This window comes from Pantoea septica (assembly GCF_002095575.1).
Classification (GTDB): Bacteria; Pseudomonadota; Gammaproteobacteria; order Enterobacterales; family Enterobacteriaceae; genus Pantoea; species Pantoea septica.
This window is the reverse complement of sequence record NZ_MLJJ01000024.1, coordinates 1-57,324: the sequence shown is the minus strand read 5'-3', so window position 1 is coordinate 57,324 and position 57,324 is coordinate 1. Positions and strand designations below refer to the sequence as shown.

The 57,324-nt window shown below is 61.2% G+C and carries 47 protein-coding genes and 3 pseudogenes (1 of these 50 only partly in view); 24 read left to right on the top strand and 26 right to left on the bottom strand.

Features of this window, described 5'->3' with window-relative positions; genetic code table 11:
• Positions 1-476, bottom strand: the 5' end (the start) of a protein-coding gene (locus HA46_RS14075; protein WP_084884960.1) for a LacI family DNA-binding transcriptional regulator. Its footprint begins 550 nt before the window's first position; 476 of the gene's 1,026 nt are visible here — the first part of the coding sequence; the start codon lies at positions 474-476; its stop codon lies off the left edge, out of view.
• 340 nt (positions 477-816) lie between these two features.
• On the opposite strand from HA46_RS14075, the gene HA46_RS14070 reads away from it, so the two are divergent.
• Positions 817-1,848 (top strand): Gfo/Idh/MocA family protein, encoded by a 1,032-nt coding sequence (locus tag HA46_RS14070; protein WP_084884957.1) that lies wholly within the window; start codon positions 817-819, stop codon positions 1,846-1,848.
• 21 nt (positions 1,849-1,869) lie between these two features.
• Positions 1,870-2,754 carry a sugar phosphate isomerase/epimerase family protein gene (locus HA46_RS14065; RefSeq protein ID WP_084884955.1) on the top strand — a complete coding sequence of 295 codons (885 nt, stop codon included), beginning with the start codon at positions 1,870-1,872 and terminating at the stop codon, positions 2,752-2,754.
• 4 nt (positions 2,755-2,758) lie between these two features.
• On the opposite strand, the gene HA46_RS14060 is transcribed toward HA46_RS14065, so the two are convergent.
• Positions 2,759-3,772 carry a Gfo/Idh/MocA family oxidoreductase gene (locus HA46_RS14060; RefSeq protein ID WP_084884952.1) on the bottom strand — a complete coding sequence of 338 codons (1,014 nt, stop codon included), beginning with the start codon at positions 3,770-3,772 and terminating at the stop codon, positions 2,759-2,761.
• Positions 3,773-3,870: 98 nt separating this feature from the next.
• On the opposite strand from HA46_RS14060, the gene HA46_RS14055 reads away from it, so the two are divergent.
• The 3 genes from HA46_RS14055 to HA46_RS14045 all read left to right on the top strand — a co-directional run bounded on the left by HA46_RS14055 (position 3,871) and on the right by HA46_RS14045 (position 6,151).
• Complete coding sequence (locus HA46_RS14055; RefSeq protein WP_084884950.1) at positions 3,871-4,890, top strand: LacI family DNA-binding transcriptional regulator; 1,020 nt, start codon at positions 3,871-3,873, stop codon at positions 4,888-4,890.
• An 89-nt stretch (positions 4,891-4,979) separates the two neighbouring features.
• Positions 4,980-5,846, top strand: a complete 867-nt coding sequence (gene yghU, locus HA46_RS14050) for a glutathione-dependent disulfide-bond oxidoreductase (protein ID WP_033793246.1) — start codon at positions 4,980-4,982, stop codon at positions 5,844-5,846.
• Between the two features lie 11 nt (positions 5,847-5,857).
• Entirely contained in the window at positions 5,858-6,151 is a 294-nt protein-coding gene (locus HA46_RS14045) for a DUF1330 domain-containing protein (RefSeq protein WP_033793244.1), read from the top strand.
• A 32-nt stretch (positions 6,152-6,183) separates the two neighbouring features.
• Here the strand turns inward: HA46_RS14045 and HA46_RS14040 are convergent, their stop codons facing one another.
• The gene (locus HA46_RS14040; protein WP_084884947.1) at positions 6,184-7,269 is read right to left on the bottom strand and encodes a YncE family protein; all 1,086 of its coding nucleotides are present in this window, start codon (positions 7,267-7,269) and stop codon (positions 6,184-6,186) included.
• 126 nt (positions 7,270-7,395) lie between these two features.
• On the bottom strand, positions 7,396-8,313 hold the full coding sequence (locus HA46_RS14035) for a LysR family transcriptional regulator (protein ID WP_084884945.1): 918 nt from the start codon (positions 8,311-8,313) through the stop codon (positions 7,396-7,398).
• Positions 8,314-8,459: 146 nt separating this feature from the next.
• On the opposite strand from HA46_RS14035, the pseudogene HA46_RS14030 reads away from it, so the two are divergent.
• Positions 8,460-9,407, top strand: a pseudogene (locus HA46_RS14030) (tartrate dehydrogenase); the annotation flags it as partial.
• On the opposite strand, the gene HA46_RS14025 reads toward HA46_RS14030, so the two are convergent.
• The 3 genes from HA46_RS14025 to HA46_RS14015 form a co-directional block, all read right to left on the bottom strand.
• A complete protein-coding gene (locus tag HA46_RS14025) occupies positions 9,338-10,801 on the bottom strand; it encodes a glycoside hydrolase family 28 protein (RefSeq protein WP_244277525.1) in 1,464 nt (487 codons plus the stop codon). The pseudogene HA46_RS14030 and the gene HA46_RS14025 overlap by 70 nt on opposite strands.
• 103 nt (positions 10,802-10,904) lie before the next feature.
• Complete coding sequence (locus HA46_RS14020) at positions 10,905-11,759, bottom strand: glucosamine kinase nucleotide-binding domain-containing protein (RefSeq protein ID WP_084884942.1); 855 nt, start codon at positions 11,757-11,759, stop codon at positions 10,905-10,907.
• Between the two features lie 2 nt (positions 11,760-11,761).
• Entirely contained in the window at positions 11,762-13,006 is a 1,245-nt protein-coding gene (locus tag HA46_RS14015) for an MFS transporter (RefSeq protein WP_167626708.1), read from the bottom strand.
• Between the two features lie 397 nt (positions 13,007-13,403).
• Between HA46_RS14015 and HA46_RS14010 the strand changes: the two genes are divergently transcribed.
• Positions 13,404-13,994, top strand: a complete 591-nt coding sequence (locus tag HA46_RS14010) for a hypothetical protein (RefSeq protein ID WP_084884937.1) — start codon at positions 13,404-13,406, stop codon at positions 13,992-13,994.
• 283 nt (positions 13,995-14,277) lie between these two features.
• Complete coding sequence (locus HA46_RS14005; protein ID WP_084884976.1) at positions 14,278-16,668, top strand: glucose/quinate/shikimate family membrane-bound PQQ-dependent dehydrogenase; 2,391 nt, start codon at positions 14,278-14,280, stop codon at positions 16,666-16,668.
• A gap of 88 nt (positions 16,669-16,756) precedes the next feature.
• On the opposite strand, the gene HA46_RS14000 is transcribed toward HA46_RS14005, so the two are convergent.
• The 3 genes from HA46_RS14000 to HA46_RS13990 form a co-directional block, all read right to left on the bottom strand.
• On the bottom strand, positions 16,757-17,959 hold the full coding sequence (locus tag HA46_RS14000; protein ID WP_084884935.1) for an MFS transporter: 1,203 nt from the start codon (positions 17,957-17,959) through the stop codon (positions 16,757-16,759).
• Between the two features lie 106 nt (positions 17,960-18,065).
• Entirely contained in the window at positions 18,066-18,956 is an 891-nt protein-coding gene (locus tag HA46_RS13995) for a LysR family transcriptional regulator (protein ID WP_033793235.1), read from the bottom strand.
• Between the two features lie 68 nt (positions 18,957-19,024).
• Entirely contained in the window at positions 19,025-19,393 is a 369-nt protein-coding gene (locus HA46_RS13990) for a helix-turn-helix domain-containing protein (RefSeq protein ID WP_033749207.1), read from the bottom strand.
• A gap of 186 nt (positions 19,394-19,579) precedes the next feature.
• Between HA46_RS13990 and HA46_RS13985 the strand changes: the two genes are divergently transcribed.
• The 3 genes from HA46_RS13985 (at position 19,580) to HA46_RS13975 (ending at position 22,733) form a co-directional block, all read left to right on the top strand.
• Entirely contained in the window at positions 19,580-20,239 is a 660-nt protein-coding gene (locus HA46_RS13985) for a response regulator (RefSeq protein ID WP_033749206.1), read from the top strand.
• Positions 20,236-21,591, top strand: a complete 1,356-nt coding sequence (locus HA46_RS13980) for a sensor histidine kinase (protein ID WP_033793234.1) — start codon at positions 20,236-20,238, stop codon at positions 21,589-21,591. Before HA46_RS13985 ends, HA46_RS13980 begins: the two co-directional genes overlap by 4 nt.
• A 275-nt stretch (positions 21,592-21,866) precedes the next feature.
• Entirely contained in the window at positions 21,867-22,733 is an 867-nt protein-coding gene (locus HA46_RS13975) for a nucleoside-specific channel-forming protein Tsx (RefSeq protein ID WP_033793233.1), read from the top strand.
• 228 nt (positions 22,734-22,961) lie between these two features.
• Here HA46_RS13975 and yjdN read toward each other — a convergent pair whose 3' ends face one another.
• The gene (yjdN, locus tag HA46_RS13970) at positions 22,962-23,399 is read right to left on the bottom strand and encodes a VOC family metalloprotein YjdN (RefSeq protein WP_033793232.1); all 438 of its coding nucleotides are present in this window, start codon (positions 23,397-23,399) and stop codon (positions 22,962-22,964) included.
• A 74-nt stretch (positions 23,400-23,473) separates the two neighbouring features.
• Positions 23,474-24,370 carry a LysR family transcriptional regulator gene (locus HA46_RS13965; protein ID WP_033793292.1) on the bottom strand — a complete coding sequence of 299 codons (897 nt, stop codon included), beginning with the start codon at positions 24,368-24,370 and terminating at the stop codon, positions 23,474-23,476.
• 104 nt (positions 24,371-24,474) lie between these two features.
• On the opposite strand from HA46_RS13965, the gene HA46_RS13960 reads away from it, so the two are divergent.
• From HA46_RS13960 to HA46_RS13945, 4 genes are all read left to right on the top strand, one after another.
• Positions 24,475-25,788, top strand: a complete 1,314-nt coding sequence (locus HA46_RS13960; protein ID WP_084884932.1) for an amidohydrolase — start codon at positions 24,475-24,477, stop codon at positions 25,786-25,788.
• Positions 25,785-27,227, top strand: a complete 1,443-nt coding sequence (locus tag HA46_RS13955) for a M20 family metallopeptidase (protein ID WP_084884930.1) — start codon at positions 25,785-25,787, stop codon at positions 27,225-27,227. The genes HA46_RS13960 and HA46_RS13955 overlap by 4 nt, the downstream gene beginning before the upstream one ends.
• Before the next feature lie 76 nt (positions 27,228-27,303).
• Positions 27,304-28,824, top strand: a complete 1,521-nt coding sequence (gene abgT, locus HA46_RS13950) for a p-aminobenzoyl-glutamate transporter (RefSeq protein ID WP_084884927.1) — start codon at positions 27,304-27,306, stop codon at positions 28,822-28,824.
• 186 nt (positions 28,825-29,010) lie between these two features.
• Positions 29,011-30,423, top strand: coding sequence for an MFS transporter (locus HA46_RS13945; RefSeq protein ID WP_084884924.1), 1,413 nt, complete (start codon positions 29,011-29,013; stop codon positions 30,421-30,423).
• 58 nt (positions 30,424-30,481) lie between these two features.
• On the opposite strand, the gene HA46_RS13940 is transcribed toward HA46_RS13945, so the two are convergent.
• The 3 genes and pseudogenes from HA46_RS13940 to HA46_RS13930 form a co-directional block, all read right to left on the bottom strand.
• On the bottom strand, positions 30,482-31,798 hold the full coding sequence (locus HA46_RS13940) for a c-type cytochrome (protein WP_084884922.1): 1,317 nt from the start codon (positions 31,796-31,798) through the stop codon (positions 30,482-30,484).
• Between the two features lie 10 nt (positions 31,799-31,808).
• A pseudogene (locus HA46_RS13935) lies at positions 31,809-33,594 on the bottom strand (GMC family oxidoreductase).
• Between the two features lie 2 nt (positions 33,595-33,596).
• Complete coding sequence (locus HA46_RS13930) at positions 33,597-34,328, bottom strand: gluconate 2-dehydrogenase subunit 3 family protein (RefSeq protein ID WP_084884920.1); 732 nt, start codon at positions 34,326-34,328, stop codon at positions 33,597-33,599.
• A 297-nt stretch (positions 34,329-34,625) separates the two neighbouring features.
• Between HA46_RS13930 and sbmA the strand changes: the two genes are divergently transcribed.
• The 4 genes from sbmA to HA46_RS13910 all read left to right on the top strand — a co-directional run bounded on the left by sbmA (position 34,626) and on the right by HA46_RS13910 (position 39,443).
• A complete protein-coding gene (sbmA, locus tag HA46_RS13925; RefSeq protein ID WP_033793225.1) occupies positions 34,626-35,867 on the top strand; it encodes a peptide antibiotic transporter SbmA in 1,242 nt (413 codons plus the stop codon).
• Between the two features lie 313 nt (positions 35,868-36,180).
• Entirely contained in the window at positions 36,181-37,098 is a 918-nt protein-coding gene (gene rbsK, locus HA46_RS13920) for a ribokinase (RefSeq protein ID WP_033793224.1), read from the top strand.
• A 9-nt stretch (positions 37,099-37,107) separates the two neighbouring features.
• Positions 37,108-38,433, top strand: coding sequence for an L-fucose:H+ symporter permease (fucP, locus tag HA46_RS13915; RefSeq protein WP_084884917.1), 1,326 nt, complete (start codon positions 37,108-37,110; stop codon positions 38,431-38,433).
• Positions 38,430-39,443 (top strand): aldose 1-epimerase family protein, encoded by a 1,014-nt coding sequence (locus HA46_RS13910; protein WP_033793222.1) that lies wholly within the window; start codon positions 38,430-38,432, stop codon positions 39,441-39,443. The genes fucP and HA46_RS13910 overlap by 4 nt, the downstream gene beginning before the upstream one ends.
• Positions 39,444-39,501: 58 nt before the next feature.
• On the opposite strand, the gene HA46_RS13905 is transcribed toward HA46_RS13910, so the two are convergent.
• The 4 genes from HA46_RS13905 to HA46_RS13890 all read right to left on the bottom strand — a co-directional run bounded on the left by HA46_RS13905 (position 39,502) and on the right by HA46_RS13890 (position 44,112).
• The gene (locus HA46_RS13905) at positions 39,502-41,142 is read right to left on the bottom strand and encodes a dihydroxyacetone kinase subunit DhaK (protein ID WP_084884915.1); all 1,641 of its coding nucleotides are present in this window, start codon (positions 41,140-41,142) and stop codon (positions 39,502-39,504) included.
• A 107-nt stretch (positions 41,143-41,249) separates the two neighbouring features.
• A complete protein-coding gene (gene yncE / locus HA46_RS13900) occupies positions 41,250-42,290 on the bottom strand; it encodes a 7-bladed beta-propeller protein YncE (RefSeq protein ID WP_084884913.1) in 1,041 nt (346 codons plus the stop codon).
• Between the two features lie 209 nt (positions 42,291-42,499).
• Positions 42,500-42,709 carry a YdgH/BhsA/McbA family protein gene (locus tag HA46_RS13895; protein WP_084884910.1) on the bottom strand — a complete coding sequence of 70 codons (210 nt, stop codon included), beginning with the start codon at positions 42,707-42,709 and terminating at the stop codon, positions 42,500-42,502.
• Between the two features lie 215 nt (positions 42,710-42,924).
• The gene (locus HA46_RS13890; protein ID WP_033793219.1) at positions 42,925-44,112 is read right to left on the bottom strand and encodes an MFS transporter; all 1,188 of its coding nucleotides are present in this window, start codon (positions 44,110-44,112) and stop codon (positions 42,925-42,927) included.
• Positions 44,113-44,216: 104 nt separating this feature from the next.
• Between HA46_RS13890 and HA46_RS13885 the strand changes: the two genes are divergently transcribed.
• On the top strand, positions 44,217-45,176 hold the full coding sequence (locus HA46_RS13885; RefSeq protein ID WP_084884907.1) for an AraC family transcriptional regulator: 960 nt from the start codon (positions 44,217-44,219) through the stop codon (positions 45,174-45,176).
• On the opposite strand, the gene HA46_RS13880 is transcribed toward HA46_RS13885, so the two are convergent.
• The 3 genes from HA46_RS13880 to gltP form a co-directional block, all read right to left on the bottom strand.
• Positions 45,173-46,717 (bottom strand): methyl-accepting chemotaxis protein, encoded by a 1,545-nt coding sequence (locus HA46_RS13880; protein ID WP_084884905.1) that lies wholly within the window; start codon positions 46,715-46,717, stop codon positions 45,173-45,175. The genes HA46_RS13885 and HA46_RS13880 overlap by 4 nt on opposite strands.
• A gap of 188 nt (positions 46,718-46,905) precedes the next feature.
• Positions 46,906-47,805 (bottom strand): N-acetylmuramic acid 6-phosphate etherase, encoded by a 900-nt coding sequence (murQ, locus tag HA46_RS13875; RefSeq protein ID WP_084884903.1) that lies wholly within the window; start codon positions 47,803-47,805, stop codon positions 46,906-46,908.
• 265 nt (positions 47,806-48,070) lie between these two features.
• Positions 48,071-49,372 carry a glutamate/aspartate:proton symporter GltP gene (gltP, locus tag HA46_RS13870; RefSeq protein ID WP_033793215.1) on the bottom strand — a complete coding sequence of 434 codons (1,302 nt, stop codon included), beginning with the start codon at positions 49,370-49,372 and terminating at the stop codon, positions 48,071-48,073.
• A gap of 549 nt (positions 49,373-49,921) precedes the next feature.
• Between gltP and acs the strand changes: the two genes are divergently transcribed.
• The 3 genes from acs (at position 49,922) to HA46_RS13855 (ending at position 53,997) form a co-directional block, all read left to right on the top strand.
• A complete protein-coding gene (acs, locus tag HA46_RS13865; protein ID WP_033793214.1) occupies positions 49,922-51,877 on the top strand; it encodes an acetate--CoA ligase in 1,956 nt (651 codons plus the stop codon).
• Positions 51,878-52,021: 144 nt separating this feature from the next.
• Entirely contained in the window at positions 52,022-52,351 is a 330-nt protein-coding gene (locus tag HA46_RS13860) for a DUF485 domain-containing protein (RefSeq protein ID WP_033749179.1), read from the top strand.
• A complete protein-coding gene (locus tag HA46_RS13855; RefSeq protein ID WP_084884900.1) occupies positions 52,348-53,997 on the top strand; it encodes a cation acetate symporter in 1,650 nt (549 codons plus the stop codon). The genes HA46_RS13860 and HA46_RS13855 overlap by 4 nt, the downstream gene beginning before the upstream one ends.
• 61 nt (positions 53,998-54,058) lie before the next feature.
• On the opposite strand, the gene HA46_RS13850 is transcribed toward HA46_RS13855, so the two are convergent.
• The 3 genes from HA46_RS13850 to HA46_RS13840 form a co-directional block, all read right to left on the bottom strand.
• Positions 54,059-54,604: a YfaZ family outer membrane protein gene (locus HA46_RS13850; protein ID WP_033749177.1), complete on the bottom strand. Its 546-nt coding sequence runs from the start codon at positions 54,602-54,604 to the stop codon at positions 54,059-54,061.
• Positions 54,605-54,721: 117 nt separating this feature from the next.
• Complete coding sequence (locus HA46_RS13845; protein ID WP_084884898.1) at positions 54,722-55,417, bottom strand: LrgB family protein; 696 nt, start codon at positions 55,415-55,417, stop codon at positions 54,722-54,724.
• Positions 55,410-55,835 carry a CidA/LrgA family protein gene (locus tag HA46_RS13840; RefSeq protein ID WP_033793209.1) on the bottom strand — a complete coding sequence of 142 codons (426 nt, stop codon included), beginning with the start codon at positions 55,833-55,835 and terminating at the stop codon, positions 55,410-55,412. The genes HA46_RS13845 and HA46_RS13840 overlap by 8 nt, the downstream gene beginning before the upstream one ends.
• Before the next feature lie 103 nt (positions 55,836-55,938).
• Here HA46_RS13840 and HA46_RS13835 point away from each other — a divergent pair, with 103 nt between their 5' ends.
• Positions 55,939-56,841: a LysR family transcriptional regulator gene (locus HA46_RS13835; RefSeq protein WP_084884895.1), complete on the top strand. Its 903-nt coding sequence runs from the start codon at positions 55,939-55,941 to the stop codon at positions 56,839-56,841.
• Positions 56,842-56,855: 14 nt separating this feature from the next.
• On the opposite strand, the pseudogene HA46_RS13830 reads toward HA46_RS13835, so the two are convergent.
• A pseudogene (locus HA46_RS13830) lies at positions 56,856-57,324 on the bottom strand (Na+/H+ antiporter); the annotation flags it as partial.

The following is a 57,324-nucleotide window of genomic DNA, read 5'->3' as shown; positions in this document are numbered from 1 at the left end:
GAAAAGTCGGAGAAAAGCGCGTAGACCCGCACGCCCTGACGCGATACCGCCTGAATGGCATGGCGGATCAGCGGATGATCGAGCGCCACCACGCCAATCACATCGACGCGCATTGCCAGCGCGCGCAGCGATTGCGCCGCCTGCTCAACCTCGTCGATGCCGTGGGTGACGAAAAGCGGCTCGACGCCGGCGGGATGGTGCGGTATGGCCTGCTCGCGCAGCGCCTCGCTTAGCTGTCGGTAGAGCGAATAGTCGGTGGAAAGCAGCAGAAATCCCATGCGCAGCGTCGCCGTCGGCGGCGCACCGGGATGCAGCAGCCGGGATTGCGCATGGCGATAGCCTAACCGGCTGGCCGCCGCCAGCACCTTTTGTTCGGTTGCGCCGCGCACCGGGGCGCGCTGATTCAGCACGCGATCCACCGTCGCCACGCCGACCCCCGCTTCGCGCGCGATAGCGCTCATGGTGACTTTCGTCATTCTCTGTTGCCTCCTGTGGCGGTAACGCCTTTGTCCGGCCGCGAGCGACCTCGCGCTTTCGCTATCCTAACCGCTCAAGGGCGCCGGCCCGACCTTTTGATAAAACAGAGCGAGCATAAATTTGATCCTCTTCGCATAACGAAATATTTATTTCCAAATCATTTTCATTCGGAAAAAACATTTGCTAGAAATTTTCCTCATTCCGCCAGCGGGAAGGCTGATGGAATTCCATCAGCAAAAGGTTAGAGAGGGCAGCCTCAGGCTTTCTATAGTGAAAGCCTGACGGAGGCAGCGGCACGCCGCTGCTGGCCATTAACAGACTAATAAGTATGGAGTTGTTATGTTTCCCTCTACCCTACCTGCTCCGCGCCTGCCCGATGCGCATCAGATCCCTGCGCTGCGCTGGGGCATCATTGGCCCTGGCTGGATCGCCGATCGCTTCGCCAGCGCCTTGTGTCATCACACCCATCAGCGGCTGATTGCGGTTTCATCGCGTAGCGTTGACAAGGCGCAGGCGTTCGCTGACAAATGGTCGATTCCCCATGCGTGCGGCGGCATTGATGCCCTGCTGGCACGCGATGACGTCGACGCGATCTATATCGCTACGCCGCATAACCACCATTTCCCTGACGGCCTGCGCGCGCTGCAGGCGGGGAAACATGTGCTCATCGAAAAGCCGCTGGCGCTCAATGCGCATCAGGGCGAAGCGCTGCAGCAGGCGGCGCGGCGCGCGCAGCGGCTCTGTATGGAGGCGATGTGGTGCGACTTTGCGCCGAAATATGACGTTGTCCGCCAGCTGCTGGCAGATGGCGCGCTGGGTGACGTTCACAGCCTGATCGCCGATCACGGCGAATTTTTTACGCCGGATCACCGCATTTTTAACCCCGATCTCGCCGGCGGGCCGATGCTCGATCTCGGCAGCTATCTGGTCGCTTTCAGCATTCTGGTGGGCGGCGCGCCTGAAGGTATCGTCGCGCAGGGCGAACCTGCGCCGGGCGGCGTCAACGGCCAGACCTCGATGATCTTTACCCACGCGCGTGGCATGCAGTCGGTGCTGCACACCACGCTGTTCAGCAACACGCCGGGCACCGCGGCGATCGCGGGACGCGACGCCACGCTCTACCTGGACGGTCAGTTCTATGCGCCGGGCAACTTTCGCCTGGTCTCAAGCGATAAGCGTCGAACGCTGCGCTGGGAAGAGCCGGCGAATCGCTATCAGCAGCTCAGCCATGAGATTGACCACTTCGCCTGGTGCGTCGGTCAGAGCCTGACGGACTCGCCGGTGCGCTCGCTGGCGACCTCGCTGCTGACGCTGCGCGCGATGGATGAGACGCGTCGGCAGATCGGCGTGGTATTTAACGAAGAACGCTAACTAAAGCCAGGAGTCGTAAAGATGAAAATCGCTTTTGACGTGGATGTAATCAGAGATATGGGTATTACCCGCATGGTGCATCAGGTGGCCGAATGGGGATACAACTATATCGAGCAGTCGCCACATCCGCAGATTAACCCTTTCTATAAGCACCCGAAGGCCAGCCGCGAGATTATGCGCGAATATAAAAACGCGCTGAATGCCACCGGCGTAGAGATCTCGTCGTTTATCGTCGTCTATCGCTGGTCCGGTCCGGACGAGCTGCGTCGTCAGGCGGCGGTGAAAAACTGGAAGCGCATGGTTGAGATTGCCGTGGAGATGGGCGTGCAGGTGATCAATACCGAGCTCTCCGGCAACCCCAACGAGCCGGAGATATGCGAAGAGATGTTCTACCGCTCGATGGAAGAGCTGCTGCCCCTGTTCGAGCGCGAAAATATCCGCGTCGAAATTCAGTCGCATCCGTGGGATTTTTGCGAGAACAGCAACGAAACCGCCGATATGGTGAAGTCGTTCCGCAGCGACAACGTGAAATATGTTTACAGCGTGCCGCACACCTTTTTCTACGACAACGGCAAGGGCGACGTCCGGCCGATGCTGGAGTACGCCGGCGAAGATCTCTCCCATGTGCTGATTGCCGATACCATGAACCACACCAAGCACTGCCGCTATATCGTTAACCCGCCGGGCGTGGACGCCACTATCCATCAGCATGTCGGCGTCGGCGAAGGCGAGGTCGATTTCGACACGCTGTTCCAGACGCTGCGCGAGATGGACTTCGCCAACCGCACTTATAAAGTGGGCGGCGAATCCATTATCGCGTCCGCCCTGTTCGGCTATCCGGAGAAGATGAAGACGCAGGCGGTCGAGACGCGCGAGCTGATCGAACGCGAACTGCTGAGCCGATAGAAGGCTATGCCAGTCGCTCGACCTGCACGAAGCGCCCGGTGCTCAGCGACTCGCACGCCGCTTCGGCAATCGCCTGCGCCTGCAAACCATCCATCAGGCCAGGCAGCTCCGCCACCGTTTCGCCGCCAAGATGACGCAGAAAGGCGTCCAGCTGAGCGTAGTAAGTGTCGCGCACGCGGCTGAACCAGTCCGGGAACAGGCCGGGCTGAGTGATGCCGCTTTGCTGATAGAGCGTTGCGCCGCGCATCGCCTGCGGCTCCGACGCCAGCATGCCTCGCGATCCTACCACGCTGATGCGCTCGTCATAGCCGTATGCGGTACGTCGGGTGTTATCGAGCTGCGCCAGCGCGCCGCGCGCCAGCCGCATAATCAGCACCGAGGTGTCGACATCGCCGAAGTCGCGCAGCGCAGGCTGCGCCAGCGCCGCACCCAGCGCGCCTACCGTTTCAACCTCGTCACCGGTCAGAAAACGCAGCAGATCGAAAAAATGAATGGCCTGATCGCGCATCTGTCCGCCTGACGCGCGCAGATAGTCGAGGGGCGGCATCTCAGAGGCGCGACACACCATCTGGATCACCTCCGGCGCGCCGATGACGCCCTGCTGAAGCTGCTGCTTCAGTTGCTGGTGGCTGCGGTCGAAGCGGCGGTTAAAGCCGACGGTGACCGGCACCCTCAGCGGCGCAAGACTCTCCACCACGGCACGCGCCTTCGCCAGCGACAGATCGATGGGCTTTTCGCAGTAGACCGCCTTGCCGGCGTTTGCCGCCTGCGCCAGAAAATCGGCGTGCGTCGGCGTCGAGCTGGCGATCAGCACCATATCGATATCGTCGCGGTCAAGCGCCTCGCTGAAGCGGCCTGCGCGCGCGTCATACCGCTGCGCCAGCGCCTCGGCGCGCGCCGCGTCGAGGTCGCACACCAGCGCCAGATGCGCGCCTGGATGCGCCGCCAGATTCGCGGCGTGCACCTGGCCGATAAAACCGCTGCCGATCAGGGCAATGCGTTGAGTTACAGGGGACATTTGCGATCTCCTCTTCACAGTTCGGGATAGCTGACCTTGTCAAAATAGCCCGTTCTGTCAGGCTGGCTGAACGCAGAAATTGATGGAATTCACTCAGCATGAAGCGAATGACGCTCACTAAGCTGGCGCGCGCCGCCGGCGTCGGCGCGGCGACCGTAGACCGGGTGCTTAACGATCGCGGCGGCGTGTCGCCAGCGATGACCAGAAAGGTGCTGGAGGCGGCGCGCGCGGCGGGGCTTAACCGCATTTTGCCGGAAGAGCATCGCCAGCCGTGGCAAATCGAAGTGATCCTCAGCAGCACCGACGCCTTTTTCTTTCAGCAGCTGGCGCAGGATTTTCAGCAGCTGGCCGACGCGCTCGGCTATCGCCGCCTGCGCCTGCAGCGCACCTTTGTCGCCGAGAACGCGCCGGAGAAACTGGCGGCGCATATTCTCGCCAGCAGCCGCAGAATGGACGGGCTGATGCTCTTTGCGCATGAACATCCCGCGATTTATCAGGCGCTGAGCGACTGCAAAGCGCGCGGCGTGCCGGTGATCACCCTGGTTTCCGATCTGCCCGACGCCGATCGTCTGCTGCACGTGGGCATCAATCAGCTGCAGGCCGGACGCACCGCCGGGCTGATGATGGGCAGCATGCTGGCGCGCGCGGGCGAGGTGCTGACGATTAGCGGCCGCGTTGACTACCGCGCGCACCGTCAGCGCATCGAGGGATTCCGCGACGTGCTGCAGCAGCGCTTTCCTCATCTGGCGCTGCGCGAAGCGCTGGCCGGCCTGGAAGATCGCACGCGCATCAGCAAGCTGCTGGAGAAGGCGCTGGTCGCCTCTCCGGCGATTGTCGGCGTTTACAATACAGGCCTCGGCAACAGCGAGATTTCGCAGGCGCTGGCGCGTCATCGCCGCGAGCGCGACGTGGTTTACATTACGCATGAGCTCTACGCCACCACGCGTCGGCTGCTGCAGCAGCGCATTCTCACCTTAACGCTCGATCAGAATACCCTGCGTCACGCCCAGCTGGCGCTGAACCTGCTTTTGCAAAAGCTGGAAAAAGGCGACGATTTTTCCACTTATGAGGATGGCCGCGTCGACTTTATGCTCTACACCCAGGAGAACGTCGATTAGCGAACGCCAGCAGGGTTAAACCGCAATTATTCGCCCTGCTACACTCAGAGACGTCTGACACATTCTCACCAACAAGGCGAACCCACACTATGTCGGAAAACAGTTATCAGCCCGCAACAGTCTGGAAATGGGATCCGGAAGCCAAAGGCAACGGCGCAAAAACCAACCGTCCCATCGCAGGCGCAACCCATGAAAAAGCGCTGCCGGTCGGCAAGCATCCGCTGCAGCTCTATTCGCTCGGCACGCCAAACGGCCAGAAAGTGACGATCCTGCTGGAGGAGCTGCTGGCGGTCGGCGTCAAAGAGGCGGAGTATGACGCCTGGCTGATCCGCATCGGCGACGGCGATCAGTTCGGCAGCGGCTTTGTTGATATCAACCCCAACTCCAAGATCCCGGCGCTCAGCGACCATTCGGTGAACCCGCCGCTGCGCGTGTTCGAATCCGGCAGTATTCTGCTCTATCTGGCGGACAAGTTCGGCCACTTCCTGCCGGACGATCCGGCGGGCCGTACCGAAGCCCTGAACTGGCTCTTCTGGCTGCAGGGCGCCGCGCCCTTCGTCGGCGGCGGTTTCGGCCACTTCTACCACTACGCGCCGGAGAAAATCGAATACGCCATTAACCGCTATACGCTGGAGACCAAGCGCCTGCTCGACGTGCTCGATCGCCGCCTGGCGGAGAGCCGCTTCCTTGGCGGCGAAGCCTATACCATCGCCGATATCGCCACCTGGCCCTGGTTCGGCGGCCTGGTGCTGAGCAACCAGTATGGCGCGACCGAGTTCCTCGACGCGAAGTCCTACAAAAACGTGGCGCGCTGGGCGCAGGAGATTGCGGAGCGTCCGGCGGTGATCCGCGGGCGCAAAGTGAACCGCGTGATGGGCGATCCGGCCGATCAGCTGCACGAGCGCCACGACGCATCCGATTTTGACACCAACACCGAAGATAAACGCCAGGCGTAAAGGAGCCAACAATGAGCGCATATGTCATCTTTATTCGCGACAAAATTACCAACCCTGAAGAGTTCGCTATTTATGGCGAGAAGGCGGGCAAAGCGCGCGGCGACCACCCGATAACGCCGCTGGCGTTTTATGGTGCGCTGGAAACGCTGGAAGGGCCGGAAGCGGACGGCGTCGTAGTGCTGGAATTCCCGACGGTAGAAGCGGCGCACGGCTGGTATGACAGCCCGGAATATCAGGAAGCGAAGCAGCATCGCCTGAAAGGCGCGGAGTACCGCGTGGTGCTGGTGCAGGGCGTCGAGCAGTAACCAAAGGGACGCCGTTCGGCGTCCCTCTCTTTTTAATTCAGCTGAATGCGCGCCACGCTGTCTGGCCCCTTGCTGCTGTGATCTTTATTGAAGCCCTGTTTGATGGTGACATAGAGCGTCTGACCATCCGGCGTGACCAGCAGGCTGTTGGGATGCCCCTCGAACGACCAGCTGTTTTTCACCGCGTAGGTGGTGGCGTCAAGCTGTAGCACCTTCTGCGATTCACGCTGGCTGATATAGATCTCGTTGCGCTTCGCGTTGAATTTAATGCCCAGCGCGTCGCCGTCGATGCGTTTAATCACCTTGCCGGTGCGCTCATCGAACACCAGGGTGGTTTTCGCTTTCGAGTTGTCGGTAACGAACAGACGGCCGGTTGCCGGATCTTCCGCCATGTTCAGCAGCAGATACGCTTTGCCGTCGCCGGCGGTCAGGCGCTTCTCGATCTTATGGCTACGCGGGTTGATCACCAGAATCTCACCGCCGCCGTTCGCAGCATAGATGCGATCGGTGACCGGCGAGTAGATAATGCCGGTGACCCATTTGCCCGCGTTTTTGATGCGCGTTTTCAGCTTCATCGTCTGCGCATCTACCACCCAGATTACGCCCGGATCGCCTACGCCGCCGATATAGAGCTGGTCGTTATGCAGGAAAATCTCGCGCGCGCCGAACGGGAAGCCCTTCTCGTTGCGCTCGCTGAACAGGGTACGCGCCAGCACTTTACCTTTCGCCGGATCGATCTTCGAGATGCCGCCGTCCAGCGTATTGGTCACGTAGAGCAGGCTGCCGTCTTCGTTCATGGTCATGCCGAAGTTTTTCAGATCGGTGTAGCCTTTGCCGGTGGTCTCCAGCGTGGCGGGATCGAGGCGATAGATCACCCCGCCGCTGACATCCTTAAAGGCGTCGGCGCTGGCGACGTAAAGCGCGTTGGCACCCGGTACGTAAGCCATCTCATACAGGCCGAAGCCGAGTTCGCGCTGTTTCACCGCAGAGGCGGCGGGCTTTGCGGCAGCGGCCGGCGCCTCGGCTTTTTTCGCTGGCGCCTGACAGGCCGTCAGGCCGAAAGCGGCGGCGACCGCCAGAGCAAGCGCAGCGTTGCGCGGACTGAACAGAGATTTCATGCATGACTCCCTTGGGAAATGATGCGCCTGCGCTCGGCTCAGCCGCCGCGGTTAGCGCTCAAAAAGAATGAGAATCATACTCATTAACAATCAAGGTGTAAATGCTGCCCGCTGCGGTGGCGCCTTTTACGTCTCCCTCTTTAAGCGCGCCTGTAAAAAATCGACGAAGGCGGTAATGCGCGCGGGAAGCTGCCGCTGCGCCTGCCATACCGCGAAAATATCGCCGTCGGGCGCCTGCCATTCGGGGAGCACGTGCAGCAGATCGCCGCGCTCGACAGCGTGCCGCGCATCCCACCACGAGCGCAGCAGGATGCCATGGCCGTCCAGCGCCATGCGCATCGCCACTTCGCCGTCGTTGGTGAGCAGGCTGCCGCGCACCTTCTGGCTGACGCTCTCGCAGCCCTTCACAAAGCGCCACAGGGTGAAATCCCCTTCATGCTGGCGCAGCAGAATACAGTTGTGCTGCGCCAGCGCGTGAATATCGGCCGGCAGGCCGCAGCGCTCAGCGTAGGCGGGCGAACAGCAAAGAATGCGCGGATTGGCGCGCAGCCGACGCGCCACCAGCCGCGAATCGGGCGGCTCCCCGACGCGCACGTCAATATCGACGTTAGCGTCGAGAAAATTGAGCGGCTGGCTGCTGAGCTGCAGCGACAGCGCCAGTTCCGGATGCAGCGCCGCAAACGCCGACACGCAGGGCGCGACGTGGCGGCGGCCAAAGCCGAACGACGCATTGATATTCAGCGTGCCGCGCAGCACCTCGGTCTGGCCGCTCACCGCCTCCTCCAGCGCCGCCAGCTGATCGAGCAGCGGACGCGCGCCGTCCAGATAGCGCCGCCCCTCCGCCGTCAGCTCCAGACGCCGCGTGGTGCGCTTCAGCAGCTGGACGCCAAGCCGCCGCTCAAGCTGGCTGAGACGCTTGCTGACCGCCGCCAGCGACAGGCCGAGATCGCGCGCCGCCGCCGTCAGGCTGCCAAGGGTGGCGATACGCACAAAGAAGGCGAGATCGTCGGTGGAGGTGCGGGATTCTCTACTTTGATTCAACATTGGCTTGCGTTTCAGGCTAATTATTTCCCGGTGATGCAAAGTTATACTGCGCAGACAATTCGAACATCAACCCTGTGAGGTGCCCTGTGTCTGAAAAAATCCATCGAATTGCCGTCATCCCCGGCGACGGTATCGGTAAAGAAGTGATGCCTGAAGGCATTCGCGTAATGAACGCGGCGGCGGAGAAGTTCGGCATCGCGCTGCGCTGGGAGTGGTTCGACTTCGCCAGCGCGGAGTACTGGCAGCAGCACGGCAAGATGCTGCCCGACGACTGGTTCGCGCAGCTAAAAACCTTTGATGCGATCTATTTCGGGGCGGTGGGCTGGCCGGAGATCGTGCCGGATCACGTCTCGCTATGGGGATCCCTGCTGCAGTTCCGCCGCGAGTTCGATCAGTACGTCAACCTGCGGCCGGTGCGTTTAATGCCCGGCGTTAAAGCGCCGCTGGCGAACCGCAAACCGGGCGACATCGACTTTTACGTCGTGCGTGAAAATACCGAAGGAGAATACTCCAGCGTTGGCGGCACCATGTTCCCCGGCACCGAGCGCGAAGTGGTGATCCAAGAGACCGTGATGACGCGCATCGGCGTCGACCGCATCCTGAAGTTCGCCTACGAGCTGGCCAACAGCCGCCCGAAAAAACACCTTACCTCCGCCACCAAATCCAACGGCATCGCCATCACCATGCCCTACTGGGACCAGCGCGTCGAGGCGATGGGCGAGCACTACCCGCAGGTCAGCGTCGACAAGTATCATATCGACATTCTCACCGCCAACTTCGTGCTGCACCCCGACTGGTTCGACGTGGTGGTCGCCAGCAATCTGTTTGGCGACATTCTTTCCGATCTCGGCCCGGCCTGCACCGGCACCATCGGCATCGCGCCCTCGGCCAACATCAATCCCGACCGCACCTTCCCCAGCCTGTTTGAGCCAGTGCATGGATCCGCGCCCGACATCGCCGGCAAAGGCGTGGCGAACCCCATCGGCCAGATCTGGTGCGGCGCGATGATGCTGGAGCATCTGGGCTATAAAGCCGCGGGCGACGCGGTGCTCGACGCCATCGAACGCACGCTGGCGCAGGGCGAATGCCTGACGCGCGATCTCGGCGGCGAAGCCAGCACCGAAGCGCTCGGCGCCGCGATTGCCGCGGCGCTCAGCGCCTGGTCGATCACGAAAAGTTCCGGGTTCCAGCCTGGCGGCAGCGGTTCCGGCCGCTCAACCGTCAGGTGATGCCAGCGCAGATTCTCGACGCCGCGCGCAAACAGCGCGGGCAGGCCGCCGGGATAGCGCTCTACGCCGAACGCCTCCCCGGTCGCAGGATCGAGCTTCCAGGCATTATCCAGCCCCATGCCGGTCGGCGCGTCGGGATTGCACGGCGGCCGAATATCAAACTGTCCCTGCGCGCTATCGCGGCTGACCACCTGGCGCAGCTGCACATCGGCGAGCAGCACGTCGCGAATATCGCCAGGCCGGACGGCATGCAGGTTGATCGCCCCTTCCGCTATACCGCTTGCCTGCGTGAACTGCAGCTGCTCGACTTGCCCCGGCCGCACCGCCGGATCGCGCGGACGCACCGACACAAACAGCGGATCGGCCTTGCCCCAGTGGCACGGCGGCGCATAGTGGCAGACAAAGGTCAGATGGCTGAAGAGCAGCCGCCGCATCGCGCCGCCGTCGCGCGACAAAATGCCGATGCCGCGGTTGGAGTCAAACAGGGTGCAGTTAGTGACGGTAACGTCCTCGATATCGTCGAAGGTTTCGGTGCCGATCTTAAAGGCGCAGCTGTCAGAGCGCAGCTGGCAATTGCTGACAGTGATCTGACGCGCGGGGCGGCGTAACGCATCGGGCTTCAGTGTCGTTTTGATGCAGATGGCGTCATCCGCCGCGCTGAGGTAGCTGTTGCTGACGAAGACCGCCTCGCAGCTATCGATATCGAGCGCGTCGGTGTTCGGCATCGTCATCGCGTTATCGATGGTGAGGCGATCGATATGCACATGGCGGCAGCTCACCAGATGCACCGTCCACATCGGCGCCTGTACGATGGTGACCCCCTCCAGCGTCACCTGCTCGCACGCTTCGAACACGATGAGACGCGGCCGATCGGGACGCGGCAGCCGGTAGCCCTGCGCGTCACGCTCGACGGCAAACCAGGTTTCGCCGTCGCCGTCGATGCAGCCCTTGCCGCTGATGGTCAGATTGCGCTGCCCGAGCGCGTAGAGCAGCACGTTATGCGACTTCTCGGCGCTGCTCAGCGTCTGAAATCGCTGATAATCGGCCTGGCGCTGGCTGGCGAGCAGCACCGCGCCCGCTTCAAGGTGCAGCTCAAAATGGGAAGGCAAATTCAGGCAGCCGCTGCGGTAACGCCCGGCGGGCAGCGTCAGGCCGCCGCCGCCCGCGGCGGCGATCTGGTCGATAGCGCGCTGCAACACCGCCGTGTCCAGGGTTTCACCGTCGGCGGCGGGATGAAAATCAGCAAGGGAAAGGTGCATGGTGCGGCTCCTGATAAGAGAGAAACCGCTATTTCAGCGCGTACGGCGCGGGGAAACCTTTATCTGACCGCCACCTCGCCGCTTTGTGAAGCGCCTCGCAAAATTAGCCGAGGCGGGCCAGCGCCAGCGCGCCGCTGAGCGCATCACCCTGCGGCGCCGTCAGCACGCTCCGCAGCGACTCCGGCAGATAAGGCTCGATGGGCTGCGCCAGGCCGCCCATCAGCGCCAGCTTGCCACTCTGACGCGCCAGCAGCGGCTGCGCCATCAGGGCGATCTCCTCTGCGCTCTGCCGCACCAGCGTCAGGCCGTGCGCGTCGCCCTGCTGCGCGGCGGCAAACACCTCCGGCGCCACGCTGCCCCAGTCGGCGGTGGTCGCCCGCTGCGACCAGAGCAGCAGCGTTTCAGCATCCTGCGCGAAACGGGCCATCAGCCGCTGCGTCAGCGGCGAGGCGGACACAACCGCTTCATGCGCCAGCAGCGCCAGCCGCAGCGCACGCTGCCCCAGCACGGCGCCGGAACCGAGATCGGAAAGCGCGAAGCCCCATCCGCCGAGCAGCGTAAAGCTGTCGCCGTCCCAGCTGGCGCCCTGGCTGCCCGTACCAACGATAAATACCGCGCCTGGCGCGCCGCCGTGCGCGCCGATGCAGGCGATCTCCACGTCGGTGACGACGCGCAGCGCGGCACAGCGCGGCCGCCAGTCGGCGAGACGCCGCTGGACCGAAGGCACATTCGCTCCCGCCAGGCCGGCGACGATGCGCATCTGTGCGGCGGGCAGCTGCGCCTGGTCGGCAACCTGCGCGATCAGCGCGTCAAGCGTGCCGATCGCGGCGTCCCAGGCGGAGAAGACGTTGGCCGGGCCGCCTTCGGCCTGCGCCAGCACCTTGCCCTGCGCATCGATAAGTCGAGCGCGACAGCGGGTGCCGCCGCCGTCAATGCCAAGAAAGTAGAGAGAATTCATGCTTAATTCCGCGTCGCTTCATGTTGGGGATCATTTTCCAGTTTCTGCCGCTTACGTAAATGCGGAAATAGCGCCATCCATACTCCCACCACCACCAGCCTGCCGATACCGCCAATCGCCGCGGCGGGCACCGCGCCGAACCAGGCAGCCAGCAGCCCCGACTCGAACTCTCCGAGCTGGTTCGAAGTATTGATAAAAATGGCATTAACCGCGTTGACGCGGCCGCGCATATCGTCTGGCGTATCGAGCTGCACCAGCGCGCCGCGGATCACCATGCTTACCATATCGAATCCGCCGAGCGCGGCCAGCGCCAGCAGGGAGAGCCAGAGCTGAGTAGAGAGCGCAAACGCCAGCGTCGCGATGCCGAATCCCGCCACCGAGCCGAACATGATCATGCCGACATGCTTTTCCAGCTTGTTGCGGCTGAGCCACAGCCCCACCAGCAGCGCGCCTACCGACGGCGCGCCGCGCAGCAGGCCGAGCCCCCAGGGACCGGTATGAAGAATATCCTGGGCGAAAATCGGCAGCAGCGCCGTCGCACCGCCGAGCAGCACGGCGAAAAGATCGAGCGAGATAACGCCGAGCACATCTTTGCGATCGCGGATAAAACGCACGCCGGCGAAAAGATTCGGCAGATTCATCGGCAGACGCGGCTGCGGCGGGCGCTCATAGCGCAAGCGGGCCACCAGGAAAAGCGACAGCAGATAAAAGGCGGCAGAGACGCCATAGACTACGTCCGGACCGGCGACATAAAGCAGACCGCCCAGCGTAGGGCCGACGATAACCGCCGCCTGGCTGCCGACCGAGGTCGAGGCCATGGCGCGCGCAAGAATGGCAGGCGGCACCAGCGAAGGCAGCATCGAGGTAATGGCGGGCCACTCCAGCGCTTTCGCCACGGAAATCAGAAACACCAGTCCCCAGATTTCCATTTTGCCAGCCCAGTTGAACAGGGTTAAAAACAGCAGCGCCACTAGCGCGGCGCACTCGATCAGCTGGCCCAGCAGCACGATGCGGCGACGGTCGAGCTGATCGGCCAGATGGCCAGCGGGCAGCGCTAACAGTACTGACGGCAAAAACTGCATCAGGCCGATGATGCCCAGCGCCATCGCGCTGTTGGTAAGGGCGTAAATCTGCCAGCTGATGGCAACGGAGAACATCTGAAAACCAAACGATGAGCAGGTGCGCGCCAGCCAGAACGCGACAAACGCCCGATGCTTTAACAGCGATTCATCCGCTGTCTGTTCCATAGAATCCATAATTTATCCCGTTAATTAATCTGCCGGTTCACGTCATGGCGCGAACCTCTCTTTTTTAATCTGCGCAGGCGAACGCGCAGCACAGCGTGCTTCATTTCGCCCGGGCTGGCAATGTCGGGATGTGCTTTAGCGCGTCGCTAAAATGCGGCGCGCGGCGGCAGCTTTATTATTGACTATTATCAGACTATTTATTTCCAGAAAGGCAAAATTAGGGCCATTTAATTATTAAAGTATACTTTATAATGCACTTTAATAGCCGCGCAGCAAGGCGCATAAAAAGGGTGACGACTTTAATATTTCCGTTTTATATTGAGTCCAGCAGTAACCTGAGCGTTACCTTGAGAAACACTTATAATTTTGTCCGACTTTTTCTTTTAACCAGAGATGCATGGAAAATAGCTTGTACAATTCATATGTTACTGAAAATATTCTCAGCCCCGCAGGCACATTGCTGGGTTTTTGTTATTCAAAACCTTACTTACTGGATGATGCAGAGGAAACCAATAATAATGACGATATAGTTGCATGGAAAAATCATTGTGCAAATGAAGCGGCATTAATGATTATTCCCGTTACCGTGAAGCAGCTTAAACAAATCATTGCCGCGCCAGATCAATATCTTTGCTGGCAGCATTCACGCGTTCGCCTGGCGATTAACTATGACGCGCTGAAAGAGTGCCGCCTCGCTTTACCTGCAATAACAAATATTTTTAAGTTCTGGATGCTCGATTTCGCTCCACCCGGCGCGGACTGGCGGCTGATTGATTCTTTCCCTTTTTCCGGCATCGTGTTAAGCGAAGATTTCTTTAACGACAATTATCAAAAATTTACCTTCCCTTTCTTATTATCCTCATTTGCTGAAAGGGAAATTAAGGTTATTGTTCGCAGCGCCCAGCCGGCGCCGCCCGCCGAGGTAATGCAGACGCTCAATATATCGGGCTGGCAGCAGCAGCGATGCGCAGGCAGCCTTATCAGCTGAAGCGCCGAGGAAAAACCCAAACGCTGGCGTTGTGAGCGCAGCCTGAGCGCCATAACGCAGCGTAAACCTCATAAAATGTCGTACTAATTGCGCGCTTAAGCGCAAAGCGCCAAAAAAATCAAACCTCTTAACGTTTTTACTATAAAATTTAACTCAAACGGATTGCGATGCTCACGGGAAGAGCAACATTGAACACCTGCTTTCTTACGTACTTTATATAACGTGAAAACAGCCTAATGCGTTGTTTTCTGTGTTTTTATGGCAAAAAAACGAGGTCGACATTATGGGGAAAAGTTCCTCATCTTTTTGCGTAATTCGTTTCCTGACGGTGCTGTTCGCATTCCTGACGGGCGCGTTTATGCTGATTGGCGGTGGTTGGTTAGCCGCTATCGGAGGTTCCTGGTATTACGTTATCGGCGGTGTGGTTATGCTTATCACCGCCTGGCTGCTGTCACGTCGCAAAAGCACCGCGCTGGTTCTCTATGCGCTGCTGCTGATCGGCACCCTGATCTGGGGCGTATGGGAAGTCGGCACCGACTTCTGGGCCCTGGCGCCGCGCACCGACGTGCTGGTGATTTTCGGCGTCTGGCTGATCCTGCCTTTTGTTTACCGTAGCGTAAACGCCGGCAGCAAAGCCGCGCTGGGCAGCATGGCCGTCGCGCTGATCGCCAGCGCCCTGGTGCTGGCCTATGCGGTATTCAACGATCCGCAGACGGTGAACGGCAAGCTGCCGGAAACCGCGCAGAACGCCGCGCCGGCACAGCCGCTGAGCAATATCGACGACGCTGACTGGCCCGCCTATGCGCGCGATCAGCAGGGAACCCGTTTCTCGCCGCTGAAGCAGATCAACGAAGAGAACGTGAAAAACCTGCAGGTTGCCTGGCAGTTCCAGACCGGCGATCTCAAGACCGCGAACGATCCGGGCGAAATTACCGACGAAGTGACGCCGATTAAGGTCCGCGACACGGTTTACCTCTGTTCGCCGCACCAGATTCTTTTCGCGCTCGACGCGGCCACCGGCAAGCAGAAGTGGAAATTCGATCCGGGCATGAAGCCGAATCCGACCTTCCAGCATGTTACCTGCCGTGGCGTCTCATACCACGAAGTGCCTGCAGCGGCCGACGCGGCTAACAGCCAGCCCGCGCTCTGCTCGCGCCGTATTTACCTGCCGGTAAACGACGGTCGTCTGTTCGCGCTGGACGCGGAAACCGGCGCGCGCTGCCCTGCCTTCGGCAACAACGGCGAGCTGGATCTGCAGCACAAGCAGCCGGTTACCACGCCGGGCCAGTATGAGCCGACGTCGCCGCCGGTTATTACCGATACCACCATCGTTATGGCGGGCGCGGTAACCGATAACTACTCGACGCGCGAGCCGTCTGGCGTGATTCGCGGCTTCGACGTTAACACCGGCAAACTGCTGTGGGTCTTCGATCCGGGCGCGAAAGATCCTAACGCGATTCCGGCTGACGAACACACCTTCACCATGAACTCGCCTAACTCCTGGGCGCCGGCGGTTTACGATCCGAAACTGGACACCGTTTACCTGCCGATGGGCGTTTCTACCCCGGATATCTGGGGCGGCAACCGCACGCCGGAGCAGGAGCGCTACGCAAGCAGCGTGCTGGCGCTGAACGCCACCACCGGTAAGCTGGTGTGGTCTTATCAGACCGTGCATCACGACCTGTGGGACATGGATCTGCCGTCGCAGCCGACGCTGGCCGACATCACCGATAAAGACGGCAATACCGTTCCGGTGATCTACGCCCCGGCGAAAACCGGCAACATCTTTGTGCTGGATCGTCGTACCGGCAAGCCGGTCGTGCCTGCGCCGGAGACCCCGGTTCCGCAGGGTGCCGCGAAAGGCGATCACGTTTCGCCGACGCAGCCTTACTCTGAGCTGACCTACCGTCCGAAGCAAAATCTTACGGACAAGGATATGTGGGGCGCGACCCTGTATGACCAGCTGGTGTGCCGCGTAATCTTCAAGCGTCTGCGCTACGAAGGACCGTTCACGCCGCCGTCCGAACAGGGCACGCTGGTGTTCCCGGGCAACCTGGGCATGTTCGAATGGGGCGGCATCGCGGTCGATCCGCATCGTCAGATCGCTATCGCCAACCCGATGGCCCTGCCGTTCGTCTCTAAACTGGTGCCGCGCGGCCCGGGCAATCCGATCGAGCCGCCTGAAGGCGCGAGCGGCGGTTCGGGCACCGAAACCGGCATCCAGCCGCAGTACGGCGTGCCGTACGGCGTTGAGCTGAACCCGTTCCTGTCGCCGTTCGGCCTGCCGTGTAAGCAGCCGGCCTGGGGCTACGTTTCTGCCGTCGACCTGAAAACCAACGAAGTCGTCTGGAAGAAACGTATCGGCACCACGCGCGACAGCGCGCCGGTTCCGCTGCCGTTCAAGATGGGTATGCCGATGCTGGGCGGCCCAATCGCGACGGCGGGCAAGGTGTTCTTTATCGGCGCGACCGCAGACAACTATCTGCGCGCGTTCAGCACCGAAACCGGCGAGCAGCTGTGGCAGGCGCGCCTGCCGGCTGGCGGCCAGGCGACGCCGATGACCTATGAAGCGAATGGCAAGCAGTACATTGTCATCGCAGCCGGCGGTCACGGCTCCTTCGGCACCAAGCTGGGCGACTATGTGATTGCCTACGCGCTGCCAGACGAGAAATAAACCTCTCCGAGGCAAGTAAAAAGCGGACTTCGGTCCGCTTTTTTATTGGCCATGCGCCAGCGTGGCGGAGCGAGTCTGACTCGTTTTCCTACCGCCGCGCTTTGCGGCTGTTACGCCAGTTCACTGCCCCGCACAGCAACATTACCCCTGCCGTCAGCAAAAACACCGGCCGCATGCCGAACGCGCCGCCGATAAAGCCGCCAAACAGCGGGCCGGTCACCTGGCCGATATACTGTGCGGAAGTCGAGTAGCCAAGCATGCGCCCGACCTGCCCTTCCGGCACGCTATGCCGAATAATCGCCGTAATACAGGGCAAGAGTCCGCCGAGCGCCATGCCCATCAGAAAGCGCAGCGCCACCAGCTGCCATGCGGCGGTAATAAACGCCTGCGGGATCAGCAGCGCCGCGCAAATCAACAGACCGCCGCTCAGCACGCGCCAGTGGCCGATGCGGTCGGCCAGCCTGCCCAGCCGCGGCGCGGAAAGAATGCTGCCCAGCGCGGCAGCGGCCATCACCAGCCCGGCGGTAACGGTAATGGCGCGATCCCCCGCCACGAACTGCCCGATATAAAGCGTGATAATCGGCTCAATCGACATGTTGGCGAAAATCAGCAGCATGCCTGACAGCCACATCAGCTTCACCGCGCCGTGATTGACGGCGCCGGACGCTTCGCCAGCGGCGCGCGTTGCCGCAGGCGGGCGCGGCTGCTCTTTGAGCAGGAAAGCGGTTGCCAGAAAGGCGAGAAAAATAGCGCCGCCGGTCAGCCAGAAGGTGTGGCGGATGCCGATCAGCGGCGGCAGCACGCCGCCCAGCAGCGGACCAACCACGTTTCCCGCCATGATGCCGGAAGAGAGCATACCGAGCGCCCAGCCGGTGTGCGCCTTCGGCGTCTGTGCCGCCACCAGAATGGTCGAGCCGGAGGCGTAGCCGCCGAGCAGCCCCGCCAACAGCCGCAGCGCCACCAGCTGCCAGGGCGCGGTGGCCATGCCGATCAGCGCCATCGCCACCGCCATGCCGAGGCTGGCGCGGATCAGCATCAGCTTGCGGCCATAGCGATCCGCCAGCCTGCCCCAGAGCGGCGCGGTCAGCGCGGCGCTGAAGAAGGTCGCTCCGTAGGCCAGCCCGGACCAGCGCGCAATCGCCGCCGGCTCCGTCACGCCAAGCTGTCGCACATAGAGCGGCAGAAAGGGCAGCAGCAGCGTCATCGCCACGATAGTGCTGAACGAGCCCAGCACGCATACCCATAAGTTACGTTTCCAGATTTGCGCGTCTGGCGCGGCGATCGCTTCCATCAAGCCCTCCTTTTGTCTGGCTTTCAGGCTAGCGTCGTTGACGCTGCAACAACAGTACCGGCGCGATAATTACTCGGCGCCGCCCGTTGTTGCCAGACGGCAACAATCAGCTGCTCAACGCGGCAACCAGCGCGTCGCACAACAGGCTGACCGGCGCGGCAGGCTGCGCCTCTTTCAGCAGCAGATAGCTTTGCAGGCGATCCATCTGCCACTCCGCCAGCAGCTGGGTAATCTCGCCGCGCGCCAGCGCCGCCTGCGCCATATAGGACGGCAGATAAGCGATGCCGCTGCCCGCCTGGGCGGCGTTGAGCAGCGCCATGCTGTTATTCGCGCGAAAGCGGCTGCGCACGTCCACCACCAGCCGCTGCTTATCGCGGCGAAAAGGCAGCGCGGCGGTGTGCGCCGGCCCGTGAAACATCAGCAGATCGTGGCGCGGCAGCATATCGGGATGGGTCACCGGCGGGCGCTGCGCCAGGTAGTCCGGCGCGGCGTAGAGCCCCCACTCGATATCGCCTAACAGCCGGACGTGCGCGCCCTGCGGCGCGCGAGCGCGGATCGCGACGGCGATGTCGACCTGATCTTCCACTGCCTCGCTGCCGCGATCGGTCAGGTCGAGATCGACGTTGATATGAATATGGCGACGCAAAAAGAGGTTGAGCGCGGGCGAGACGCACTGGCAGCCGTAGGTAACCGGCGCCTGCAGCCGCACGTTGCCCGCGACGTTCTGATGCAGCTGCTGCACGAAAGCGTCGGCGCGATGCATCTCCGCCAGCATGCGGGTGCAGAAAGGATAGTAGGCCTGCCCCAGCTCGGTCAGCGCCATATTGCGCGTGGTGCGGTGCAACAGCTTAAAGCCGAGCCGGACCTCAAGCCGGGCGATCTCCCGGCTGACGTGGGATTTCGACAGGCCGAGCGCGCGCGCGGCCTCGCTGAAGCTTCTGCACTCCACCACGCGGGCGAACATCATCATCGCCGTTAAGTTTTCGCTGTTATCCATAATTGTCTGGTCCGCCGCAAAAAAGCAGACTAAACAATTTCGCTACCGGTTACATCTGTTTGCTGGCGTCAGCTCGCCATCGCCAGCGGAAAAAGCAGCCTGTCCGGCTCGACCCGGCGCTGACGGCGCAGCTGCCCCGGCGTGACGCGGAAATAGTTTTTAAAGGTGCGCGTATAGGCCTGCTGGGTGTCGAAACCGTAGTTCATCGCCACCTGCAGAATCGCCTCGTTGCTGTTCAGCAGCAGCAGCGCAGACTCCGTCAGGCGGCGCTGACGAATATATTCCGCCAGCGAAAAGCCGGTATGCTGGCGAAACAGACGCTGCAGGTGCCAGCGGGAATAGCCCGAGCGACGCGACACCTCATCCAGATGAAGGTCCTGGCCTAAGTTGCTTTCAATCCACTGCAGCAGACTACGGATAAATTCGCGCTGATTCATGAGTTCCTCCCGATACGGCATGATGTTCAGTGAACCCACTTTAGCGCGGAAAATTTATCCCTTAATTAGCGGAAAATTAGCGCAGAATTAGCATCGTATCTGGCAGGCATCGCCGTGCAGCAACTTTAATTCTGTGCTAATAATCCCGGCGTAAACTGCGGCCAATCACTGACGAGGCGACTTTCCATGCGCGTACTTTTGGTTGAAGATGATGAAATGATCGGCGCCAATCTGCAGCAGGCGCTGGAAGCCGCAGGCTGGTCAGTTGACTGGGCGCGCGACGGCGTCTTCGCCCATCACGCCTGGAATGAAGGCGACTATACCTGCGTGCTGCTCGACCTCGGCCTGCCGCGCGACGACGGGCTGCAGGTGCTGAAGCGCGCGCGCGGACGCGGCGACACCACGCCGGTACTGATTTTAACGGCGCGCGACACGGTAGCGCAGCGTGTTCAGGGGCTCGACAGCGGCGCCGACGACTATCTTCTGAAACCTTTCGACCTGCAGGAGGTGCTGGCGCGCATGCGTGCAATAACCCGACGTCGCCACGGCGCGGCGGACTCGCTGCTCGGCAGCGGCGACGTTCAGCTGGACATGATGACGCGCGAAGTGCTCTATAAGGGCCAGCGGGAGCAGCTTACTGCGCGCGAGTATGCGCTGCTTTACGCCCTGCTCGAGCGTCCCGGTGCCATTCTGTCGCGCGAACAGCTGGAGAACCGCATCTACGGCTGGGGCGAAGAGGTCACCAGCAACGCGGTGGACGTGCTGATCCACGGCATGCGCCGCAAGCTCGACAATGACGCCATTCGCAACGTGCGCGGACTCGGCTGGCGCGTGCCCGCGTTATGAAACCTTTCACTTTTATGCGCTCCCTGCGCAATAAACTACTCAGCACGCTGCTGATTATCCATCTGCTGATGATCGGCGGCGTCACCTGGTATTTCTTCAGCTGCTACGGCGACATGATCGGCACCATGAAGGATGACCAGCTGTCGAAAATCGCCGACGCCTGGGCGACCAACAAAGAGATCCCGGCGCTGATGCCGCTGATGCTGCATGCCGACAAGGTGAAAAGCGCCTACGTCGTGCAGCTCTGGGACGGCGACGGCAAGCTGCGCGCCAGCTCCTGGCCGGAGCTGCATGCCCCGCTGCAGGCGCAAAAAGGGTGGCACGATATCGACGTCGGCGACTGCGACGAATGCGCCTGGCGTATCTATACCCGGCCCGGCGAGCCGGGCAGCGAGATTAAAACTATTCAGGTGATGCACAACCTGAGCTATATGCGCTCGGTGATGGTACAGCGCGCGCTGGCGGCGATTATCCCCATGATTCTGATGATGCCGCTCTCGCTGCTGGTGATCTGGCTGGTGGTACGCAAAATCACCCGCGATCTGCGCGTCGCCTCGCGCGAGATCGCCGCGCAGGAGACGCTGCATCCCCATCTGGTATCGCCTGAAGGGCTGCCGGACGAGATCCTGCCGCTGGTAGAGGCCTATAACTCGCTGCTCAATAAGCTGCGCGCCGCATGGTCGTCGCAGCGTCAGTTCCTGGAGGACGCGGCGCACGAGCTGCGCACGCCGGTGACGGCGGTGACGCTGCAGCTGGAGAACCTGCGCCAGCATATTCAGCCGGGCGAAGCGAGCCGCCAGTTCGATCAGCTGGAAGCGGGCGTGACGCGCACGCGCCATCTGGTGACGCAGCTGCTCAATGTTTCGCGTCAGGAAGATAAAACCGTGGTCGCCTCGGTAGAAAATATCGAGCTGGAGGATCTGCTGAAAGAGAGCATCGAGCAGCTGATGGTGGTGGCCGACAAGCGCGGCATCGATATCGGCTTTAACGGCTCGACGCACTATCATTTGCAGGCGAGCCGTTCCGAGCTGCGCAGCCTGTTCGATAATCTGATCGGCAACGCCATGTTGCATACCCCGGAAGGCAGCCTGGTGGACGTCTTGCTGCATCGCGTCGGCGATCGCACGGTGGTCGATATCGTCGATAACGGTCCCGGCATGCCGGAGGCGTTTATCGATCGCGCCTTTGACCGCTTTACCCGTTCGCCGACCGTGAAGGCGCAGGGCAGCGGTTTAGGGTTGTCGATCGTGCGCAGCGTGGCGCAAAAGCACCATATCCAGGTTTCCCTCTCCAACTGCCTCAATCCGCAGGGCGCCATCTGCGGTTTACAGGTTCGCGTCACCCTGCCCTGATTTTCACGTTCGCGCGCGATGCCGACAACGTAAACGGTTGCGGCGTTCCGTTCGCCGCCGCTTATTTTCGTGACGCACTTCACATTTTCACGTAAATGCAATGCAACACATTTTGACAAACGTGAGCAAAATCTATTTTCTATCGCCCTGTAACGGTCAGGCTACGCAGGTCAAAAACCGGCTGTAAAAAACGGTTACATCTTCGCCGCCCCACTCTGGGATCGATTTCACTCTGACTGCGTCTCTGCGCGGTCAAAAGCATGTGGTTAATGATAATGAAATTTAAAACCTTGATAGCAGGCGCCTTGCTGGCAACGTCCCTGAGCAGCGGCGCGCAGGCCGCCGAAAGCGATCCGCAATACCTTTCCGACTGGTGGCACCAGAGCGTCAACGTGGTGGGCAGCTATCACACCCGCTTCGGACCGCAGTTCAATAACGACGTCTATCTGGAATATGAAGCCTTCGCGAAAAAAGACTGGTTCGATTTTTACGGCTACCTCGATCTGACCAACTTCTTCGGCATGGGCAACAGCAACGCCAACGGCATTTTCGACCATGGTTCGCCGATGTTCATGGAAATCGAGCCGCGTTTCTCTATCGATAAGCTGACCGGCACCAGCCTGGCCTTCGGCCCGTTCAAAGAGTGGTACTTCGCCAACAACTATATCTACGATATGGGCCGCAACAGCGATAACCGTCAGAACACCTGGTATATGGGTCTCGGCACCGACATTGATACGCACAGCGACGTCGGCCTGTCGCTTAACGTCTACGCCAAATATCAGTGGGAAAACTACGGCGCGGCGAACGAGAACAGCTGGGATGGCTATCGCTTCAAGGTGAAATATATGGTGCCGATTACCACGCTGTGGGGCGGCAACCTGAGCTATATCGGCTTTACCAACTTCGACTGGGGTTCCGATCTGCGCGACAAATCGGACGCGTCGCGCACCAGCAACTCCATCGCTTCAAGTCATATTCTGTCGCTGGGCTACGACCACTGGCATATTTCCGCCGTGGCGCGTTACTTCCATAACGGCGGTCAGTGGGCCGACGGTCAGGAGCTGAACTTCGGCCGCGGACCATTTGAAGTGAAATCGACCGGCTGGGGTTACTACCTGGTGGCGGGTTATAACTTCTGATAAAAGCGGGCTAAGCGTACCGGTCTTACAGAGCGGTGAGTCTGAGCCGAAGAGCAAAGCGTCCCGCAACACGGACAAAAACGCCGGGAGCGTTTTTGAACAACGCAGCGCGTTGGCCCGTTTGCGGGCGCACCTCAAGGACGAGGTGCGTATCCGCGCGGGCCGCGCAAGCAAGGATGCCTTGAGCGACTTTGCGATCGGATCAGGCTCACAGCAGCTGAACCAGACTTATTCCTGCGGCTTCTCTACGTTGATGCGCCACGGAATGCCGAACTTATCGATAAACATCGCGAAGCCGTTCGACCAGAAGGTCTCCTGCCACGGCGTCGTTACCTTGCCGCCCGCCGACAGTTTCTCGAACCACTCTTTACCCTGTTCGACATCGGTGGTCGACAGGCTGACCGCATAACCGGCATGCTCCGATGCCGGCGGCTTCTCGGTATTGCCGTCGCTCAGCATCAGTTCCCCTTCGCCGATACGCAGCTGGGCATGCATAATCTTTTCCGGCGGCAGCGGCGGCGCAGACTGATCGCCTACCTGCTCGCCCTGATCCGGCATATCACCGAACGTCATTTTATAGAGCAACTCTCCCTCGGTAGCCTGCAGGTAAAAGTCGATAGCCTCTTCACAACGGCCATAGAGAAACAGATAAGGACTGACTTGCATCTTCACCTCTATATTGTCGGTTGGATTTCTTACAGTACCCTAACAGTGTAGACGATCGAGTTTACCCCTTGTTTTTACTGGCAATGACGGCGAAATAGCTGCGCCATGTAAGCGCTCATCGGCGTCAGCGCCGTCTCCTTTCGCTGGATCAAATAAAAGGTCGCTTTCGGTAATGGATCGTCCAGATCCAGCGCCACCAGCTGCTGTCCAAGCACCGCATCGTTGATGACATCGACCGACAGGATACTGACAAAGTCGCTCTGCGCCACCAGACTGGTGCAGGCCATAAAGGTCTCGCAGGAAACCACGATTTTGGGCGCCATGCCGCGCTCGGCAAAGAGATCGTGCAGCAGGCGATAGTAGCTGCCCTTCGGCGTCGGCATCGTCCAGTCGCACTGCTGCAGCGCCTCAAGCGACCGCGCCTTTTCCATCGGGTGCCCCTTGCGCACCACCACTTTGTAGTCGCGCTGCATCATTTTCTCAAAACTCAGCTCCTGATCGAGATGGCTCTGGTCGTAGGTATTGATGGTGAAATCGAGTTCGCCCTGACGCAGCTCCGGGATCATCGACACCAGCTGGCCTTCGACAATACGCACCTTGACCAGCGGATATTCCCGATGAAACTGAGTGATCACCTGCGGCATGATGGTGCGCGCCACGCTGCCGCCCACGCCGATATTCACCTGTCCGCCTGCCAGTCCAAGCCGCTGCTGAATATCCTCCTGCGCCACACGTAATTCTTCTAAAACCAGACTGGCATGGCGAAAAAAGTTATCACCCACGTCGGTCAGCACCACACCTTGCTGGCGGCGAACAAACAGTTTTGCGCCTAAAACCTGCTCCAGTTCCTGAATCGCTTTGGTCAGCGCCGGCTGAGAAAGCCCGGAAAGACGGCTCGCGGCGCGAATGCTGCCCTGACGCGCAACCTCAACGAAGGCGCGTAGCTGATGCAGTTTTAACTGTGACGGCATGATAACCACTGTTTATCAGGAGAAAGATATTCGCATCTTATGCGGCCTGCACGGCTTGTGTAAATTCGGGGTCGTGCATAAAAAACCATCAATAAGGATCTCCTATGACAACCCTCTCTGAGCAGGTTCAGGCGCTGGCGCCGCAGATGCAAAGCTGGCGGCGCGATCTCCATCAGTTTGCCGAATCCGGCTGGCTGGAATTTCGTACCGCGACGCGGGTGGCCGACGCGCTGCATAAACTGGGTTATCAACTGCGGCTGGGTCGCGAGGTGATTAACGCCGAAGCGCGCATGGGACTTCCCAGCGCTGAGGTCCTGAAACAGCAGGAGGCGCGTGCGCTGCAGCAGGGCGCGCTGCCGCAGTGGCTGCCCTACTTCTCCGGCGGCTTTTGCGGCGTCGTCGCCACGCTGGAGACGGGGCGTCCCGGCCCGGTAATGGGATTCCGCGTCGATATGGACGCGCTCGAACTTAACGAGAGCCAGGCGTCCGATCACCTGCCGCAGCGAGAAGGTTTCGCGTCCTGCAATCCCGGCATGATGCACGCCTGCGGCCATGACGGCCATACCACTATCGGGCTGGCGCTCGCCAGCGTGCTGATGGCGATGAAGGCGCAGCTGAACGGCACTATCAAGCTGATTTTCCAGCCTGCCGAGGAGGGGGTGCGCGGCGCGAAGGCGATGGTGGAGGCAGGCGTGGTAGACGATGTCGATCTCTTTACCGCTATTCATCTCGGCACCGGCGTGCCCGCTGGCGAGCTGGTGTGCGGCAGCGACAGCTTCCTCGCCACCACCAAGCTGGACGTGCATTTCACCGGCGTCGGCGCGCATGCGGGCGGCAGGCCTGAAGAGGGGCGCAACGCGCTGCTGGCAGCGGCGCAGGCCACGCTGGGACTGCACGGGCTGCCGCAGCACAGCGGCGGCGTCGCGCGCGTCAACGTCGGCGTGCTGCAGGCGGGCACCGGCCGCAACGTCGTGGCCGACACCGCGCTGATGAAGGTCGAGACGCGCGGCGTCAGCAACCAGGTTAACGACGACATTTACCAGCAGGCGCTGCGCGTGATCGCTGGCGCAGCGGCGATGTATGGCGTGGAATATGAGATCAGGCTAATGGGCGCGGCGCGCAGCTGCACGCCGACCCAGCCTTGGGTCGATTTCCTCCACCAGCAGGCGGAGGCGCTCGGCATCTTCGACTCGGTGGTGGATCGCAAGGCGCAGGCTGCCGGATCGGAAGATGCCACCTACATGATGGAGCGCGTTAAACAGCGCGGCGGCCAGGCGACCTACGCCATCTTCGGCTGCGATCTGGCGGCGGGCCACCATAACGCCCGCTTCGACTTTGACGAAAGCGTGATGGGCAAAGCGGTGCAGATGCTGGCGACGCTGGCGCTCAATCAGGCGCAGTTCGGAGGCGGCCGATGAACGCTGACTTCCTGGCCGACTATATCGACGCCCATCAGGCGCGCTTTACCGCCCTTAGCGACGCTATTTGGGACACGCCGGAAACCCGCTTCGCCGAAACTCGCTCCAGCGCGCTGCTGGCCGACGCGCTGGAGCAGGAAGGCTTCGCCGTGACGCGCGGCGTCGGCAATATCGAGACCGCCTTTGTCGCCAGCACGGGCGAAGGGCGGCCGGTGATCGCCATTCTCGGCGAGTTCGACGCGCTGGCCGGACTCAGCCAGCGGGCGGGCTGCGCGCGGCCGGAGCCGCTGGAAGAGAACGGCAACGGCCACGGCTGCGGCCATAACCTGCTCGGCACCGCCGGACTGGCGGCGGCGTTCGCGCTGAAAGCGTGGATGGCGCAGCACGGCGGGCGCGGCACGGTGCGTTTCTACGGCTGTCCCGGCGAAGAGGGCGGATCCGGCAAAACCTTTATGGTGCGCGAGGGGCTGTTCGACGATGTCGACGCCGCCGTCACCTGGCATCCCGAAGGTTTCAGCGGCCTGTTCAACCTCAGCACGCTCGCCAATATCCAGGCGGCATTCCACTTTAAAGGGGTGGCGGCGCACGCCGCGACCTCGCCCCATCTCGGGCGCAGCGCGCTCGATGCGGTGACGCTGATGAACACCGGCGCCAACTTTTTGCGCGAGCATATCGTGCAGGAGGCGAGGCTGCACTATGCGGTGACCAACAGCGGCGGCGTCTCGCCCAACGTGGTGCAGGCCGACGCCGAAGTGCTCTACCTGATCCGCGCGCCCGAGCTGCCGCAGGCGCAGGCGATCTACCAGCGCGTGATCAATATCGCTCAAGGCGCGGCGCTGATGACCGACACGCAGGTTACGGTGCGCTTCGACAAGGCGTGTTCCAACTACGTGCCGAACCGCGCGCTGGAAGCGGTGATGGAGCGTTATTTGCATCACTTCGGTTTGCCGCATTACAGCGAGGAAGAGCGCGCTTTCGCTGCCGACATCCGCGCCACGCTGAGCGAGGAGGATCTGCGCACCGCGCGGCTCAATGCGGCACGCACCGGCGGCGAGGCGGGCGCGGCGTGGATTGAGGCGCACGGCGACAAGCTGCTGATGGATGAGGTGGCGCCCTGCGCGGCGACGCGCGAGCTGCTTTACGGCTCCACCGACGTCGGCGACGTCAGCTGGATCACGCCCGTCGCGCAGTGCTTCGCGCCCTGCTTTGCCTTCGGCACGCCGCTGCACACCTGGCAGCTGGTGGCGCAGGGCCGCACCACTATCGCGCACAAGGGCATGCTGCTGGCGGCCAAAGTGATGGCCGCCACCGTGCTGGACCTGCTGACCGACGAGCAGGCGCTGGCGTGCTGCCGCGCTGAGTTCGATCGCGCGCGCCGCGCGCAGCCCTATACATGTCCGATTCCCGAAGGCGTCGCGCCTTCAAAACTGGCCAACTGAGCCGCGGCCGCGCCTCAGGCGCGGACCGATAACACAATAAAAAACGCAAACACGACCATACAAGACGAGGAATATCATGACCGTAATGTCGGAGAGTCGCAGCCCTGGGAAAGTGTTCGGCTGGATCGAGCGGGTCGGCAACAAAGTCCCCAATCCTTTCCTGCTGTTTGTTTATCTGATTGTGGTGCTGATGGTGGCGACCGCCATTATCAGCAGTCTCGATCTGGCGGTGAAAAACCCCGTCAGCGGCGAGATGGTGCGCGTCAACAACCTGCTGAGCGTCGCGGGCCTGCAGTGGATCCTGCCCAACATCATCAAAAACTTCAGCGGCTTTACGCCGCTCGGCTCGATTCTGGCGCTGGTGCTCGGCGCCGGCCTGGCGGAAAAAGTGGGCCTGTTGCAGTCGCTGATGGTGAAGATGGCGTCGCGCGTCAGCCGCCGCTACGCCAGCTATATGGTGCTGTTTATCGCCTTTTTCAGCCATATCTCTTCCGATGCCGCGCTGGTGGTGATGCCGCCGCTCGGCGCGCTGATCTTCCTCGCCGTGGGACGCCATCCGGTGGCGGGCCTGCTGGCGGCGATCGCCGGCGTCGCCTCCGGCTTTACCGCTAACCTGCTGATCGTCACCACCGACGTGCTGCTCTCCGGCATCAGCACCGAAGCGGCGAAGGCGGTCAGCGACACGGTGCACGTCAGCGTGATCGATAACTGGTTCTTTATGGCCACCTCGGTGATCGTGCTGACCGTAGCCGGCGCCATTCTCACCGACAAGTTTATCGAGCCGCGCCTGCCGCAGTGGAAAGAGGGCGGCAGCGAGCGGCTGGCGGCCCTGACGCCGCTGGAGAATCGCGGCCTGCGCGCGGCGGGCATTGCGGCGCTGCTGTTTATCGGCGTGATGGCGCTGCTGGTGGTGCCGGAGCATGCGCCGCTGCGCGATCCGAAAACCGGCGGCATCGTGCCCTCGCCTTTTATCAAGGGCATCGTGCCGATCATCATCCTGTTTTTCTTTGTGGTGGCGATCGTTTATGGCGCGGTCACGAAGCAAATTCGCCGCCCGGACGATATTCCGCAGCTGCTGGTCGAGCCGATGAAGAGCATGGCGGGCTTTATCGTGATGGTGTTTCCGCTGTCGCAGTTCGTCGCCTTCTTCAACTGGAGCAACATGGGCAAGTTTATGGCCATCGGGCTGACCGACGTGCTGGAGAGCGCAGGCATCAGCGGCGCGCCAGCCTTTCTCGGCCTGATGTTCCTGTCGGCGTTTCTCTGTATGTTCATCGCCAGCGGCTCGGCGATCTGGTCGATTCTCGCCCCGGTGTTCGTGCCGATGTTTATGCTGCTCGGCTTTCATCCCGCCTTCGCGCAGATGATCTTTCGCATCGCCGACTCGGCAGTGCTGCCGCTGGCGCCGATGTCTCCCTTTCTGCCGCTGTTCCTCTCTTTCCTGCAGCGCTACCAGAAAGATGCCCAGCTCGGCACCTATTACGTGCTGATTTTCCCCTATCCGGTGGTTTTCTTCATCACCTGGATCGCGCTGCTGCTCGCCTGGTATGCGCTGGGACTGCCTATCGGGCCGGGCGTCTGGCCGCAGATGCCGTAGCGGCCTCGCCAGGGACGGCGAAACGTGCAACGTACGTTGCTAAAAACTCACCAACAACCCTCTCGGCAAGGATTGCCGAATTGATTATTCTGCACTCTCTTCGCTTGCTAACGATCATTATTTTTACAATAGCGCCACGCCGTTAGCGAGACAGGCAAACACCGTCACACCGAGGTTCATAAAATAATGACAACCACCTGCACTTCAGGGATGGCGCCGGGGTTCGCTGCGCCGACGCCCGACAACAGCTTAGCGGCACGCATCGACGCGCTGCCCTCGTCGCGCGGCCTGTGGCGTTTTATTACGCTGCTCGCGCTCGGCGGTTTCTTTGAACTCTACGATCTGTTTGAGACCGGGTATATCAGCTCCGGGCTGCTGGCCGCCGGCGTCTTCCACACCGGCAGCGCGGGCGTTTTCGGCATCGCCGATCAGGCTGCCTTCGCCTCCGCCACCTTTCTCGGCCTGTTTGTCGGCGCCAGCCTGCTCGCGCCCTGGGCCGATCGTTTCGGCCGACGCCTGACCTTTATGTGCGCGCTGGCGTGGTATGGCGTTTTCTCGCTGCTGATGGCCTTTCAGCAGAGCGCGGAGATGATCATTCTGTTTCGCTTTCTGGTGGGCATCGGCCTCGGCATCGAACTGGTCACTATCGACACCTACCTCTCGGAGTGGGTGCCGACGCATCTGCGCAGCCGCGCCTTCGCCTTTTCATTTTTCGTGCAGTTTCTCTCCGTGCCGACGGTGGCGCTGATGTCCTGGTGGCTGGTGCCGCAGACGCTGTTAAGCCTTGAAGGCTGGCGCTGGGTGGTGATCGCGGGCGCCCTCTGTTCGCTGATCATCTGGTTTATTCGTAAGGATCTGCCGGAGTCGGCGCGCTGGCTGGCGCAGCAGGGACGTCATCAGGCGGCGCATCAGGTGCTGAGCGCGATGGAGAAACGCTGCGGCGTCGCGCCCGGCGCAGACTTCCCGCCGGATGACGCGGCGGCGCAGCTGCCGAAGCGCGGCCGGTTCAGGGAGATCTGGTCGCCGGCCTACCGCAAGCGCACCCTGATGCTGGTGGTGATGAACTTCTTTCAGGCGATCGGCTTTTTCGGCTTCGGCAACTGGCTGCCCGCGCTGCTGTCGGGCAACGGCACGACCGTCACCCACAGCCTGCTCTACGCCTTTTTTATCACCCTCGCCTACCCGCTCGGCTCGCTGATTTGCAGCCGCTACGCCGATAAGTTTGAGAACAAATGGCAGATCGTTTTCTCCTGCCTGATGACGGTGGTGTTCGGCACGCTGTTCGCCTTTCAGACCAACCCTGTGCTGCTGATACTCTGCGGCTTTCTGATCACTTACTCCAACGCCTGGCTGACCTTTAGCTATCACGCCTACCAGACGGAGATTTTCCCCACCCATATTCGCGCCCGCGCGGTCGGCTTTTGCTACTCCTTCAGCCGCCTTTCGACGGTATTCAGCAGTATTTTGATCGGCCTGATTTTGCAGTATGCGGGTAGCCAGGGCGTCATCGCCTTTATCGTGGCGAGCATGCTGATAGTGATGCTGTCAGTGGGGATTTACGGACCAAAGACGCGCGGCATCGATCTGGAGAATATTTAAGAGAGAGGCGAAAGCAGCAGGAAAGGAGGCCCGGCGTTAGCCGGGCCTTTTTAGAGGATTACTGGTTTTCGAGCTGATGGATATCCGCGCTGCCCTGATAAGGCTGGATAGTCTTATCTTCGCGCAGCTTCGCCACATCCTTCTCCGTGACGTCAGGCTTGCCGCCGTTGCCCCAGCTGGCGCGGATAAAGTTCACCACGTCCGCCACCTGCCGATCGCTCAGACGCCAGCCGAATGCCGGCATCGTAATGGTGGTCGGCGCGCCTTTCACGCCCGGCAAGGTGCCGCCCGCCAGCACGATATGGATCAGCGAGGTCGGATCCTCGGCCATCACCACCGGGTTGCCGCGCAGCGTCGGGAAAAAGCGCTGGTAGCCGCTGCCGTCAGTTTTATGACAGGCCGCGCAGCTATCGACATAGACCGATGCGCCGGTCGCGCTGTCGTCGCCTTTCCAGAGCGCTTTCGCCGTGGCGTCATCGACGCTAAACGCCGCCTGGCTCGGGTCTTTCGCGCCGAGCGACTTCAGATAGTGGGCGATCGCCGCGATATCCTCATCGCTGAGATGCTGCAGGCTGTGCTCCACCACCTCGGTCATGCCGCCGAACGCAGCGGTATGATCGTTGCGGCCGTAGCGCAGGAACTGGCGCAGATCCTCTTCGCTCCAGCGCCCCAGTCCGTCGCGGTTATCGCCGCGCAGGTTGCTGGCGGTCCAGCCGTCAATCGGCGCGCTGCTGCCCGCCAGATAGTCACTGCCTTCGCCGTTGTTCAGCGCTTTCTCCTGCATGGTGATGCTGCGCGGCGTATGGCAGGCGCCGCAGTGGCCGAGGCCTTCCACCAGATAGCGGCCGCGCGCCAGCTCAGGATCTTCCTGCGCCATCGGCTGGAACGCTTTCACGTCCGGCGCGAACATCGAGCGCCAGATCGCCAGCGGCCAGCGCATCGACAGCGGCCAGGGGATATCGCTTTTGTGGTTAGCCTGCTCAACCGGCGCGACGCCGTGCATAAAGTATGCGTAGAGCGCCTGCATATCTTCGTCGCTCACCACCGCGTAGGAAGGGTAAGGCATCGCCGGATAGAGGGTATCGCCGTTCTTCGCCACGCCGTGCCGCACCGCCTTCTGGAAGTCGTCGTAGCTGTAGTCGCCGATGCCGGTCGCTTTGTCCGGCGTAATATTGGTGGAGTAGATGGTGCCGATCGGCGTCGCCATCGGCAGGCCGCCGGCGAAGGGTTTGCCATCTTTGCTGGTATGACAGGCGACGCAGTCGCCCGCGCGCGCCAGATACTCGCCGCGTTTTACCCGATCGCCGCCGTTATCGTCCGCCAGCGCGGCAAAGGTCATCGTGCCCAGAATCAGGGCCAGTAAGCCGTTTTTCATCGCCATTTCCTTATGCCTGCACCAGTGGACCCGGGTTTTTTCAGATACTGTTCGCGGATCGCTTTCGCCGACCAGTAGGTCAGCGCCGCCACCATGCCCGTCGGGTTGTAGCCCAGGCCCTGAGGGAAAGCGGAGGCGCCCGGCACAAAGACGTTCGGCACGTCCCAGCTCTGCAGATAGCGGTTCACCGCGCTGGTGGCGGGATGATCGCCCATAATGGCGCCGCCGCTGATGTGCGTGGTCTGATAGACCGTGGTGTCGAAATGGCTGCCCGGCTTTTTCGCGCCGCCGATAATCATCTTCGGACTCATCGCTTCGGCGATCTTATGCATCTTGCCGACCATAAACTGCGCCATCTTGATGTCGTTATCCTGCCAGTCAAAGGTCATGCGCAGCAGCGGCTGGCCATGGGCGTCTTTGTAGTTGGGATCGAGGTCGAGATAGTTCGCGCGGTAGGACTGATGCGCGCCGTGGGCGTCCATAGAGATGTGGTGCGTGTAGGTATCCGCCACCGCCGCCTTCCATTTGCTGCCCCAGTTCGGCGTGCCGGTCGGCGTCGGCAGACCGGAGATCGGCTTGGTGCCCGCCTGGTTGACCCAGAATGGCGAACCGCCGACGAAGCCGTGCGGCCCGTGGTCGAAGTTGTCGGCGTTGAAGTCGTCGACCCCGACGCCCGCACCGCCCGCGCCGATAAACGGGTTAGTGGTGGTGTTTTTGTCGAACAGCGCCTTCAGGGTCGAGATATTCTGATAGGCGAAGTTGCGGCCCACGGTGCCTTCGTTAGTGATCGGGTTATAGGGCTTGCCGATGCCGGAAAGCAGCATCAGATGCACGTTGTGGAACTGGAAAGCCGACAGGATCACCAGATCCGCCGGCTGCACCACTTCACGCCCCTGCGCATCGACGTAGGTGACGCCGGTGGCGCGCTTTTTGTCGTCGGTCAGGTTCACGCGCAGCACCCAGGAGTTGTTGCGCAGCTCGAACTTCGGCTCCTGACGCAGCGCGGGCAGGATGTTCACGTTCGGCGACGCTTTCGAGTACATGTAGCAGGCGTAGCCGCTGCAGTAGCCGCAGAAGTTGCACGGCCCCATCTGCGCGCCGTAGGGGTTGGTGTAGGGGCCGGAAGTGTTGGCCGACGGCAGATCGTAGGGGTGATAGCCTACTGATTTCGCCGCCTCGGCAAAGAGCTGCGCCGACCAGGTGCGCTTTTGCGCCGGCAGCGGGAATTTGTCTGAGCGATCCGGCGCGAACGGGTTGCCGCCGCTCTCTTTGCCGACCACCTGCCCTTTAATGCTCCACGGCGTGCCGGAGGTGCCGAAGACCTTTTCCGCCTTGTCGAAGAACGGCTCCAGTTCGTCATAGGTGACGCCGAAATCCTGAATCGTCATCCCTTCCGGAATAAAGTTTTTGCCGTAGCGCTCTTCATAGTGGCTGCGCTGGCGCAGCTCGGTCGGATCGACGCGGAAGTGTACGCCGGACCAGTGCAGCCCTGCGCCGCCGGTGCCGGTGCCCGGCAGAAACGCCGCCAGCTGGCGATAGGGAACCGCTGTCTGCGAGGCGTCGTGACGGATAGTGACGGTGCTTTTCGACAGATCCTGGAAGAGCTTTTTGCGGATGTTATAGGTCAGCTCGTCGATCGACTGCGGATAGGATCCGTCTGGATAGGTGTCGCGATGCGGGCCGCGCTCCAGCGCTACCACGTTAAGACCGGCTTCGGTCAGCTCTTTCGCCATAATCGCGCCGGCCCAGCCGAAACCGACGATTACCGCGTCTGCTTTTTTCATCTCGTTTGCCATGATTACGCGCGCTCCCCGCGAATAGATACCGACGGGAACGGATAGCGTTCGCCGCGTTCAACCCAGTCCATAAAGTCGGCGCGCGCGCCTGGGAAGCCGATCAGCTTCCAGCCCACCATATTCTGGTTGCCGCCGTGGATCGGGTCGCTGAAGAAGCCTTCGCGGGTGTTCTGGATCAGAAAGGCGAAGAAGGTTTTCGCCGGCAGCTGACGGAAATCGGCCTGGCCGCTCTCCATCGCCTGCAGCAGCGCATCCTGCTGCTCGCCGCTGAGATCGGCGAACACCTTGCCGTGCTGGCGCTTGCTGTAGTCGTCGGCGTCCGCCAGCCCCAGACGGTAGATCTGCTGCGGCACCAGCGGCAGCTGATAGCCCAGCTCTTTCGGCTGGTCCGGATTGAACGGTCCCTGCATATACCAGTTGGCGCCGGTGGCGTAAGGGGTATTCATCTGGCGGTCGATAAATTCCGGCACGCCCGCTTCAAGCGCGCCTGGGCCGCGCTCGTCATTAGGGATCAGGCGGGCGACGGCAGCCTTGATAAAGGCGAACTCTTCAGCGGTAAACCAGCTGGGCTGGTAGTCGCGCGCCGGCTGCGCCGCAGCGGGATCGGCAGCCTGCACCGCAGGCGCCATGCTGAAGCCGCCGACGACGGCGCTGCCCGCCGCCATAGCTGGCGCCAGCGCAATGGTCTTTAACAGAAAATCCCTGCGCGTCTGCCCACGTTTTTGTTCTGACATGACATTGCCTCAGTACCGCTTATAATGCGGCATGAAAGTTAAACAGTTGCGTTGTAATGGTTTTTTTATGCGGATTAAGGGTTACAGCAGTACTGTTACCGGTAACAGCGGGCGCTAGTGTAACACTGTTGTGGTGAAACATTTAGTTCGCCGAAACAAATTCGCACAAATTCATTAACATCTCGTCGCAATGCTTTACCTGGCACGGACGATAACTGTCACCACCAGAAACAACACTCAACAGACAGATAACGCTAAAAGACGTTATAAAAGGGTGCACATAACAGCGGAGAGCCTATGTTTAAGTCCTATTTCCCCCGGCCAGCGCTGTTTTTCAGCTCGGCGGCGATCTGGAGTCTGATCGCGATTTTTGCCTGGTTCGGCTTTGCCGATGACCTGCCGTCCCGCTGGCCAGCGCTGCATGCTGCGATGCAGCAGCCGCTGCCGACCACCGCCGCGCGCTTTATCGCTCCCAGCCAGCTCTGGTTTTACGGCTATTACTGGATAGTGGTGGCGATATTCGCCCTGGCCTGGCGCATTATCGATAACCATCCGTGGCAGCGGTGGTCGGTATGGGGATCGGCGCTGATTATCTTCGTCACCTGGTTCGGCGTGCAGGTCGGCGTCGGCGTCAACGCCTGGTACGGCCCGTTCTACGATCTGATCCAGCAGGCGCTGACCAAAGCGGGTTCGGTACCCATTAGCCGTTTTTACAGCGGCATAGGTGATTTTCTTGGCATCGCCCTGATTTCGGTCGTCGTTGGCGTCACGAATTCCTTTTTCATTAGTCATTGGGTGTTCCGCTGGCGCACCGCGATGAACAACTATTACATGCACAACTGGCAGCGCCTGCGTAAGGTCGAAGGCGCGGCGCAGCGTGTGCAGGAAGACACCATGCGCTTCGCCAGCACGCTGGAGGACTGGGGCGTGAGTTTCCTTCAGGCGCTAATGACGTTAGTGGCCTTTTTGCCGGTACTGATCAGTTTGTCGCACCACGTCAAGGATGTGCCGCTGCTCGGCAATATCCCCTATGCGCTGGTGATTATCGCGCTGCTCTGGTCGCTGTTCGGTACGGCGCTGCTGGCGCTGGTGGGCATCAAGCTGCCGGGGCTGGAGTTCCGCAACCAGCAGGTCGAGGCGGCCTATCGTAAAGAGCTGGTCTACGGCGAGGATAATCCCGATCGCGCGACGCCGCCGACGGTCCAGGCGCTGTTCAGCCGCGTGCGCTTTAACTACTTCCGCCTCTACTTTCACTATCTCTACTTTAATATCACCCGCATTCTCTATCTGCAGGTTGATAATGTTTTCGGTCTCTTCGTGCTGTTCCCGTCAATCGTGGCGGGCACGATTACCTTCGGTTTGTTAAACCGCATTACTAATGCGTTCGACCAGGTGCGCTCATCGTTCCAGTATCTGATCACCTCCTGGTCAACGCTGGTGGAGCTGATGTCGATCTACAAACGTCTGCGCAGTTTCGAGCAGATCCTGCAGGATGTTCCACATCAGGAGATGCTGCGCGAAGCGGCAGAAAACGAGTAAAGCAGCATATGTAGCCCAGGCGCAGCGCGAAAAGGCGCTGCGCCTGCTGCGCCCGGAGCGGCCAGTCAGCTGCGCCTTTATCCTCTTCCCCTTTGCGCGTTTCACATGCTGGCCGCCAGCAACACAGCGCCCGCCTCCCTCAACACTCTTTAGCACTGTTAAAATAATCACACTTATTATTGCCTTCAAGAGGCGGTTTAACCGTTTTCCCCGCGATTTCAGCTTGTGAAATTTGTCACATTATTAGCTTTAAAAAGCTGATAATGTGATTTTAATAACATTAAAACAGCATGAATTCACCTGGGAGCACACAATGGACATCGCGGTTATCGGGTCAAACATGGTTGACCTTATTACCTATACCAGCCAGTTGCCTAAAGCGGGCGAAACGCTGGAAGCGCCGGATTTTGCCATTGGCTGCGGCGGCAAAGGCGCGAATCAGGCGGTTGCGGCCGCGAAGATGGGCGGACGCGTGATGATGGTTAGCAAGGTCGGCGACGACCTCTTCGCGCCGGAAACCGTCGCCAACCTGCAGCGTCAGGGCGTGGATACGCGCTTCGTCACCACCGCGCCGGGAACCTCGAGCGGCGTGGCGCCGATCTTCGTCGACGAGCAGTCGCAGAACCGCATCCTGATCATCAAAGGGGCCAACCAGCAGCTTGGCGCGGCCGATATCGACGCCGCCGCCGAGGCGCTGAAAGCGTGCCAGCTGATTATCCTGCAGCTGGAGATCCCGCTGGAAACCGTCTACTACGCCATCGATTTCGCCCGTCAGCACGGCATCAAAGTGATCCTCAATCCGGCGCCGGCGGTTGGAAATCTCGATATCGCTTACGCCTGCAAGTGCGACTTCTTTATGCCCAACGAAACCGAGCTGGAGATCCTGACCGGCATGCCGGTCGCCACCGATGAAGAGGTCAAACTGGCTGGCCAGACGCTGCTCAAGCGGGGGCTGAAGAACCTGATCATCACCATGGGGGCGCGCGGCTCGCTGTGGATGAGCGGCGACAGCCTGCACCAGGTGGCGCCGACGGCGGTGAAAGCGGTCGATACCAGCGGCGCGGGCGATGCGTTTATCGGCTGTTTCGCCCAGGCGCTGGTGCAAAGCGGCGATATCGCGGCGGCGATGGCGCAGGCGTCCGCCTACGCCGCCTGCAGCGTGACCGGCCGCGGCACGCAGCGCTCCTATCCCGACGCGGAAACCTTCCAGCGTTTTCTTAACGTTAACTGAGGTCGAGCCATGCAGCAGAACATTGTCCAGCAACCCGACGGCTACTTAAATAAAACGCCGCTGTTCCAGTTCATTTTGCTCTCGTGCCTCTTCCCGCTGTGGGGCTGCGCCGCGAGCCTGAACGATATCCTGATCACCCAGTTCAAAAGCGTTTTTGCGCTCAGCGACTTCGCCAGCGCGCTGGTGCAGAGCGCCTTTTACGGCGGCTACTTTCTCATTGCCATTCCGGCTTCGCTGGTGATCCGCAGAGCGAGCTATAAGCTGGCGATCCTGATGGGGCTGGCGCTCTATATCGGCGGTTGCGTGCTGTTCTATCCTGCCTCGCATATGGCCACCTACACCATGTTCCTCGCGGCCATTTTCGCTATCGCCATCGGCCTGAGCTTTCTGGAAACCGCCGCCAATACCTATAGCTCGATGATTGGCCACCGCGATCGCGCCACGCTGCGCCTCAATGTCAGCCAGACCTTCTACCCGGTCGGCGCGCTGATGGGCATCGTGCTGGGCAAATATCTGGTGTTCCAGGAGGGCGACAGCCTGCAGAGCCAGCTGGCCGGGATGAATGCCGAACAGGCGCACGCTTTCCGCCTCAGCATGCTGGAGCATACGCTGGAGCCCTATAAATATCTGGTGATGGTGCTGGTAGTGGTGATGCTGCTGTTTATGTTTACGCGCTATCCGCGCTGCAAACCGGCGTCGACCGAGAAATCCCTGCCGTCGCTCGGCGAAACGCTGCGCTACCTGGCCGGCAACCGCCACTTTAAGCGCGGCATCGTGGCGCAGTTCCTCTATGTCGGCATGCAGGTGGCGGTGTGGTCGTTTACGATTCGTCTGGCGCTCACGCTTGGGGCCGCGAACGAGCGTCACGCCTCTAACTTTATGATCTACAGCTTTATCTGTTTCTTTATCGGCAAGTTCGTCGCCAATTTCCTGATGACGCGCTTCCGCGCCGAGAAGGTGTTGATCGCCTATTCGGCGCTCGGCGTGCTGACCCTGGCGTGGGTGATGTTCGTGCCGAACTTCACCGCGGTCTATGCGGCGGTGTTTGTCAGCGTGCTGTTCGGGCCCTGCTGGGCGACGATTTATGCCGGCACCCTGGCGACCGTCGAGAACAAGTACACCGAAGTGGCGGGCGCGTTTATCGTGATGTCGATTGTCGGCGCCGCCTTTATCCCGGCAATCCAGGGGTTCGCTTCCGATCGTCTGGGCTCGATGCAGCTGGCGTTTGGCGTCTCCCTGCTCTGCTTTGCCTGGGTGGGTTTCTATTTTTGGGGCGAGCTGCGTCATAAAAAGCAGGCGCTGCAAACCGGCCGTTTAGTCGAGGAGATGCCATGAAAACCCGTCTGCCGCTCTGTCGGGAACAGTTTCACGCCACGCCGACCACGCTGCTGCAAAACGCCGAGTTCCACGTCGAGCTTTTCCGCTATCCGGCCGGGATAGAGGCGGTGCGTATCAGCAACCAGCGCGGCACGGTGACGGTGCTGCCCTTTTACGGCCAGATGATTTGGGACGCCTGTTTCGACGGCCGCACGCTGACCATGGGCCACAGCTTTAAGCAGCCGCTGCCGGGCAGTTCGATTATCGACACCTACGGCTGCTTTGCCTTTCACTCTGGGCTGCTGGCGAACGGCTGTCCGGCCGAAGACGATGATCACCCTCTGCATGGCGAAATGGCCTGCGCGCGCATGGACAGCGCGTGGCTGGTGCTGGAGGCGGATCGCCTGTCGCTTGAGGGCGAGACCGAGTATGTGAAAGGCTTCGGCCATCACTATCTGGCCGCGCCGGCGGTACGGGTCGAGGCTGGCCAGCCGCGGCTGCATATCGAGATGAACGTGACCAATCTGGCGGGCGCGCCGATGCCGCTGCAGTATATGTGTCATCTGAACAGCGCATGGATTGATGAGGGCGAGTTTAAGCAGTCGATCCCGCAGCAGGCTTTCCAGCTGCGTACCTCAGTGCCGGCGCACGTGAAGCCGACGCCGCCGTGGCAGACCTACACCGCCGCTCTGGCGCGCGATCCGCAGGCGTTTCAGCGGCTGGATCGGCCGGAGATGTGCGATCCGGAGATCGTTTTCTTCGCCGACGATCTGCCGCAATATGGCGACGAGATGCAGTTCGAGCTGCATTCGCCGCAGGGTTTCGCGCTGATGACGCGCTTCAGCAGCCGGCAATTTCCGCACGCTACGCGCTGGATGCTGCACAACCGCGATCAGCAGGTGGCGGCTTATATTCTGCCGGCCACCTGTCGGCCGGAAGGCTTCAACGCCGCGCAGCGCGCCGGCACGCTGCTCTCGCTGGCGCCGGGCGAACAGCGCCATTTCAGCGTTGAGACGGGAATATTGTGACGCCGTACGCGCTGGCGACCCGCCAGGGTCGCCAGACGGTCGAACGGCTGCGCGAAGCTTAACCCGCTAGCGCGGCGAAAACCTTTTCCACGGCCCAGGCGCCGGGATCTTTCACGCCATCCAGCGTCTGCTGATTCAGGTAGGATGAGCGCCCCGCTCTGGCGCTCTGCATCTGCGCGGTGGAATCGGCGCCCCTGGCCGCCGCCTCTGCCGCCTCTGCCAGCGATCTGCCCGCCGACAGCGCCTCCAGCGCCGGCTCCAGCGCATCGACCAGCGTGCGGTGGCCAATCTGCGCGCCGCCGTAGTGCTTCATCTGCTCCAGTCCCTGCGTTAGTGCCTCTGGCAGCGTACCGCCCTGCGCCAGCCGCTGGCCCGCCGCGGTAAAGAGGATCGACATCAGCACGCCGCTCGAACCGCCCATCACCGTCGCCAGCTGCTCGCCCACCAGCGCAAACAGCGACGGCAGATCCGCCAGCGGCAGCTGCTGCGCTTCCAGCACGCGCTTTACCTTACGTGCGCCAGCGGCGAAGGTCGAGCCGGTATCGCCGTCGCCGACTTTCGCGTCCAGCGCGTTCAGCTCGGCTTCGATATCGATCAGCGTCTGCGCCACGCGCCCAACCACCTGCGCCGTCCGCTCGTCCTGAGAAGGCGTAAACTCCAGTTTGCTCACCACATGCTGGCTGCTCAGCGTCGTGACCGGCTCCACCGCATGCACAGGCGCCCAGCCCAGCACTTCTACCGGCGCTTTCAGCGCTTCGAGAAACGCCGCCTCCACCTGCAGCACCGTCAGCGAGAAGCCTTTCATATCGAGCGCGCTCACCAGCGTCGCCGGGCCGATCAGATGGCTGATCTGCGCCGCCAGCGGGCTTTTCAGCACGTCGCGCGTCACCAGCGCCAGCTCCAGCATTGAGAAGCCGCCGAGATTGTTCACCAGCAGCACCGCGCGGGTGCCGGAAGAGAGACTATTGGCCAGCTTCTCAGTCATGATGCTCACCAGCTGCTGGCTGTTCTGCGTGTCCAGCGTGATGACGCCCGGCTCGCCGTGAATGCCCATGCCCAGCTCGCTCTCGCCTTCTTTCACGCGGTTGTCGCGCTTTTCGCCGGGAATATGGCAGGTTGAAAAGGCGACGCCGATGCTCGCCGTGCCCTTAATGGCGCGCTGCGCCAGGGTTTTCACCTGCGCCAGCGACTGCCCCTGCTCTGCGGCGTAGCCAGCGATTTTATGGATCAGAGCGGTGCCGGCGATGCCGCGCGGCTGGGGGTTGTCCGGCAGGGCGATATCATCCTGCACCATCACCATTTCGACCTTGTAGCCCAGCGCGCGCGCCTTCTCCGCCGCCAGTCCGAAATTGAGCCGGTCGCCGGTGTAGTTTTTCACGATCAGCAGGCAGCCTGCGTCGCCGGTCACGTTAATAATGGCGCTCAGCACCGCGTCCACGCTGGGCGATGCGAAAATATCGCCGCAGACTGCGGCGGTCAGCATCCCCTTGCCGACGAAGCCGGCATGCGCCGGCTCATGCCCGGAGCCGCCGCCCGAAATCAGCGCCACCTTGCTTTTGTCCCAGTCGTTGCGCACGACCACCCGAATGTCGTCGCCTAAGTCGAGGCGGCTAAGGTTATGCCACGGCGTGCTTAGCAGCACGCCCTCGATCGCTTCGTTGACCAGATTATTTTTTTCATTCATCAGGAACTGGCTCATCGCATCCTCTCCAATGGTGTTGATGCCGCCAGACAGCGGCACGCTTTAAAGGTAGCCGAAGAAATGCAAAGGGCGGCCGGTGGCCGCCCCTTAGGATGTGAGTGGAATCAAAGCGCGATGCGCATCACGCTGTCGGGGTTTTTCGGCGGCGCTTTACGCGATCCCGGCTGTTTGACGCTGACGTAGAGCGCCTTGCCGTCGGCGGAGAGCGCGAGGCTGTTAGGCAGGCCGGCCGTTTTCACCGTGCGTTTCACTTTATAGCTGCTGGCGTCGATGATGCTCACCTCGCCCGCTTTGCGGTGAGTGACGTAGAGTTCATCGCGCTGCGGATTGAAAAGCACCGCCAGCGACTCTGGCGCGGCGATCGTCTGGATCACCTTGCCATCGCGCAGATCGACCACCAGCAGCTGCGGCTGTTTCGAATCGCTGAGGAAAGCGCGCTGGCCCTGAGTGTCGAGCGCGATATTCAGGAAGAAATGCGCGTTGTCGTCACCGATTTTCTGGCGCTTCTCAACGGCGTTGGTGCGGGTGTTGATGGTGATGATTTCGCCGTCGGCGTTAGTGACGTAGAGTTTTTGCCTCTCGCTGTCGACCGCCAGGCCGGTAGCCATTTTGCCGGTATTCGGCACCACGCTGATAAGCTGCAGGGTTTTGCCGTCCACCACCCAGACCACGCTCTGCGGCCCCAGCCCGGTGACGTAAACGCGGTTGGTTTTCACATCAACGGCGATTTCTCGCGGCTGCAGCGGGCGCACGCTTTCGCCGCGCTTGCGGCCGTCCAGCACCAGCGTATTGAGAACGTTGCCGCTGACGGCGTCGATGGCGGTTAGCGCGCCGTTCAGGGTGTTGCCGATATAGAGCACGTTGGTTTGCGGGTTAATCGCCGCGCCGAAGCTTTTCAGCTCGGTGGGGATCGTTTGTTTTACGGCCAGGCTGTGCGCATCAAGACGGAATACCGCGCCGCCCGGCGCATCGCTGCCCTGCGACGCGGCGAGGAACAGCGTATCGTCGCTGGGGCTAAAGGCGAGCTCATAGGCGCCCTTGCTGACCGGCTGGGTAAGTTGGTCCGCATGCGCCAGCATGCCGGAGGCGGAAAAGAGTGCGGTGGCGAGCAGCGTCATGCGCAGCGCAGAGGATAAGGATTTCATGATCTCTCCATAGCAAAAATTCACCGCCGTCAGGCAGTGCTGGAAAGCTCACATTGCAAACCGAACAAAAAAGTGAAAGGGCCTTAAGGCCAGCAGAGACAATTTTTTTAGCAAATCATAAGGATTTATCGCCGAAAGGAAAGCAGTTTCACCCGCTTAAACGCCGCCAGGACGCCCGGAGGCGTCCTGTCAGCAACAGCCGGTCGGACTTATTTCAGCAGTTCAGCCGTCATGTGCACGCCGTTGTTGGTGTAGGCTTCGGTCACTTTGTACGAGGCGCCCGCTTCTTTCGCCTGCGCCGCGATTTTTGCTTCCGCGCCGTCAAGGGTAGCGTCGGTAGCGGTCACGCTCTGCGCGAAGCTGGTCAGCGGAAGAAAGGAGAGAGCGATAACAGCAGCAAAAGTTTTGATAGTTTTCATGGTCAATTCCTCGGTAGATGTTTAATCAGATAAGGCGTGTCGCCTTGTTGGTGTGAATAATAGACCGGGGAAGAGGCTGCTGATAGCGGAGATAATTGCGCTTCTTTATCAAATTTACTGACAATCAAATCGCACATTGGGTATAGCGGCGCCGCAAAAGGTTAACTCGCTGGCAGAAAAGAAAAGGGCAGCATATTACGCTGCCCTCTGGCCTGTTAGCCGTGATGTCGCACGCGAGTGAAGATGGTGAGCGAGGCGAGCAGCATCAGCACGCCGCTGGCGAGAAAGACGCCGCCTGCGCCCTGCAGGTCGAACATCCAGCCGCCCGCCGCCGCGCCGGCAGTAATCGCCAGCTGGATGGTGGCCACCAGCAGGCCGCCGCCCGATTCGGCGTCGTCCGGCACCGCGCGCGAGATCCAGGTGGACCAGCCGGTCGGCATCGAACCAAACGCCAGGCCCCACAGCGCCACGCCCGCGCCGACCAGCCACGAGACGTCGACAAAACTCACCAGCAGCAGCGCGGTGGCGCTCATCACCAGCGCCATCGCGCTCAGCGTCAGCGATACGCTGCGCGTCACCAGATAGCCCGCCAGCGAGGTGCCGAAAAAGTTAGCCACGCCAAACGCCAGCAGCACCAGAGACAGCTGGTTGAGATTAAGCTGCGCGCTGCTCTCCAGGAACGGACGCAGGTAGGTAAAGAAGGCGAAGTGGCCGGTAAACATCATAATCACCGCCAGCATGCCCCAGCGCATCAGCCCGCTGCGCAGCAGATCAAGCACGCCGCCGCTGCGCGCTTTATTCTCCGGCGGCATCGCCGGCAGGGTAAAGCTCTGCCAGATCAGCGCCAGCCCGCCCAGCCCGGCGGTCAGCATAAAAATATTGCGCCAGCCGATCAGGCCGCCGAGATAGCTGCCGAGCGGCGCGGCGATAATGGTCGCCAGCGAAATGCCGCTGAAGACGATCGACAGCGCGCGCGGCACCTGATCGCTGGGCACCAGGCGCATGGTGATCGCGGTCGAGAGCGTCCAGAAGCCGCCAATCGCCATGCCGAGCAGCACGCGCGCCAGCAGGATCAGCGTCAGGTTGCTCGCCAGCGCCACCAGCAGCGCCGAGGCGACCAGCAGCAGCGTAAAGGCCAGCATCACCACGCGGCGATCGAGCCGCCGCGTGACGCTGCCCACCACGAGGCTGGTCAGCAGCGCCACCAGCGCGGTCACCGTTACCGTCTGTCCCGCCTGACCTTCCGACACCTGCAGCGAGGCGGCGATCGGCGTCAGCAGACTGACCGGCAGAAATTCGGCGGTAATGAGGCCGAACACCCCAAACGCCATGGCAAAGACCGCGCCCCAGGCTGGATGCGCGGGTACGGAAACCTCATCAGCCACTTCTGTATTCAGACTCATGCAGCTTCTCCATAAAAAATTTATTAAGGCTGGAGCATAGAGGGAGCAGGCAAGACGATCTATGATGGCAACACCTTCATTATTGATAATTCGTCTGGAATGCAATGAGCCACTATGAAGATCTGACCAGCGAACTGCTGATGGGCATGCGGCTGCACGGCGTGACCTATCAGCGCATTCAGCTCGCCGCCCCCTTCGGGCTGCGCTATGAGCATGCGCCGGGCCGGGCGCAGTTTCACTTCGTCGGGCGCGGCCCGCTGCTGGTGCGCGGCGCCTCGGGCGCGATGTTCACCCTCAATACCGGCGACGCGCTGCTGATCCCGCATGGCAAACCCCACAGCCTGCTCTCCTCGCCCGACGCCGACTGCGAGAATATCGCCGCCTTCAGCAGCAAGCCGATCTGCGACAGCGTCTGCGCCATCGGCGCGCCCGCCAACGCCTGCGACGACGAGGAGAGCGTGATCCTGTTCAGCGCCTGCATGAAGTTCGAGCTGGGCGGCATGCAGCCGCTGATCAACACCATGCCGGATATCATGCTGGTGAGCACCCTGCTGTCGCAGTATCCGGAGATCCAGCCGATTCTCGACGCCATGGAGCGCGAGTCGCGCACGCGCCACGCCGGCTTCGCCGGTATCCTGTCGCGGCTGGCGGACGTGGTGGCGGCGCTGATCGTGCGCGGCTGGGTAGAGAACGGCTGCGGCCAGGGCAGCGGGCTGGTGCAGGCGATGCGCGATCCGCGCCTGAGCAAGGCGATCGCCGCGATGCACCGCGAACCGGGAGAGAACTGGACGGTAGAACGGCTGGCGCGCGTAGCGGGCTGCTCGCGTTCGGTGTTCGCCGAGCGCTTTCAGAACGCCACCACCATGACGCCGCTGCGCTATCTCACCGAGCTGCGCATGCGGCTGGCGGTGCAGCGCATCGTTAATAACGGCGAAGCGGTGGAAGTGGTGGCGTTTCAACTCGGCTACGGCTCGCTTGCCGCTTTTAGCCGCGCCTTTAAGCGTATCGTCGGTCAGCCGCCCGGCGCGCTGCGCGCCGGGCGGGAAGAGGCGCGCGCCTCTTAGCGGAAGACGCTGATCGCTTCCACCAGCCGGTTAGCCTGATGCGTCATGCGGCCGGACGCCTCGGCGCTCTCCTGCACGCGCGCCGCGTTGCGGTGGGTGATGTCGTCGAGATCCTCGACCGCCGTAGAGACTTCGCTCAGCGCGGTGGACTGCTCGGCGGTAGCGGCGCTGATCTGCGCGATCAGCGACGAAACGTTCTGCACCTGCGCGACGATGTCCTGCATGGTGCGCCCCGCCGCGTCGGCGTGTCGGCTGCCGAGCTGAACGCGGCTGGCGCTGGTCTCCACCAGGCTTTTGATCTCGCTGGCGGCCTTCGCGCTGCGCTGCGCCAGGTTGCGGACCTCTCCCGCCACCACCGCGAAGCCCTTGCCCTGCTCGCCCGCGCGCGCCGCTTCCACCGCCGCGTTGAGCGCCAGGATATTGGTCTGGAAGGCGATGCCGTCGATCACGCTGGTGATGTTGGCGATGCGCTGCGAGCTTTCGGCGATTTCCGCCATCATGCCCACCATCTCCTGCATCACGTCCCCGCCCTTGCTCGCCGCCTGGCTGGTGCGCGCCGAGAGCGTATTGACCTCACCCGCCGTTTCAGTGTTGCTTTTTACCGTGGCGGTCATCTCATTCATGGTGGCGGCAGTCTGCTGCACGTTAGCCGCCGCCTGTTCGGTGCGCCGGCTCAGCTCGCTGTTGCTGCTGGCGATGGCGTCGCTGGCGCTCAGGACGTTGATCGCCTGCCCGCTGACGTCATCCACCAGCCAGCGGAACATCAGGCCGAGCTGGCCGATAGCGCGCTGCGTCATCCCCACCTCATCGACGCGATCGATTTGCTCCACCTTATGACTGGCGCCGGTGGCCACGCTAAGCGCCTGCTGGCACATGCGTTCGATGGGGCGCGAGATTTGCCGTTCCATCCACAGGCTGGTCAGCAGCAGCAGGAGCGTCATGCCGCCGGAAAAGCAGCCCAGCGAGGCGGGCGTCATGCCGAGCAGCGCGGCGCTAAGCGCCGCCAGCGGCAGCAGCGTCATCAGCGGCAGGCGAATGCGCCAGCGCAGCGGCAGCGTTTTCAGCAGTGACCCGACGCGACGCCAGCCGGCGCGCACGATCAGCCCTTTATGGAAGCGGCGCCCTTTTGCCCGCCCTTCGCGAAAATCGCGATAGAGCGCTTCAGTGGCGCGAATTTCCGCTTCGCCGGGTTTGGTGCGCACCGACATAAATCCCTGCACCTTGCCGTCGCGCACCACCGGCACCGCATTGGCGCGCACCCAGTAGTGATCGCCATTTTTACGGCGGTTTTTTACCAGCGCCGACCAGGGTTCGCCCTGCTTCAGCGTCGCCCACATGTCGGCAAACGCCTCGGGCGGCATGTCGGGATGGCGCACCATGTTGTGCGGCTGACCGTTGACCTCTTCCGGCGTAAAGCCGCTGACCTCGATAAAGGCGTCGTTGGCATAGGTGATGTAGCTATTGATATCGGTGGTCGACATTAACGTCGCGTCATCGTCAAACACGAATTCGCGCTGAGTGACTGGCTGATTATTACGCATAAAGGGTCCTTGAAAGGGCTGCTGAATGTAGGGCGATCATCAGTTATGTTTTTTTTTCTTTTCGGCAGCAAAAGACCCTGGCTTTAGAGGAGGTAATAAATTTTCCCCGCTAAAAAAGCAGCTGGCGAGCAATTGACCCGCCATCCGCTTATCTGTAAATCGTTAGCCCTTTTTAATGATTGCGTTTATCAGTCCTGTAGCGCACGGCGGATAAAGCCCTGATGCCTTTTGAGCCGCGCGCGGGCTTCTTCGGCGTCGATGTCGGCCAGCAGCATCAGAATGGCGGTTTTGCAGTGTCCGTCGCAGGCCGTCAGCGCGCGGCGCGCGCCCGCTTCGTCGCAGTCGGTGGCCTGCATGACGATGTTGATCTGGCGCTGCACCAGTTTCTGGTTGGTGGCTTCGACGTCGACCATCAGGTTGCCGTAGACTTTACCGCTGCGGATCATCGCGCCGGTGGTGAGCATGTTGAGCACCAGCTTCTGGGCGGTGCCCGCTTTCATGCGCGAGGATCCGGTAACCACTTCCGGGCCGACCACCGGCGTGAGCGCGATTTCCGCTGCCTGCGCCATGGCGCTGTTCGGGTTACAGGTGAGCGCCGCCGTAGTGGCGCCCAGCGTGCGGGCGTATTCCAGCGCCCCCAGCACGTAGGGCGTACGGCCGCTGGCGGCGATGCCCACCAGCACATCTTTCTTGCTGAACTGAATGTCGCGCAGATCCTGCGCGCCCTGCTCGCGGTCGTCCTCCGCGTTTTCTACTGCCTGCAGTATCGCATTGTGGCCGCCCGCGATGAGCCCTACCACCTGACCGCGCGGCGTGCCGAAGGTCGGCGGGCATTCGCTGGCGTCGAGGATGCCGAGTCGCCCGGAGGTGCCCGCGCCGCTGTAGATCAGTCGGCCGCCCTGCGCGAAGGCGGCGACGATGGCGTCAACCGTTTGGGCGATCTGCGGCACGATCGCTTCAACCGCCAGCGCCACTTTTTTATCTTCGTTGTTAATGACGCGCAGCATGGCGTCGGTGGCGAGCTCGTCGATGTTCTGGCTGGCCGGGTTGCGGCCTTCGGTGATGAGCTGGCTGAGGTCGATTGTCATGGGACGTGCTCCGGGCATGATTTATCCAGGCCCGGTTTTAACATATTTACGGGATAAAAAAAGGGTTCAGACGTTGTCTGAACCCTGTTGCATGGCATGGTGTCGCCTGGAACGCCGGAGCCTGCGCGGATAAGACGGCCCGATCGCAAAGACGCAAAAAGCGCCATCCCTGGCAGCTCGGCCCGCAACATCCTTGTTGCGGGACGCTTTGCTCTTCGGGCCGTCTTATCCGCTTGTTAGCAAGGGGAATCGCCTGTAAGAAGCGTTAGCTCGCCGTTTGTGCGCGCAGCTTCAACTCATAGGCTTTCGCCTGCTCGGCGTCGAACTGGTTTTCCCAGCGAGCGATAACCAGCACCGCCAGCGCGTTGCCGATGACGTTAAGCGCGGTGCGCGCCATATCCATGATGCGGTCGACGCCCGCGATAAAGGCCAGGCCTTCCAGCGGGATGCCGACGCTGCCCAGCGTCGCCAGCAGCACCACGAACGACACGCCCGGCACGCCCGCGATGCCTTTCGAGGTCACCATCAGCGTCAGCACCAGGATAATCTCGTCGGTCAGCGACAGGTCGATGCCGTAAAGCTGCGCGATAAAGATGGCGGCGATGCTCTGGTAGAGCGTCGAGCCGTCCAGGTTAAAGGAGTAGCCGGTCGGCACCACGAAGCTGGTGATCGCCTTGGGCGCGCCGTAGGCCTCCATCTTCTGCATAATGCGCGGCAGCACGGTTTCCGAGCTGGAGGTCGAGTAAGAGAGGATCAGCTCATCTTTCAGGATGCGCATCAGGGTGGTGATACGCAGCTTGCAGAAGCGCGCCACGCCGCCAAGGATAACGAACGCGAAGAAGAGAATCGCGGCGTAAACCAGCAGCACCAGCTTCGCCAGCGGCCACAGCGAGGCGAAGCCGAAGTTGGCGATGGTCACGGCGATCAGCGCGAAGACGCCTACTGGCGCGTAACGCATAATCATGTGCGTCACTTTAAACATGGTTTCCGACACGCTGCGGAAGAGGTTAACCAGCGGATCGCGCTGCTCCGACGGCAGCGCCGACAGGCCCATGCCGAACAGCACCGAGAAGAAGATGATCGGCAGCATGTCGCCCTTCACCAGCGAAGCGAAGATGTTCTGCGGGATCAGCGACAAAATGGTGGTGACCAGACTGTGAGGCCCGTTCTGCACCGCTTCGGTCGTGGCTTCATACTTAGAGATGTCCACCGTTGCCAGCGTTGACATATCAATGCCGGTGCCGGGTTGAAACACGTTAGCCAGCGTAATGCCGACCACAATGGCAAGGGTGGTGATCACTTCGAAATAGACGATGGTTTTGACGCCGATTCGTCCCAGTTTCTTCGCATCGCCCACGCCGGCGATGCCGACAATCAGCGATGAAATCACGATAGGCACAACGATCATCTTGATCAGATGAATAAAGATATCGCCCGCCGGGCTGAGAATGTTGGTGATTAACCATTCACGATCGTCTGGCTGATTATGCAGCACTGAACCGACAACGATGCCGAGCACCAGCGCAATCAGAATCTGCCAGGCCAGGCTTATTTTAAAACCTTTCATAACGCGTTATTTCCTCAGTCAAAACCCCTATTGCTACGCTGCGAAGGTGCAGAGAAGGATACACACAGGGAAGTGAGCAAAAGCCCGGTAAATTAGAGGGTTATTGAGGACAGCGTCCTCGACGAAAATGCGATAATTCTCGTACTTTTTTCAGACGCCGTCTGGTTGAGTCCTGCTGAGCAGGGGCGAGATAAGTATCATTTTCACTGTGGTAAATGCAACCCCTGGCGTGTTCGATTAAAGATTAACCACTCTTCTAGCATAAAATGCTGTTTAGTTATAAAAACCCTAACCTGCTGTTCTAAAAAGTAATAGTTGTTAAATTATGCGCATAGCTATGCAGCGCTGCGCAAAAAGGCGGCGGATTCGTTTGCTGTATTTTTCGCCAGCCGCAGGAGCGGACTGCGCCGCATGTTCGAGGGATTTGCAAGAGATAACACGCTGGCAGGCGCTCTCGTGATCTAAGGCGCAAAAAAGAAACAAAGCACTGGCTCAGGCTTCACTTAACCTTTGATTGACATATTATTAACATCTTCAAGGAGATCCGCCATGAGCCAACAACATAAACACCCGATACCTGCCGCCATTGCCGCGAATGCCCTGATCACTGCCGAGCAGTATCAGACGATGTATCAGCAGTCCGTCAGCGATCCGGATGCGTTCTGGGGCGAACAGGGGAAAATCCTCGACTGGATCAAGCCCTACAGCAAAGTGAAAAACAGCTCTTTCGCGCCGGGCAATATTTCTATTCGCTGGTACGAGGACGGCACGCTCAATCTGGCGGCCAACTGCCTCGATCGCCATCTGGAACAGCGCGGCGACCATCCCGCCATTATCTGGGAAGGCGACGACGCCAGCGAAAGCAAGACGCTGACTTTTCGCCAGCTGCATAACCAGGTGTGCCGCTTCGCCAATGTGCTGCTGTCGCTGGGGGTGAAAAAAGGCGACGTGGTGGCGATCTATATGCCGATGGTGCCCGAAGCGGCGGTGGCGATGCTGGCCTGCGCGCGCATCGGTGCGGTGCATTCAGTGATTTTCGGCGGCTTTTCGCCGGAAGCGGTCGCGGGCCGCGTGGTGGACTCCAGCGCGAAACTGGTGATCACCGCGGATGAAGGCGTGCGCGCCGGACGCCCTATCCCGCTGAAGAAAAACGTCGACGACGCGCTGAAAAATCCCACCGTCAACAGCGTGAAAAATGTGGTGGTGCTGAAGCGCACCGGCGGAGCGATTGACTGGCAAGATGGCCGCGATCTCTGGTGGTCCGAGTTAATGGATAAAGCGAGCGAGCAGCACGCGCCCGCCGAGATGCAGGCGGAAGATCCGCTTTTTATCCTTTATACCTCTGGCTCTACCGGCAAGCCTAAAGGGGTGCTGCACACCACCGGCGGCTACCTGGTTTATGCGGCGACCACCTTCAAATATGTTTTCGATTATCACCCGGAAGATATCTACTGGTGTACCGCCGACGTCGGCTGGGTCACCGGTCACAGCTATCTGCTCTACGGGCCGCTGGCGTGCGGCGCCACCACCCTGATGTTCGAGGGCGTGCCGAACTGGCCGAAACCGAGCCGCATGGCGGAAGTGGTAGACAAACACAACGTTACCCTGCTCTATACCGCGCCGACGGCGATCCGCGCCCTGATGGCGGAAGGCGACAAGGCGATTGAGGGCACCAGCCGCCAGAGCCTGCGCATTATGGGCTCGGTGGGCGAACCCATTAATCCGGAAGCCTGGGAATGGTACTACAACAAAATTGGCGACGGCCGCTGTCCGATTGTGGATACCTGGTGGCAGACCGAAACCGGCGGCTTTATGATCGCGCCGCTGCCGGGCGCCATCGAGCTGAAAGCGGGCTCCGCGACCAAACCTTTCTTCGGCGTGCAGCCTGCGCTGGTGGATAACGAAGGCAATCCGCAGGAGGGCGCGGCGGAAGGCAATCTGGTGATCACCGACTCCTGGCCGGGCCAGGCGCGTACGTTGTTCGGCGATCATGACCGCTTCGAGCAGACCTACTTCTCTACTTTCAAGAATTGCTATTTCAGCGGCGACGGCGCGCGCCGCGACGAAGATGGCTACTACTGGATTACCGGCCGCGTCGACGACGTGCTCAACGTCTCGGGCCACCGTCTCGGTACGGCCGAGATCGAGTCTGCGCTGGTGTCGCATCCCAAGATCGCAGAAGCGGCGGTGGTGGGCATTCCGCACAGTATTAAAGGCCAGGCGATCTACGCCTATATCACGCTGAACCATGGCGAAGAGCCGTCGCCGGAGCTTTATACCGAGGTGCGCAGCTGGGTGCGGAAAGAGATTGGCGCCATCGCCACGCCTGATATCCTGCACTGGACCGACTCGCTGCCGAAAACCCGTTCCGGCAAGATTATGCGCCGCATCCTGCGCAAGATCGCCGCGGGCGACACCAGCAATCTGGGCGACACCTCAACGCTGGCCGATCCGGGCGTCGTGGATAAACTGCTGGAGGAGAAGCAGGCGATCCGTATGCCGTAAACCGTCTTACCGGCGGGAGGTCTCTTCTTCCCGCCGCCCTTTCCTTACGCAGTGTGTTTCTGAAGTCACATAACAATATCTGACCAGGCCTTTCTCGCGCAGCAGCGTGAGGCTGCCGCCTGCATAACCTCTGGAGAAACTGTGATGAACGACGCCCTTTCCACTCAGGAGGCGCTCAATCAACGAATTGAGCGTCATCCGCGCTTTCAGGAGCTGGTGCATAAGCGCCAGCGGTTCGCCCTGGTGCTATCGCTGATTATGCTGGTGCTCTACGTCGGCTTTATCCTGCTGATCGCCTTCGCGCCCGGCTGGCTCGGCACGCCGCTGCATGACGGCACCAGCGTGACGCGCGGCATTCCCATCGGCGTGGGCCTGATTGTGATTTCTTTTGTGCTGACCGGCGTTTACGTCTGGCGCGCCAACGGCGAGTTCGATCGCCTGACGAAGCAGATTCTCAGCGAGGTAAAACCATGAAGCGTCTTTCTCTCTGGCTGCTGGCGCTGCTGCCCGCCTCCGCGCTGGCGGACGCCCTGACCGGCGCGGTGCAGCAGCAGGCCACCAACTATCAGGCGATCGGCATGTTTGTGGTGTTCGTCGCCGCCACGCTGGGCATTACGTACTGGGCGTCGAAGCGCACCCGCTCGCGCAACGACTACTATACCGCCGGCGGCAATATTACCGGCTTCCAGAACGGCCTGGCGATGGCGGGCGACTTTATGTCCGCCGCCTCCTTTCTCGGCATCTCCGCGCTGGTTTACACCTCCGGCTACGACGGGCTGATCTACTCGCTCGGCTTCCTGGTGGGCTGGCCGATGATCCTGTTTTTAATTGCCGAGCGCCTGCGCAATCTGGGCCGCTACACCTTCGCCGACGTCGCCTCCTATCGCCTGCAGCAGAAGCCGATTCGCACCCTCTCCGCCTGCGGCTCGCTGGTGGTGGTGGCGCTCTACCTGATTGCGCAGATGGTGGGCGCAGGCAAGCTAATCCAGCTGCTGTTCGGCCTCGACTATCATATCGCCGTGGTGCTGGTGGGCATCCTGATGGTGCTTTACGTGCTGTTCGGCGGCATGCTGGCGACCACCTGGGTGCAGATTATCAAAGCGGTGCTGCTGCTGTTCGGCGCCTCTTTTATGGCGATCATGGTGATGAAGGCGACCGGCTTCAGCTTCAATAACCTCTTTACTCAGGCAATGGCGGTGCACCCGAAAGGCGCGGCCATCATGCAGCCGGGCGGGCTGGTGAAGGATCCTATTTCCGCGCTCTCGCTCGGGCTGGGGCTGATGTTCGGCACCGCCGGATTGCCGCATATTCTGATGCGTTTCTTTACCGTGGCGGACGCGCGCGAGGCGCGTAAAAGCGTCTTCTGGGCCACCGGCTTTATGGGCTACTTCTACTTCCTGACCTTTATTATCGGCTTCGGGGCGATTCTGCTGGTCGGGGCGAACCCCGCCTTTAAAGACGCCAGCGGCGCGCTGATCGGCGGCACCAATATGGCGGCGGTGCATCTGGCGAACGCGGTGGGCGGCAGCACCTTCCTCGGCTTTATCTCCGCCGTGGCCTTCGCCACCATTCTGGCGGTGGTCGCCGGGCTGACGCTGGCGGGCGCGTCGGCGGTATCGCACGACCTTTACGCCAGCGTTATCCGCAAAGGTCAGGCGACCGAGCGCGAAGAGCTGCGCGTGTCGAAGATTACCGTACTGGTATTGGGCGTGGTGGCGATTGCGCTGGGCATTCTGTTTGAGAAGCAGAACATCGCCTTTATGGTCGGCCTCGCCTTCTCTATCGCCGCCAGCTGTAACTTCCCCATCATTCTGCTGTCGATGTACTGGTCGAAGCTGACCACGCGCGGCGCGATGACTGGCGGCTGGCTTGGGCTGATCACGGCGGTGGTGCTGATGATCCTCGGCCCGACGGTATGGGTGCAGGTGCTGGGTCACGCATCCCCGATTTATCCCTATGAGTATCCGGCGCTCTTCTCAATGATCGTCGCCTTTGTCGGCACCTGGCTCTTCTCCGTTACTGACCATTCGCCGCAGGGGGCGCAGGAGCGCGGTCGCTTCCGGGCGCAGTTTATCCGCTCGCAGACCGGCGTCGGCATCTCGCAGGGCAAGTCGCACTGATCTCACGGCGCGGCAAAATAAAAAAGGCGGCTGATAAGCCGCCTTTTTTTATCCGATCGAATCAGAAACGCAGCGAAGCGCCGACGTACGGGCCGTCGACCAGCACGTTGTCTTTACGACCGCCTTTGTTGTTCAGCTCGATATACTGATAGCCCACGCGCAGGTTCAGCAGCGAAATCGGGGTGAAGCTCAGGCCGCCAGCGGCTTCCTGATAGCTGTCGAGATGGTCGGTCAGACCTTCTGGCGCATAGTAGTATTCGCCGTAGAGGCCCCACATGCTGTTGAAGCTGTACTGCGCGCCGCCGCCCAGCGCCACGGCGAAGCCATCTTTACCATCTTCCGGATGGGTGAAAATGGTCTTGGCGGTCGGCGCCAGACGCAGTCCGCCGATATCGACGTTGTAACCCAGTCCCAGGCCGTAGGTGCTGCCGTCGTGATCGCTACGCAGCCAGTTGCCTTTAAGGAACAGGCCAGGCGAGGTGGTGCCCAGACCGACGTTCAGATTAGTGTTGTGCTCGCCGACATCCACGCTGCCTTCGATAGCCTGCGCCGCGCCGCTCAGCAGTACCAGACCCAGTGCGCTCCCGGTAACAAGTTGCTTAAACATGATTCCACTCCATGAAAGGACAATAATTTCGGCGCAAAGGTTAACAGCCTGAAATCCCCTGACAACTCTATTTGGCAACCTTTACGTAAACAGACATGTCGATCGGCAAATTTTTTGTCAGGCTGCCCACATCAGGTGGCCGATAAGCGGCGCCAGCACCACCGTCACGATGCCGGAAAGCATCATCACCAGGCTGGCAACCACGCCCTCCTGTTCGCCAAGCTGCCAGGCGCGCGCCGTGCCTGCCCCGTGCGACGCCGCGCCGAAGCCCGCCCCTTTCGCCACGCCCTGACGGATAGCGATGCGCAGAAACAGCACGTCGCCGATCGCCACGCCGAACACGCCGGTGATAACCACAAACAGCGCGACCAGATCGGGCTGGCCGCCGATGGGCTTCGCCGCCGCCAGCGCGAAAGGCGTGGTGATGGAGCGCACAGCCAGGCTGCGCTGGATCGACTCAGGCAGCGTCAGCAGCCGCGCCAGCCACACCGAACTGCAAACCGCCACCAGCGTGGCGGTCAGCACCCCGGCGCTCAGCGAGAGCCAGTGACGGCGAATAATCGTCATGTTTTCATACACCGGCACGGCGAAGGCCAGCGTCGCCGGGCCGAGCAGCCAGAGCAGCCAGTGGCTTTCAGCAATATAGTCCTGCCAGGAGACGTGCGTAATCAGCAGCAGCGCAACCAGCAGCGCGGGCGTCGCCACCAGCGGCATCAGCAGCAGCGTGCGCCAGCGGCGATAGAGACGCTTGTTGAGAAAGTAGATCAGCAGCGTGACCGCCAGACAGAGCAGGCTCAGGATAAAATCACGCATCACGCTGTTCCCTGCGCGCCGCGCGCGCCACTTCATACCGGTAGAGGCGATCGACCACCAGCGCGGTGGAGGCGAGCACCAGTACGGTGCTTAGCGCAATCACCACGCAGATGCGCCAGCCGTCGACGCGCAGCAGGTCGCCGTAGTTCACCACCGCCACCACCGCCGGAATAAAGAACAGCAGCATTTCGGCCAGCAGCCAGCGCGAGCCCGCCCTGACCCAGCGCAGCGGCAGCACGCGCGTGACGATCAGGACCAGCAGCAGCAGCATGCCGACGATATTGGCGGGCAGCGGCAGATGCAGCCAGCTCACCAGACGATCGCAGGCGATAAACATGCCGATGTACAGCAGCAGCTGCAGCGGCAACCAGAGTCGTTGCAGCCTGCCCACGCGCTGCGGGCTGAGCGCTAACGCCATTTTCTTTTCTCCCTTCATCAGATTCGGTGCTTAGTATAAATCCGCGACAGAAGGTGAAAAAAATGAATTAAAATTATTCCAATCATGCCAAAAAGGAATAGTTATGGACGTCCGCGCTTTACGCTACTTCACCGAGGTGGTGCGCCAGCAGAGTTTTACCCGCGCCGCGCAAAAGCTCTATGTGACTCAGCCCACCATCAGCAAAATGCTGCGCCAGCTGGAAGAGGAGCTGGGCTGCACGCTGCTGCTGCGCGACGGCCGAAAGCTTCATCTGACCGACAGCGGCCAGGCGGTTTACCAGCGCGGGTTGGCGATTTTGCAGGAGTTCCACCAGCTCGAGGCGGAAATCGGCGATATTAACCAGCTGAAAACCGGCGAGCTGCGCCTCGGCATTCCGCCGATGGTCGGCATGCAGATCGCCGGCTCGATCTCGGCGTTTCGCCGCCGCTATCCCGGCGTCACCCTGAATATCTCCGAATTTGGCGGCCTCACGGTGCAGCAGGCGGTGCTGGCGGGCAGCCTGGATATCGCGCTTACCGCCCTGCCGGTCGATCCCGATTTGCCGCTGAACACGCTGCCTCTGATGCACCATCCGCTTTGCGTGCTGGTGCCGCGCCAGCCCGTCTGGCTTAACCGCAGCCATATCGCGCTGACGGAGATGGCGGCGCATCCGCTGCTGATTTTCAACGAGGAGTTCTCGCTGAACCGCCAGCTGATGAAGGCGTTTCAGCGTCTTGGCGTCACGCCGCATATCGCGGTACGCAGCGGACAGTGGGATTTTCTGGCGGCGATGGTGCAGGCGGAGATGGGACTGGCGATCCTGCCGGAGCCGATCTGTCAGCGGCTGGATAAGCAGTCGCTGCTGTGGCTGCCGCTGGAGTCGGAGCTGATGTGGAGCCTGGGATTGATCTGGCGGGAGGGAAGCTATCTGTCGCGCAGCGCGCAGGCGTGGATCGCCTGCTGCCGCGAACACTGGCCGGATGAAGCGCCGCGCCTGTCGGTATAGGCGCGGCGCGCGGCTTACTCTTCTTTCTCGATCAGCAGCGCTTCCAGCAGGTCGAGATCGCGCAGCAGCCGCTGCATGCTCTCATCGGAGATCTGCTGAGTTGCGCGCAGGTGATAGACCTCGGCACGCTCGGCGCGCAGCGCGGTCAGGCGGAAGCGACGCTCCAGATTCTCGGCGAACAGCGCCTGCTCCAGATCGCTTTTGCCGTCGGCGCGACGACGCAGGTTGCCGATAACGCGCAGGCTGACCTCTTTGAGCAGCTCAGGATCGATATTCTCCTCGCTGCTGTTCTCCAGCCGCTCTTCCATTTTATGCAGGCTTTCGATCGCCACGCTCGCCATCACCGCACGGGCGCTTTGCAGCTCGCGGCGGTGGCCGGCTTTATCGATGCCGTCCACGCCGCGCAGCAGCAGCGGCAGCAGCACCACGCCCACCAGCAGCGAAAACAGGATCACGCCGGTCGCGATAAATACCAGCTCATAG

Coding starts and splice junctions, on each gene's coding strand:
- HA46_RS14010 (WP_084884937.1), top strand. CDS start 13,404: ATGGAAAATAGCTTGTACAATTCATATGTTACTGAAAATATTCTCAGC.
- HA46_RS14060 (WP_084884952.1), bottom strand. CDS start 3,772: ATGTCCCCTGTAACTCAACGCATTGCCCTGATCGGCAGCGGTTTTATC.
- fucP (WP_084884917.1), top strand. CDS start 37,108: ATGCAGCAGAACATTGTCCAGCAACCCGACGGCTACTTAAATAAAACG.
- HA46_RS13845 (WP_084884898.1), bottom strand. CDS start 55,417: ATGCGTGATTTTATCCTGAGCCTGCTCTGTCTGGCGGTCACGCTGCTG.
- HA46_RS13850 (WP_033749177.1), bottom strand. CDS start 54,604: ATGTTTAAGCAACTTGTTACCGGGAGCGCACTGGGTCTGGTACTGCTG.
- HA46_RS13930 (WP_084884920.1), bottom strand. CDS start 34,328: ATGTCAGAACAAAAACGTGGGCAGACGCGCAGGGATTTTCTGTTAAAG.
- acs (WP_033793214.1), top strand. CDS start 49,922: ATGAGCCAACAACATAAACACCCGATACCTGCCGCCATTGCCGCGAAT.
- HA46_RS13965 (WP_033793292.1), bottom strand. CDS start 24,370: ATGCCGTCACAGTTAAAACTGCATCAGCTACGCGCCTTCGTTGAGGTT.
- HA46_RS14065 (WP_084884955.1), top strand. CDS start 1,870: ATGAAAATCGCTTTTGACGTGGATGTAATCAGAGATATGGGTATTACC.
- HA46_RS14040 (WP_084884947.1), bottom strand. CDS start 7,269: ATGAAATCTCTGTTCAGTCCGCGCAACGCTGCGCTTGCTCTGGCGGTC.
- rbsK (WP_033793224.1), top strand. CDS start 36,181: ATGGACATCGCGGTTATCGGGTCAAACATGGTTGACCTTATTACCTAT.
- yjdN (WP_033793232.1), bottom strand. CDS start 23,399: ATGCAAGTCAGTCCTTATCTGTTTCTCTATGGCCGTTGTGAAGAGGCT.
- HA46_RS13835 (WP_084884895.1), top strand. CDS start 55,939: ATGGACGTCCGCGCTTTACGCTACTTCACCGAGGTGGTGCGCCAGCAG.
- HA46_RS13855 (WP_084884900.1), top strand. CDS start 52,348: ATGAAGCGTCTTTCTCTCTGGCTGCTGGCGCTGCTGCCCGCCTCCGCG.
- HA46_RS13905 (WP_084884915.1), bottom strand. CDS start 41,142: ATGAGCCAGTTCCTGATGAATGAAAAAAATAATCTGGTCAACGAAGCG.
- HA46_RS13995 (WP_033793235.1), bottom strand. CDS start 18,956: ATGGATAACAGCGAAAACTTAACGGCGATGATGATGTTCGCCCGCGTG.
- HA46_RS13960 (WP_084884932.1), top strand. CDS start 24,475: ATGACAACCCTCTCTGAGCAGGTTCAGGCGCTGGCGCCGCAGATGCAA.
- HA46_RS14005 (WP_084884976.1), top strand. CDS start 14,278: ATGGGGAAAAGTTCCTCATCTTTTTGCGTAATTCGTTTCCTGACGGTG.
- HA46_RS13840 (WP_033793209.1), bottom strand. CDS start 55,835: ATGGCGTTAGCGCTCAGCCCGCAGCGCGTGGGCAGGCTGCAACGACTC.
- HA46_RS14035 (WP_084884945.1), bottom strand. CDS start 8,313: ATGTTGAATCAAAGTAGAGAATCCCGCACCTCCACCGACGATCTCGCC.
- HA46_RS13955 (WP_084884930.1), top strand. CDS start 25,785: ATGAACGCTGACTTCCTGGCCGACTATATCGACGCCCATCAGGCGCGC.
- HA46_RS14070 (WP_084884957.1), top strand. CDS start 817: ATGTTTCCCTCTACCCTACCTGCTCCGCGCCTGCCCGATGCGCATCAG.
- HA46_RS13990 (WP_033749207.1), bottom strand. CDS start 19,393: ATGAATCAGCGCGAATTTATCCGTAGTCTGCTGCAGTGGATTGAAAGC.
- sbmA (WP_033793225.1), top strand. CDS start 34,626: ATGTTTAAGTCCTATTTCCCCCGGCCAGCGCTGTTTTTCAGCTCGGCG.
- HA46_RS14020 (WP_084884942.1), bottom strand. CDS start 11,759: ATGAATTCTCTCTACTTTCTTGGCATTGACGGCGGCGGCACCCGCTGT.
- HA46_RS14000 (WP_084884935.1), bottom strand. CDS start 17,959: ATGGAAGCGATCGCCGCGCCAGACGCGCAAATCTGGAAACGTAACTTA.
- HA46_RS13985 (WP_033749206.1), top strand. CDS start 19,580: ATGCGCGTACTTTTGGTTGAAGATGATGAAATGATCGGCGCCAATCTG.
- HA46_RS14025 (WP_244277525.1), bottom strand. CDS start 10,801: ATGCACCTTTCCCTTGCTGATTTTCATCCCGCCGCCGACGGTGAAACC.
- gltP (WP_033793215.1), bottom strand. CDS start 49,372: ATGAAAGGTTTTAAAATAAGCCTGGCCTGGCAGATTCTGATTGCGCTG.
- yghU (WP_033793246.1), top strand. CDS start 4,980: ATGTCGGAAAACAGTTATCAGCCCGCAACAGTCTGGAAATGGGATCCG.
- HA46_RS13890 (WP_033793219.1), bottom strand. CDS start 44,112: ATGAGTCTGAATACAGAAGTGGCTGATGAGGTTTCCGTACCCGCGCAT.
- HA46_RS14055 (WP_084884950.1), top strand. CDS start 3,871: ATGAAGCGAATGACGCTCACTAAGCTGGCGCGCGCCGCCGGCGTCGGC.
- HA46_RS14015 (WP_167626708.1), bottom strand. CDS start 13,006: ATGGAACAGACAGCGGATGAATCGCTGTTAAAGCATCGGGCGTTTGTC.
- HA46_RS13975 (WP_033793233.1), top strand. CDS start 21,867: ATGAAATTTAAAACCTTGATAGCAGGCGCCTTGCTGGCAACGTCCCTG.
- yncE (WP_084884913.1), bottom strand. CDS start 42,290: ATGAAATCCTTATCCTCTGCGCTGCGCATGACGCTGCTCGCCACCGCA.
- HA46_RS13860 (WP_033749179.1), top strand. CDS start 52,022: ATGAACGACGCCCTTTCCACTCAGGAGGCGCTCAATCAACGAATTGAG.
- HA46_RS13945 (WP_084884924.1), top strand. CDS start 29,011: ATGACAACCACCTGCACTTCAGGGATGGCGCCGGGGTTCGCTGCGCCG.
- murQ (WP_084884903.1), bottom strand. CDS start 47,805: ATGACAATCGACCTCAGCCAGCTCATCACCGAAGGCCGCAACCCGGCC.
- HA46_RS13880 (WP_084884905.1), bottom strand. CDS start 46,717: ATGCGTAATAATCAGCCAGTCACTCAGCGCGAATTCGTGTTTGACGAT.
- HA46_RS13910 (WP_033793222.1), top strand. CDS start 38,430: ATGAAAACCCGTCTGCCGCTCTGTCGGGAACAGTTTCACGCCACGCCG.
- HA46_RS13980 (WP_033793234.1), top strand. CDS start 20,236: ATGAAACCTTTCACTTTTATGCGCTCCCTGCGCAATAAACTACTCAGC.
- HA46_RS13895 (WP_084884910.1), bottom strand. CDS start 42,709: ATGAAAACTATCAAAACTTTTGCTGCTGTTATCGCTCTCTCCTTTCTT.
- abgT (WP_084884927.1), top strand. CDS start 27,304: ATGACCGTAATGTCGGAGAGTCGCAGCCCTGGGAAAGTGTTCGGCTGG.
- HA46_RS14045 (WP_033793244.1), top strand. CDS start 5,858: ATGAGCGCATATGTCATCTTTATTCGCGACAAAATTACCAACCCTGAA.
- HA46_RS13885 (WP_084884907.1), top strand. CDS start 44,217: ATGAGCCACTATGAAGATCTGACCAGCGAACTGCTGATGGGCATGCGG.
- HA46_RS13940 (WP_084884922.1), bottom strand. CDS start 31,798: ATGAAAAACGGCTTACTGGCCCTGATTCTGGGCACGATGACCTTTGCC.